The sequence below is a fragment of the Streptomyces sp. NPDC015220 genome, from assembly GCF_043079345.1.
GTDB lineage: Bacteria > Actinomycetota > Actinomycetes > Streptomycetales > Streptomycetaceae > Streptomyces.
Window position 1 is genome coordinate 1 of sequence record NZ_JBIBUK010000040.1, and the last position, 41,379, is coordinate 41,379.

Annotated in this window: 37 protein-coding genes; 30 read left to right on the top strand and 7 right to left on the bottom strand. The window is 71.5% G+C overall.

Annotation, left to right across the window (positions count from 1 at the left end; translation table 11 throughout):
• The 3 genes from ACF061_RS37995 to ACF061_RS38005 all read left to right on the top strand — a co-directional run.
• Positions 1-696 (top strand): vitamin B12 dependent-methionine synthase activation domain-containing protein (locus ACF061_RS37995; protein WP_392271588.1); only part of this gene is annotated, 696 nt, incomplete at its 5' end.
• Positions 697-968: 272 nt separating this feature from the next.
• Positions 969-1,670 carry an HAD family hydrolase gene (locus ACF061_RS38000; RefSeq protein ID WP_392271589.1) on the top strand — a complete coding sequence of 234 codons (702 nt, stop codon included), beginning with the start codon at positions 969-971 and terminating at the stop codon, positions 1,668-1,670.
• Positions 1,671-2,328: 658 nt separating this feature from the next.
• Positions 2,329-3,933 carry an ABC transporter substrate-binding protein gene (locus ACF061_RS38005; RefSeq protein ID WP_392271590.1) on the top strand — a complete coding sequence of 535 codons (1,605 nt, stop codon included), beginning with the start codon at positions 2,329-2,331 and terminating at the stop codon, positions 3,931-3,933.
• Between the two features lie 77 nt (positions 3,934-4,010).
• Here ACF061_RS38005 and ACF061_RS38010 read toward each other — a convergent pair whose 3' ends face one another.
• Positions 4,011-4,682 (bottom strand): response regulator, encoded by a 672-nt coding sequence (locus ACF061_RS38010; protein ID WP_392271591.1) that lies wholly within the window; start codon positions 4,680-4,682, stop codon positions 4,011-4,013.
• A 22-nt stretch (positions 4,683-4,704) separates the two neighbouring features.
• Positions 4,705-5,877, bottom strand: coding sequence for a RecB family exonuclease (locus tag ACF061_RS38015; RefSeq protein WP_392271592.1), 1,173 nt, complete (start codon positions 5,875-5,877; stop codon positions 4,705-4,707).
• A 172-nt stretch (positions 5,878-6,049) separates the two neighbouring features.
• On the opposite strand from ACF061_RS38015, the gene ACF061_RS38020 reads away from it, so the two are divergent.
• The 3 genes from ACF061_RS38020 (at position 6,050) to ACF061_RS38030 (ending at position 9,546) form a co-directional block, all read left to right on the top strand.
• Positions 6,050-7,738, top strand: coding sequence for a site-2 protease family protein (locus ACF061_RS38020; protein WP_392271593.1), 1,689 nt, complete (start codon positions 6,050-6,052; stop codon positions 7,736-7,738).
• A gap of 60 nt (positions 7,739-7,798) precedes the next feature.
• Entirely contained in the window at positions 7,799-8,701 is a 903-nt protein-coding gene (locus ACF061_RS38025; RefSeq protein WP_276109401.1) for a tRNA (adenine-N1)-methyltransferase, read from the top strand.
• Positions 8,702-8,964: 263 nt separating this feature from the next.
• On the top strand, positions 8,965-9,546 hold the full coding sequence (locus ACF061_RS38030; protein ID WP_392271594.1) for a hypothetical protein: 582 nt from the start codon (positions 8,965-8,967) through the stop codon (positions 9,544-9,546).
• Between the two features lie 57 nt (positions 9,547-9,603).
• Here ACF061_RS38030 and ACF061_RS38035 read toward each other — a convergent pair whose 3' ends face one another.
• On the bottom strand, positions 9,604-9,909 hold the full coding sequence (locus ACF061_RS38035; RefSeq protein ID WP_392271595.1) for a ferredoxin: 306 nt from the start codon (positions 9,907-9,909) through the stop codon (positions 9,604-9,606).
• A 243-nt stretch (positions 9,910-10,152) separates the two neighbouring features.
• Between ACF061_RS38035 and arc the strand changes: the two genes are divergently transcribed.
• From arc to prcA, 6 genes are all read left to right on the top strand, one after another.
• Entirely contained in the window at positions 10,153-11,919 is a 1,767-nt protein-coding gene (gene arc, locus ACF061_RS38040) for a proteasome ATPase (protein WP_392271596.1), read from the top strand.
• Between the two features lie 234 nt (positions 11,920-12,153).
• Positions 12,154-13,665, top strand: coding sequence for a depupylase/deamidase Dop (gene dop, locus ACF061_RS38045; protein WP_392271597.1), 1,512 nt, complete (start codon positions 12,154-12,156; stop codon positions 13,663-13,665).
• Positions 13,666-13,852: 187 nt separating this feature from the next.
• Positions 13,853-14,071, top strand: a complete 219-nt coding sequence (locus ACF061_RS38050) for a ubiquitin-like protein Pup (RefSeq protein WP_392271620.1) — start codon at positions 13,853-13,855, stop codon at positions 14,069-14,071.
• A gap of 50 nt (positions 14,072-14,121) precedes the next feature.
• Positions 14,122-14,697, top strand: coding sequence for an endonuclease domain-containing protein (locus tag ACF061_RS38055; protein WP_392271621.1), 576 nt, complete (start codon positions 14,122-14,124; stop codon positions 14,695-14,697).
• Positions 14,649-15,494, top strand: coding sequence for a proteasome subunit beta (gene prcB, locus ACF061_RS38060; RefSeq protein WP_392271598.1), 846 nt, complete (start codon positions 14,649-14,651; stop codon positions 15,492-15,494). Before ACF061_RS38055 ends, prcB begins: the two co-directional genes overlap by 49 nt.
• A gap of 58 nt (positions 15,495-15,552) precedes the next feature.
• Positions 15,553-16,305, top strand: coding sequence for a proteasome subunit alpha (gene prcA, locus ACF061_RS38065; RefSeq protein WP_392271599.1), 753 nt, complete (start codon positions 15,553-15,555; stop codon positions 16,303-16,305).
• A gap of 63 nt (positions 16,306-16,368) precedes the next feature.
• Here prcA and ACF061_RS38070 read toward each other — a convergent pair whose 3' ends face one another.
• Positions 16,369-17,385 (bottom strand): LacI family DNA-binding transcriptional regulator, encoded by a 1,017-nt coding sequence (locus ACF061_RS38070; protein ID WP_392271600.1) that lies wholly within the window; start codon positions 17,383-17,385, stop codon positions 16,369-16,371.
• A gap of 212 nt (positions 17,386-17,597) precedes the next feature.
• Here ACF061_RS38070 and ACF061_RS38075 point away from each other — a divergent pair, with 212 nt between their 5' ends.
• The 16 genes from ACF061_RS38075 to ACF061_RS38150 all read left to right on the top strand — a co-directional run bounded on the left by ACF061_RS38075 (position 17,598) and on the right by ACF061_RS38150 (position 34,243).
• Positions 17,598-18,866 (top strand): MFS transporter, encoded by a 1,269-nt coding sequence (locus ACF061_RS38075; RefSeq protein WP_392271601.1) that lies wholly within the window; start codon positions 17,598-17,600, stop codon positions 18,864-18,866.
• Positions 18,867-18,875: 9 nt separating this feature from the next.
• Positions 18,876-20,237 (top strand): Pup--protein ligase, encoded by a 1,362-nt coding sequence (gene pafA, locus ACF061_RS38080; protein WP_392271602.1) that lies wholly within the window; start codon positions 18,876-18,878, stop codon positions 20,235-20,237.
• A gap of 233 nt (positions 20,238-20,470) precedes the next feature.
• Positions 20,471-21,493 carry an FKBP-type peptidyl-prolyl cis-trans isomerase gene (locus ACF061_RS38085; RefSeq protein ID WP_392271603.1) on the top strand — a complete coding sequence of 341 codons (1,023 nt, stop codon included), beginning with the start codon at positions 20,471-20,473 and terminating at the stop codon, positions 21,491-21,493.
• Positions 21,494-21,586: 93 nt separating this feature from the next.
• The gene (locus tag ACF061_RS38090) at positions 21,587-21,958 is read left to right on the top strand and encodes an FKBP-type peptidyl-prolyl cis-trans isomerase (RefSeq protein WP_392271604.1); all 372 of its coding nucleotides are present in this window, start codon (positions 21,587-21,589) and stop codon (positions 21,956-21,958) included.
• Positions 21,959-22,094: 136 nt separating this feature from the next.
• Positions 22,095-23,048 carry a helix-turn-helix transcriptional regulator gene (locus ACF061_RS38095; RefSeq protein ID WP_392271605.1) on the top strand — a complete coding sequence of 318 codons (954 nt, stop codon included), beginning with the start codon at positions 22,095-22,097 and terminating at the stop codon, positions 23,046-23,048.
• Positions 23,049-23,065: 17 nt separating this feature from the next.
• Positions 23,066-24,154, top strand: a complete 1,089-nt coding sequence (locus ACF061_RS38100) for a helix-turn-helix transcriptional regulator (protein WP_392271606.1) — start codon at positions 23,066-23,068, stop codon at positions 24,152-24,154.
• Positions 24,151-24,444 (top strand): hypothetical protein, encoded by a 294-nt coding sequence (locus ACF061_RS38105; RefSeq protein ID WP_392271607.1) that lies wholly within the window; start codon positions 24,151-24,153, stop codon positions 24,442-24,444. Before ACF061_RS38100 ends, ACF061_RS38105 begins: the two co-directional genes overlap by 4 nt.
• A 10-nt stretch (positions 24,445-24,454) precedes the next feature.
• Positions 24,455-24,649 carry a hypothetical protein gene (locus ACF061_RS38110; RefSeq protein WP_392271608.1) on the top strand — a complete coding sequence of 65 codons (195 nt, stop codon included), beginning with the start codon at positions 24,455-24,457 and terminating at the stop codon, positions 24,647-24,649.
• A 242-nt stretch (positions 24,650-24,891) separates the two neighbouring features.
• Positions 24,892-25,176: a Sec-independent protein translocase subunit TatA gene (gene tatA / locus ACF061_RS38115; protein WP_392271609.1), complete on the top strand. Its 285-nt coding sequence runs from the start codon at positions 24,892-24,894 to the stop codon at positions 25,174-25,176.
• Positions 25,177-25,223: 47 nt separating this feature from the next.
• A complete protein-coding gene (gene tatC, locus ACF061_RS38120; protein ID WP_392271610.1) occupies positions 25,224-26,189 on the top strand; it encodes a twin-arginine translocase subunit TatC in 966 nt (321 codons plus the stop codon).
• A 178-nt stretch (positions 26,190-26,367) separates the two neighbouring features.
• On the top strand, positions 26,368-29,220 hold the full coding sequence (locus ACF061_RS38125; protein ID WP_392271611.1) for a DEAD/DEAH box helicase: 2,853 nt from the start codon (positions 26,368-26,370) through the stop codon (positions 29,218-29,220).
• Positions 29,221-29,646: 426 nt separating this feature from the next.
• A complete protein-coding gene (locus ACF061_RS38130) occupies positions 29,647-31,221 on the top strand; it encodes an ATP-binding protein (protein WP_392271622.1) in 1,575 nt (524 codons plus the stop codon).
• Positions 31,218-31,625, top strand: a complete 408-nt coding sequence (locus tag ACF061_RS38135) for a roadblock/LC7 domain-containing protein (RefSeq protein WP_392271612.1) — start codon at positions 31,218-31,220, stop codon at positions 31,623-31,625. Before ACF061_RS38130 ends, ACF061_RS38135 begins: the two co-directional genes overlap by 4 nt.
• Positions 31,622-32,026: a DUF742 domain-containing protein gene (locus tag ACF061_RS38140; protein ID WP_392271613.1), complete on the top strand. Its 405-nt coding sequence runs from the start codon at positions 31,622-31,624 to the stop codon at positions 32,024-32,026. Before ACF061_RS38135 ends, ACF061_RS38140 begins: the two co-directional genes overlap by 4 nt.
• Entirely contained in the window at positions 32,007-32,627 is a 621-nt protein-coding gene (locus tag ACF061_RS38145; RefSeq protein WP_392271614.1) for an ATP/GTP-binding protein, read from the top strand. The genes ACF061_RS38140 and ACF061_RS38145 overlap by 20 nt, the downstream gene beginning before the upstream one ends.
• A 38-nt stretch (positions 32,628-32,665) precedes the next feature.
• A complete protein-coding gene (locus tag ACF061_RS38150; RefSeq protein ID WP_392271615.1) occupies positions 32,666-34,243 on the top strand; it encodes a cytochrome P450 in 1,578 nt (525 codons plus the stop codon).
• A 42-nt stretch (positions 34,244-34,285) separates the two neighbouring features.
• On the opposite strand, the gene ACF061_RS38155 is transcribed toward ACF061_RS38150, so the two are convergent.
• The 3 genes from ACF061_RS38155 to ACF061_RS38165 form a co-directional block, all read right to left on the bottom strand.
• Positions 34,286-35,239, bottom strand: coding sequence for an RluA family pseudouridine synthase (locus tag ACF061_RS38155; RefSeq protein WP_392271616.1), 954 nt, complete (start codon positions 35,237-35,239; stop codon positions 34,286-34,288).
• A 177-nt stretch (positions 35,240-35,416) separates the two neighbouring features.
• The gene (locus ACF061_RS38160; RefSeq protein ID WP_392271617.1) at positions 35,417-36,262 is read right to left on the bottom strand and encodes a siderophore-interacting protein; all 846 of its coding nucleotides are present in this window, start codon (positions 36,260-36,262) and stop codon (positions 35,417-35,419) included.
• Positions 36,263-36,366: 104 nt separating this feature from the next.
• Positions 36,367-37,272 carry a 5'-3' exonuclease H3TH domain-containing protein gene (locus ACF061_RS38165; protein WP_392271623.1) on the bottom strand — a complete coding sequence of 302 codons (906 nt, stop codon included), beginning with the start codon at positions 37,270-37,272 and terminating at the stop codon, positions 36,367-36,369.
• A 190-nt stretch (positions 37,273-37,462) separates the two neighbouring features.
• On the opposite strand from ACF061_RS38165, the gene ACF061_RS38170 reads away from it, so the two are divergent.
• Positions 37,463-38,578, top strand: coding sequence for a glycine betaine/L-proline ABC transporter ATP-binding protein (locus ACF061_RS38170; protein WP_392271618.1), 1,116 nt, complete (start codon positions 37,463-37,465; stop codon positions 38,576-38,578).
• A complete protein-coding gene (locus ACF061_RS38175; RefSeq protein WP_392271619.1) occupies positions 38,571-41,186 on the top strand; it encodes an ABC transporter permease/substrate binding protein in 2,616 nt (871 codons plus the stop codon). Before ACF061_RS38170 ends, ACF061_RS38175 begins: the two co-directional genes overlap by 8 nt.
• The last annotated feature ends 193 nt before the right edge of the window (positions 41,187-41,379 follow it).

The window sequence follows — 41,379 nt, forward strand, 5'->3', positions numbered from 1 at the left end:
TGGGGTCTGAAGCAGGCCCGTACCGGTGAGGGGCCGACGTACGAGGAGCTGGTGGAGACCGAGGGCCGGCCGCGGCTGCGTGGTCTGCTCGACCGTCTGCAGACGGAGAACCTCCTCGAAGCGGCCGTCGTCCACGGTTACTTCCCGTGCGTGTCCAAGGACGACGACCTGATCGTCCTGGACGAGCAGGGCAACGAGCGCACCCGGTTCACCTTCCCGCGTCAGCGGCGTGGCCGGCACCTGTGCCTGGCGGACTTCTTCCGTCCGGAGGAGTCCGGCGAGACGGACGTGGTCGGCTTCCAGGTCGTCACCGTCGGCTCCCGGATCGGGGAGGAGACCGCCCGGCTGTTCGCCGCCGACTCCTACCGCGACTACCTGGAACTGCACGGCCTGTCCGTCCAGCTCGCCGAAGCCCTCGCCGAGTACTGGCACGCACGCGTCCGCTCGGAACTGGGCTTCGCCGGTGAGGACCCGCAGGCCATGGAGGACATGTTCGCCCTGAAGTACCGGGGCGCCCGGTTCTCCCTGGGCTACGGCGCCTGCCCCGACCTGGAGGACCGTGCGAAGATCGCCGAGCTCCTGCGGCCCGAGCGGATCGGTGTGCACCTCTCCGAGGAGTTCCAGCTCCACCCCGAGCAGTCCACCGACGCCATCGTGATCCACCACCCGGAGGCGAAGTACTTCAACGCCCGCTGAGGTCTCACCCGGGCCTGCGGGGACGCGCCCGGGGCCCGCGGAGACGTTCCGGAGGCGCCCGAGACGCACCCGGCGTGCCCCCGGAGGAGGTCCCCGAGGCGTGTCCGCCCTCGCCCGAACGGGCGAGGGCGGAGTGGCGAACGGGGGAAGCCTCGGCCGGATGCCCGCCCGGCAAGCCGTTCGGCCGTCCACGTCGTACACTAGTCGGTCCACTGCAGGCCGGTTCCCCGCTCGGGAACCGGCCTGATCGTCCCTCAAGGAGGTGCGCACGGATGACCAGTACGGTCCCCGCGCTCGGAACCCGGCCGGCGGAAGGCTCAGCCCTGCAAGCCGTGTTCCTCGACATGGACGGCACCCTGGTGGACACGGAGGGCTTCTGGTGGGACGTGGAGGTGGCGGTCTTCGCCGCGCTCGGGCACACGCTTGACGAGGCGTGGAGACACGTCGTCGTCGGTGGCCCCATGACACGCAGCGCCGGTTTCCTCATCGAGGCCACCGGCGCCGCCATCACCCTCGCCGAGCTCACCGTGCTGCTCAACCAGGGTTTCGAGGACCGCATCGACCGCACCGTGCCGCTGATGCCGGGCGCCGCCCGGCTGCTGGCCGAGTTGTCCGCGCACGAGATCCCCACCGCCCTGGTCTCCGCCTCCCACCGGCGCATCATCGACCGGATACTGGCCTCGCTCGGCCCCCAGTACTTCGCCCTCTCGGTCGCCGGTGACGAGGTGGCGCGCACCAAGCCGCACCCCGACCCCTATCTGCTGGCCGCCTCCCGGCTGGGCGTGGACCCGGGCCGGTGCGCGGTCGTCGAGGACACCGCGACCGGCGTCGCCGCCGCCGAGGCCGCCGGCTGCCGCGTGGTCGCCGTCCCCTCGGTCGCCCCCATCGCGCCGGCCCCCCGGCGCACCGTCGTCACCACGCTCGAAGAGGTGGACCTGCCCTTCCTGCACGGTCTGATGGCGGACCCGAACTAGTGCCGCGACACGCGGGGTCGGCTCCGTCGCGACGCCCGGCACGCCTTCCCCGCACCCTTCCGGCAGGGGCCTGACCCGCCGCACCGGACGAAGGCCCGAGTACGACCCGAACGAGGACTCCCGCCCGGCACTCCACCGAACTCTCCGAGCAGGGGAACCCCCGGAGCACGCACCGGACGCCGCTGCCTGACGGGCCGACAGCCGCCCGCCGCGGCACCGGTCCCGGTGGCCCTGCCCGCCCCGTCCGGTGCGCCGAACCGGCTCGGGGACCGCCCCGTCGGCGTGTGCGCGAAACGCGGCGAAACGCGCCGGAGGGCTGAATTCCACTTCGCGTCCGCCGAGTTGATGGGGTGACGTTCATCACCTCATACGGGGTCGACAGGGGGGCCGTCATGTGCTTCCCACCCCCTTTCGGGCAGGGTGGGTGCGCCTTTGTGTCCCGTTTGGCGGCACGCTGCACGAATCCTTCCAGTGGCGCGTTTTCGGTGAGTCCACACCCGGTTCCACTGTGTGATGGCGGCTCGGCGGCGGTGGCCGCGAGAGGTTCCGCGGGCGCGGACTAATCTCGTCGCGAGTACACAGCCCCGACCCCGTGATCGGCAGCAACACCCTCTGCATGCCGGGTACACGGACCTGACAGCCCTGGAGAAACTCGAGCATGAACCGCAAGACTTTGGTGCTGCCGGCCGTGGTCGGTCTGCTCGCGCCGGTACTCGCCGCGTGCGGCGGGTCCGACAGCGGAAGCAAGAGCGGCGGCGCCATCGTCGTCGGCACCACGGACCGGTTCACCGCCTCCAAGGAAGAACCCGCGCCCTTCGACCCGGCGTACGCCTACGACGTCGGCACCTGGAACGTCCTGCGTCAGACGGTGCAGACGCTGATGACCACGCCCAAGGGCGACGGCGACCCCGTCCCCGAGGCCGCCGAGAAGTGCGGTTTCACCGACAGCGGCAACGAACGCTACGCCTGCACCCTGCGTGAGGGCCTTCAGTTCGCCAACGGCGACAAGATCACCGCGGCCGACGTGAAGTACTCCATCGACCGCGCCCGCGCCATCAAGACCGACACCAACGTGGGAGCCCTGCTCTCCACCGTCGACACCGTCGAGACCCAGGGCGACCGCGAGGTCATCTTCCACCTCAACACCGCCGACGCGACCTTCCCGTACAAGCTGTCGACGCCCGTCGCGGGCATCGTCAACCCCAAGAACTACGAGAAGAACAAGCTGCGCGACGGCTTCGCGGTGGACGGCTCCGGTCCGTACACCATGAAGGCCGACGTCAAGAACGACGAACTGGTCGACGCCGTCTTCACCAAGAACCCCAAGTACAAGGGGACGCTGACGCTCAACAACGACAAGGTGGAGATACGTTCGTTCGCGGACGCCGACGCGATGGGAGCCGCCCTGAACAAGGGTGACATCGACGTCATGACCCGCACCATGTCGCCGGAGCAGATCCAGAAGCTCTCCAACGCCTCCGGCGGCAAGGTCGACCTCGTCGAGATGCCCGGTCTGGAAATCCGCTACCTGGGCTTCAACACCGACGCCCCGAGCGTCAAGGACAAGGCCGTGCGCCAGGCCATGGCACGGGTCGTCAACCGCAGCGAGCTCGTCGCCAAGGTCTACGGCAGCCAGGCCGAGCCGCTGTACTCGCTGGTCCCGGCGACCGTCACCGGCCACTCCAACTCCTTCTTCAACATGTACGGCGACCCCAGCGTCAGCAAGGCCAAGTCGCTGCTGGAGAAGGCCGGCATCACCACCCCGGTCAAGCTCACGCTGAACTACACGAACGACCACTACGGCTCGGCCACCAAGAAGGAGTTCGAGGTCCTGCAGCAGCAGCTCAACTCCAGCGGCCTGTTCGACGTCAGCATCAAGGGCATCGACTGGAAGATCTTCCGCCCGGCCGAGCAGAAGGGCACCTACGACGTCTACGGGATGGGCTGGTTCCCCGACTTCCCGGACGCCGACAACTTCATCGCGCCGTTCCTCGACAAGGACAACATGCTCGGCTCGCCGTACGCCAACGGCAGGATCCGCAACGAGCTGATCCCGCAGTCCCGCCGCCAGGCCGACCGGCTCTCCGCCTCCGCCAGCCTGACGGAGATCCAGGACCGCGTCGCCGACGACGTCCCGGTGCTGCCGCTGTGGCAGGGCAAGCAGTACATCGCCGCCCGCGACGACATCACGGGCGCCGCGTACGCCATCAACTCCTCCGCCACCCTGCAGCTCTGGCAGCTCGGCCGCGGCGTGAGCGGCTGACCCGGCACCAGCGGTACGACGAGGGCGCCCCTCCCGGACTTCCGGGAGGGGCGCCCTCGTCGACGGACCGTCCGGCGCTACTGCGCGCCGGGCCGCACCAGACCGCTCTCGTACGCGTACACCGCCGCCTGCACGCGGTCCCGCAGCCCCAGCTTGGTCAGCACGTGCCCGACATGGGTCTTGACCGTCGTCTCGCTGACGAAGAGGTCCGCGGCGATCTCCGCGTTCGACAGCCCGCGCGCCACCAGCTTCAGCACCTCCACCTCACGCTCGGTCAGCGTGTGCAGCGTGTCCGGCACCGGCTCGTCCCCGGAGGGCAGGTGGGTGGCGTACTTGTCCAGCAGCCGGCGCGTGATGCTCGGCGCCAGCATCGCCTCGCCGGCCGCCACCACGCGGATGGCCTGCACCAGCTCGTGGGCGGGCGCGTCCTTCAGCAGGAACCCGCTCGCCCCCGCCCGCAGCGCCTCCACCACGTACTCGTCGAGGTCGAAGGTGGTCAGCACCAGCACCTTCGCCGGGCCGTCGCGCTCCGGTCCGGTGATCTGCCGGGTCGCCTCCACGCCGTCCATCCGCGGCATGCGGATGTCCATCAGCACCACGTCGGGCTGCAGCGCCCGCACCTGGTCCAGGGCCTGCAGACCGTCTCCGGCCTCGCCCACGACCGCGATGTCCTGCTCCGCCTCCAGGATCATCCGGAACCCGGTGCGCAGCAGCGGCTGGTCGTCGACGAGTAGGACGCGGATGGCCACGTAAGTCTCCTTCGCTGGGACCCTAGTCCGGCCCCATTCTGCCCTGGGCCGGTGGCGCGACCGGTGCCAGGGGCAGCGGGTAGGGCGGGGGAGTGCCGCCGAACTCCGGACAGTGCGCCCGGTGGTCGCACCAGCCGCACAGCTTCGTGGGACGCGGCCGCCAGTCGCCGGTCTCGGTGGCCAGCCGGATCGCCTCCCACAGCGCCAGCAGCTTGCGCTCGGTCCGCTCCAGATCGGCCGGGACCGGGTCGTACGTCAGCACGTCGCCGCTGCCCAGGTACACCAGTTGCAGCCGCCGCGGGACGACCCGCTTCAGCCGCCACACCACCAGGGCGTAGAACTTCATCTGGAACAGCGCGCCCTCGGCGTACTCGGGCCGGGGCGCCTTGCCCGTCTTGTAGTCGACGATCCGGACCTCGCCGGTCGGCGCCACGTCCACCCGGTCGATGATCCCGCGCAGCCTGAGCCCCGAGTCCAGTTCCGCCTCGACGAACAGCTCCCGCTCGGCCGGTTCCAGCCGGGTCGGATCCTCCAGCGTGAACCAGCGCTCCACCAGCCGCTCCGCCTCCGCCAGCCAGCGGGCCAGCCGCTCGCCGTCCGCGTCGCCGTCGAACAGCTCCACCAGCTCCGGCCTGGACTCGCGCAGCCGGTCCCACTGGCCCGGGACCAGCGCCTTGGCCCGGGGCGCGGTCCGCTCGGCGGCCGGCGCGTCGAAGAGCCGCTCGAGCACCGCGTGCACCAGCGTGCCCCGCGTCGCCGCCTCGCTCGGCTTCTCCGGCAGCCGGTCGATCACCCGGAACCGGTAGAGCAACGGGCACTGCATGAAGTCCCCGGCCCGCGAGGGCGACAACGAGGAGGGCGGCGCCGCCGCACGGACCTCACCGCCCGCCCCCGGGACGTCCGCCCGCGCCGTCGGGCCGGCTTCCCCGGAGGGCGTCCGTACCGTCGCGCCGGGCCCGGCCGCCGGCGGTGCCACGGGTGCTTCCGGCTCCGGCGCCCGTGTAGTCGCGTCCCCGGCCGCCGCCCGCCCGGCGTCCGCCGGGGCGGACATCGCGTCCGCCGGCCCGGCCGCCGCCGCGTCCGCCGACCCGGCGGGCGCCGGCTCCACGACCGGCGCGGGCCGCGGGGCCGGCGCCCGGGCGGGTACGGCCTCGCCGGCGTGGTCCTCCGCCGGGCCCTCCGTGCTCGTTTCCATGCCACAGACCCTACGGCCGGCCACCGACAGCGACCCAGCCGCGGTGACGACGCGGACGACAGCGGGGGGACTCGGGGGGGTGCCGGGCTGAACCGTGCGCCACGGCCGCATACCATCGACCCGAGACCTCCGGCCGGCAGGCACGGGGACGCGCTTCGAACGAGGGGACACCGTGGACGTGAGCGGCGGAAGCGGGCAGCCGCGGTCCGGCAACGACGAGCCGGCGGAGTCCCGCACGGACCCCGCGGCACCGGCCGCCGACTCCGCGCGCCGCGATGCCGAACCGGCCGCACGGCCCCCCGAGCCCGCACACGGCGCCGCGCCGGACGCGTCCCGGGCGGCCCCGGAACAGGACGGCGGCGCGCCCGGGGCGGGCCCCGCGCGACCCTCGCCCGACAGCCGCAGGGCGCCGGACACCGCGCCGCCCGAGACGCCGGCCCCCGACCCGACGTCCCCGGAGGCCCGGCCCCCGGGCGCGGGCCGCCGAGTGCCGGACGAGGCGCCTGGCGCGGCCGCGACCACCCGCGAGGACGGTTCCGGCGACACCCCCGCGCCCGACGGCGCGCCCACGGGCGGCGGCGACGCCCCCCTGCCGCCGCGCCCGCACGCGCCACCGCGCACCTCGGCGGCGGCCGGTCCCGACACCCATCCCGACCGCGCCCACGCGCACACCGGTCCGGGCCGCACCCGTCCGCCCCGGCGCCCCCGCGAGCCCGGCGGCGGCCTCCTCATGGGGCGGCCCTTCGGCGTGCCCGTCTACGTGGCGCCCAGCTGGTTCCTCGTCGCCGCGTTGATCACCTGGGTGTTCGGCGGACAGCTCGACCGTGTGCTGCCCGGGCTCGGCGCCGCCCGCTACCTGGTGTCCCTCTTCTTCGCGGTCGCCTTCTACGGCTCCGTCCTCGTCCACGAACTCGCCCACACCGTCGCCGCGCTCCGCTTCAAGCTCCCGGTCCGCCGCATCCAGCTCCAGTTCTTCGGCGGTGTCTCGGAGATCGAGAAGGAGGCCGAGACCCCCGGCCGCGAGTTCGTCCTCGCCTTCGTCGGCCCCTTGCTCTCCCTCGTGCTGGCCGGCGTCTTCTACCTCGCCCTGAAGCCCGTCGAGCGCGGCACGGTCCTCGGTGTCCTGCTGGCCGCGCTGATGATCTCCAACCTCATCGTCGCCGTCTTCAACCTGCTGCCCGGCCTGCCCCTGGACGGCGGCCGGATGCTCCGCGCCGTCGTCTGGAAGATCACCGGCCGGGCCATGAGCGGCACCGTCGCCGCCGCCTGGGTCGGCCGTGCCCTCGCCGTCTCCGTCCTCATCGGCCTGCCCCTGCTCAGCCAGTCCGGCGCCCTCGGCGCCACCGCCGAGGACAGCGTCGGCATGGACACGGTCACCGACGCCCTGCTCGCCGCTATCATCGCCGCGATCATCTGGACCGGCGCCGGCAACAGCCTGCGCATGGCCCGCCTGCGCGAACACCTCCCCGAACTGCGCGCCCGTGCCCTCACCCGCCGCGCGATCCCCGTCGAGACCGGCACCTCGCTCGCCGAGGCCCTGCGCCGCGCCAACACCGCCGGCGCCCGCGCCCTGGTCGTCGTCGACGGCCACGGCGAGCCCCTGTCCCTGGTCCGCGAGTCCGCCATCGTCGGCGTGCCCCAGCACCGCCGCCCCTGGGTCTCGGCCGGCGAACTCGCCCAGGACATCACCGAGGGCATGCGGGTCTCCGCCGAGCTGGCCGGCGAGGAACTCCTGGACGTGCTGCGTGCCACCCCGGCGACCGAGTACCTCGTCGTGGAGGAGACCGGCGAGATCTACGGAGTGCTGTCCGCCGCCGACGTCGAGCGCGCCTTCGTCAAGGCCATGGCCCGCCCTTCCTAGCGCGTGTCGAGGCGCCCGGCCGTGGTCGGCGGCCCCCGTGAAGCCCGGTAGGCTGGTCACATGTCCGAACCGACCGGTGCCGCCCGCCGCCGCGGGCCCTTCAAGGTCGGGGACCAGGTACAGCTGACCGACCCCAAGGGCCGCCACTACACGTTCACGCTCGAGGCCGGGAAGAACTTCCACACCCACAAGGGTTCCTTCCCGCACGACGAACTGATCGGCGCACCCGAGGGCAGCGTTGTCCGCACCACCGGCAACGTCGCCTACCTCGCGCTGCGTCCCCTGCTCCCCGACTACGTCCTGTCCATGCCCCGCGGGGCGGCCGTCGTCTACCCCAAGGACGCGGGGCAGATCCTCGCCTTCGCCGACATCTTCCCCGGCGCCCGCGTCGTGGAGGCCGGCGTCGGCTCCGGCTCGCTCAGCAGCTTCCTGCTGCGCGCCATCGGCGACCAGGGCATGCTGCACAGCTACGAGCGCCGCGCCGACTTCGCCGAGATCGCCCAGGCGAACGTCGAGCGCTACTTCGGCGGCCCGCACCCCGCCTGGCAGCTCACCGTCGGAGACCTCCAGGACAACCTGTCCGACACCGACGTCGACCGTGTCATCCTCGACATGCTCGCCCCCTGGGAGTGCCTGGAGGCCGTCTCCAAGGCGCTCGTCCCCGGCGGCATCCTGTGCTGCTACGTCGCCACCACCACCCAGCTCGCCCGGACCGTGGAGTCCATCCGTGAGATCGGCTGCTTCAACGAGCCGACCGCCTGGGAGACGATGATCCGCAACTGGCACATCGAGGGCCTGGCCGTCCGCCCCGACCACCGCATGATCGGGCACACCGGCTTCCTGCTCACCGCCCGGCGCCTCGCCGACGGCGTCGAGCCGCCCATGCGCCGCCGCCGCCCCGCCAAGGGCGCCTACGGCGAGGACTACGAGGGCCCCAACGCCGACGGCGGCGCGGGCCGCTGAGGCGACGCCCTGCCGCGACCAACGAAACGGCGCCGTGGCGCAGTTCCCGATTCCGGTCGGCAACTGCGCCACGGCGCCCTCGCGTTGGCCCCGGGGCGCACATGGCGGTCCCGAACACCCCGACCGGCTCCACCACGCTCCGGGACCCGCCCCACCGCAGCCCGGAACGGCGGCGGGTACCCACCCCACCGTTCCCCCGCACTGTGACGTGTGGCACGATGCTGGCCACCCCACCGGCACAGCCCTCACGGGAGACACTCCTAGTGCAGCACTCCGCCGTTCCGGAACTGGCACACACGCACACCCGCCCCGTCCACTGGGTCGCCACCGCCGCGGCCGTGGCCGGTGTGGTCGCCCTCTCCGCGGCCGTCCGGCCCGGCTCCGCCACCGCCGCCCAGCCCGCCGGCACCCCCCAGGTCAGGAGCGCCCCCGCGGCCGTCGCGCCGCCCACCACCGAGGACGTGGCCTTCCCCATCCAGTGCGGCCCCGTCCGGGCCGTGGTGGCGAAGAAGGCCTCCGGGGACCTCGACGGCGACGGCCGGCCCGAGACCGTTGCCGTCGTGCACTGCGACGCCTCCATGGGCACCCCGCCCGACGCCGTCTACGTGCTCACCCAGGCCCGGGGCGCGAAGACCCCACGCGTGGTGGCCACCCTCGTCGACCCCAAGGACCGGTACACGGTCACCGACTTCGCGGTGCGCGCCGGCGAGGTCACCGCCACCCTGCTCGGCTACTCCTCGCCCGACGTGCCCAATTGCTGCCCCGATCTGAAGGACGGCGCGAAGTGGCAGTGGAAGAACGGCGCGTTCGTCCGTTCCGCTCCCGCCGAGGCACGCAGTATCTGACCCGCGCCGCGCGGCGTGTGAGAAACCGGACAGCAGTGACGACAGGCACTCGTGCGGTCACTCCGCGTCAGGCCCGTACACCTCGACCCTGTCCGAAACCCGCCGCACGTGGATGCACTCGCCGGGGCACTCCCTCGCCGAGTCCACCACGTCCGTGAGAAGGGGCAGCGGCACGGGCGTTGCCGCGCCCTTCGCCTGCAGCAGCTCGTCCTGCGGGCTCTTCACGTACGCCAGACCGTCGATGTCCAGCTCGAACACCTCGGGCGCGTACTGCGCGCAGATGCCGTCACCGGTGCACAGATCCTGGTCGATCCAGACCTCCAGTGCCTCGCCGCTGTCCGAGGTCTGCTGCTGCACGCTCATATCTCCTGCCCTGTCACGTCGAACCGCGCGGGAATCCGGCCAGCTCTGACGGGTGTTGAACGACTTGACCCTACCTCTGACGGCTTTCCAATCATGTTCGGTGGGTATTCCCCTGGCGTGAGGGAGAGCGCAAGGGTGAAGATCGGACACACCCCGACAGTCTTTGTGATCTAGGGGTTTCAATCGACACCCACCCAGGTAGGGTCTGGAAGCGTCCAGCTCCCCTTGGAGGAGGTGAGGACCGTGGCAGCCCACGACGACGACATGAACCGCGGCATCCGCCCGGGACGAGGGTCCGACGACCCGGCCGGGCAGATCGCCTACCTTGAGCAGGAGATCGCCGTCCTGCGACGCAAGCTCGCCGACTCTCCGCGACACACGAGGATTCTCGAAGAGCGGATCGTCGAGCTGCAGACCAATCTGGCCGGCGTGTCCGCGCAGAACGAGCGACTGGCGAACACGCTCCGCGAGGCCCGCGACCAGATCGTGGCCCTCAAGGAAGAGGTCGACCGGCTCGCCCAGCCGCCCGCCGGCTTCGGCGTCTTCCTGCAGGCCAACGAGGACGGCACCGCCGACATCTTCACCGGCGGCCGCAAGCTCCGGGTGAACGTCAGCCCCAGCGTCGAGCTCGAGGAGCTCAGGCGCGGCCAGGAAGTCATGCTCAACGAGGCGCTCAACGTGGTCGAGGCCATGGAGTTCGAGCGCGTCGGCGACATCGTCACCCTCAAGGAGATCCTCGAGGACGGCGAGCGCGCCCTGGTGCTCGGGCACACCGACGAGGAACGGGTGGTACGGCTCGCCGAGCCGCTGCTGGACGTCACCATCCGCCCCGGCGACGCCCTGCTGCTCGAACCCAGGTCGGGCTACGTCTACGAGGTCGTGCCCAAGAGCGAGGTCGAGGAACTCGTCCTCGAAGAGGTGCCCGACATCGGGTACGAGCAGATCGGTGGCCTCGGCAACCAGATCGAGATGATCCGGGACGCGGTCGAGCTGCCGTACCTCTACCCGGACCTGTTCAAGGAGCACGAACTGCGTCCGCCCAAGGGTGTCCTGCTCTACGGGCCCCCCGGGTGCGGCAAGACGCTCATCGCCAAGGCCGTCGCTAACTCGCTGGCCAAGAAGGTCGCCGAGGTGACCGGCCAGGCCGCGGGCAAGAGCTTCTTCCTCAACATCAAGGGCCCCGAGCTCCTGAACAAGTACGTCGGCGAGACCGAGCGGCAGATCCGCCTGGTCTTCCAGCGCGCCCGGGAGAAGGCCAGCGAGGGCACCCCCGTCATCGTCTTCTTCGACGAGATGGAGTCCCTCTTCCGCACCCGCGGCTCCGGCGTCAGCTCGGACGTGGAGAACACCATCGTCCCGCAGCTCCTCGCCGAGATCGACGGCGTGGAGGGCCTGCAGAACGTGGTCGTGATCGGCGCCTCCAACCGCGAGGACATGATCGACCCCGCCATTCTGCGACCCGGCCGGCTCGACGTGAAGATCAAGATCGAGCGTCCGGACGCCGAAGCGGCCAAGGACATCTTCGCGAAGTACCTCACCGAGCGGCTTCCGCTGCACACGGACGACCTCTCGGAACACGGCGGCGAGAAGGACGCCACGGTCCAGGCCATGATCCAGACCGCGGTCGAGCAGATGTACGCCGAAACCGAGGAGAACCGCTTCCTGGAGGTCACCTACGCCAATGGCGACAAGGAAGTCCTCTACTTCAAGGACTTCAACTCCGGCGCCATGATCGAGAACATCGTGGGCCGCGCCAAGAAAATGGCGATCAAGGACTTCCTGGAGAAGAACCAGAAGGGCCTGCGCGTCTCCCACCTCCTCCAGGCATGCGTGGACGAGTTCAAGGAGAACGAGGACCTGCCCAACACCACCAACCCGGACGACTGGGCCCGGATCTCCGGGAAGAAGGGCGAGCGGATCGTCTACATCCGCACCCTGATCACCGGAAAGCAGGGCGCGGACACCGGACGCTCCATCGACACGGTGGCGAACACCGGTCAGTACCTGTAAAAGCGGGGCGGCTGCGGGTGCCCTCGGCGGGTACCCGCAGCCGACCTGTTTTTCGGGGCCACGCATGGAGCAGGCAATGACGCAAATGATCTCCCCACCAGCGCAAAGGCGTTCTAGGCTCTTTCCTACCGCCGGGTCGCGCAGTGCGGGGACGGGCACCGCACAGGCACCCGGGCACCAGCGGTACTTGAGCGCCGCCCACGACCGAGGGCGCCGCCGGGCAAGGAGGGCCGCATGACCGTACGGCGAGTAATGGGCATCGAGACGGAGTACGGGATCTCCGTCCCCGGTCACCCCAACGCCAATGCCATGCTCACCTCGTCCCAGATCGTCAACGCCTACGCCGCGGCGATGCACCGGGCCCGCAGGGCCCGCTGGGACTTCGAGGAGGAGAACCCGCTGCGGGACGCCCGCGGCTTCGACCTCGCCCGCGAGGCCGCCGACTCCAGCCAGCTCACCGACGAGGACATCGGCCTGGCCAACGTCATCCTCACCAATGGCGCGCGGCTCTACGTCGACCACGCCCACCCGGAATACAGCGCCCCGGAGGTCACCAACCCGCGCGACGCCGTCCTGTGGGACAAGGCCGGCGAGCGGATCATGGCCGAGGCCGCCGAACGGGCCGCCCAGCTGCCCGGCGCCCAGCCGATCCACCTCTACAAGAACAACACCGACAACAAGGGCGCCTCTTACGGCACGCACGAGAACTACCTGATGAAGCGGGAGACCGCCTTCTCGGACATCGTGCGCCACCTCACGCCCTTCTTCGTCTCCCGCCAGGTGGTGACGGGCGCCGGCCGCGTCGGCATCGGCCAGGACGGTCATGAGCACGGCTTCCAGCTCAGCCAGCGCGCGGACTACTTCGAGGTCGAGGTGGGCCTGGAGACCACCCTCAAGCGCCCGATCATCAACACGCGCGACGAGCCGCACGCCGACGCCGAGAAGTACCGCCGCCTGCATGTGATCATCGGCGACGCGAACCTGTCGGAGATCTCCACCTACCTCAAGCTGGGCACGACCGCCCTGGTCCTTTCCATGATCGAGGACGGTTTCATCGCGGTCGACCTGGCCGTCGACCAGCCGGTCCGCACCTTGCACCAGGTCTCGCACGACCCCGGCCTGAAGCGGCTGATCACGCTGCGCAGCGGCCGGACACTCACCGCGGTACAGCTCCAGATGGAGTATTACGAGCTGTCGCGCAAGTACGTCGAGGAGCGCTTCGGAGCCGACGCCGACGACCAGACCAAGGACGTCCTGACCCGCTGGGAGGACACCCTCAACCGCCTGGAGCACGACCCCATGAGCCTGGCCGGCGAGCTGGACTGGGTCGCCAAGCGCGAGCTCATGGAGGGCTACCGGCGCCGTGACGGCCTCGACTGGGACGCGGCGAAGCTCCACCTGCTCGACCTCCAGTACGCCGACGTGCGCGCCGAGAAGGGCCTCTACAACCGCCTGGCGGCCCGTGGCCGCATGAAGCGGATCCTGGACGAGAGCGAGGTCGACCGGGCCCGCAGGAAGCCCCCCGAGGACACCCGCGCGTACTTCCGCGGCCGCTGCCTGGAGCAGTACGCCGACGACGTCGCCGCGGCCTCCTGGGACTCGGTCATCTTCGACCTGCCGGGGCGGGACTCCCTCCAGCGCGTCCCAACCCTGGAACCGCTTCGCGGAACGCGTAATCACGTCAAGGAGCTCCTGGACCGCTGCCGCACCGCGGAGGACCTGGTCAGGGTCCTGTCCGGCGGCTGAGTGGGTACCCGGACCGGGCACGGCCGGCCGGGGTGGAAACCCCGGCGCCCGGGAATCATCGGGATGGCACCCGTATGTTGCGGAAACTGCGGGGCCGATGTCGGACCCGGCTTGTAGGGTCTGATCATCACCGATCGGCCGTAATGCCGACCATGTCGGGCGAACCGAACTGAGCGGGGTGAGGGTTATGGCGACCAAGGACACCGGCGGCGGGCAGCAGAAGGCCACGCGCTCTACCGAGGAGGTCGAGGAGCAGGCGCAGGACGCGCAGGCGAGCGAGGACTTCAAGGAACGCCACGAGAAGCTGAGCGACGATGTGGACGACGTCCTGGACGAGATCGACGACGTGCTCGAGTCCAACGCCGAGGACTTCGTTCGCTCATTTGTTCAAAAGGGCGGCGAGTAGCCTTCGGATCGAAGGCTCGGGGGGCTTCGGAGTTGACACCGGAAGAGGATGTGAAGCGCTGCGCGCGGTGTGGCAAGGACAGGCCGCGCGCAGCCTTCGCTCGCGACCGGACCGATCCGGACGGCCTGCGACAACGCTGCCGAGATCGCGCGTCGGACCGTCACCGGACGCGTCGGCAGGCCCTGGGACGCAGGGTCCGCCCCAGGGGGGAGCCGCCCGAGGGACACCGGCTCTGCCTCAAGTGCGGTGAGGTCGAGCCGTGGAGCGCACGGCACCGGGATGCGACCGCATCGGACGGGTCGTCGAGGCACCGCGAGGCCTGCCGGGCCGTCAAGGGACGCGCAGGTCGTCCGAAGCCTCGGTACGGCGTCACCGAAGCAGAACGTGACGAGTTGATCGCCTCCCGGGGAGGCGTCTGCTGCATATCTCCGGCGGCGCCCGCCGCACATGTGGATCACTGCCATGAGACGGGTAGGGTCCGTGGCGTACTGTGCTTCAGCCGCGACGCAGCGCTGGGGCAGTTCAAGGATCGGCCCGATGCCATAAGGCGGGCTGCCGCATACGTGGAAGGAATCGCGTGGAAGCCAACACTCGTAGCACCGGGCGTCTACCAGCTGCCTTCCTGACGCCTGGGTCCGCGTCCTTCATGGACTTCCTCGCCGAGCACCAGCCGGAGCTGCTGCCCGGCAGGCGGCAGCTGCCGCCCACCCAGGGTGTGATCGAGGCCCCGCACGGCACGACCATCGTGGCCGTGACCTTCCCGGGGGGCGTCGTGCTGGCCGGCGACCGGCGGGCGACCATGGGGAACGTCATCGCGCAGCGGGACATCGAGAAGGTCTTCCCGGCCGACGAGTACTCGGCCGTCGGCATCGCCGGCACGGCGGGTCTGGCCGTGGAGATGGTGAAGCTGTTCCAGCTGGAGCTGGAGCACTTCGAGAAGGTCGAGGGGACGCAGCTTTCGCTGGAGGGCAAGGCGAACCGGCTGTCGACCATGATCCGCTCCAACCTCGGCATGGCCATGCAGGGCCTGGCCGTGGTCCCGCTGTTCGCCGGGTACGACGTCGACCGGGACAAGGGGCGCATCTTCTCCTACGACGTCACGGGCGGCCGCAGCGAGGAGCACGGCTACGCCGCGACCGGTTCCGGTTCGATCTTCGCCCGCGGCGCCATGAAGAAGCTCTACCGCGAGGACCTGTCCGAGGCCGAGGCGACCACACTGGTGGTGCAGGCCCTGTACGACGCGGCAGACGACGACTCGGCGACCGGTGGTCCCGATGTCGCCCGCCGGATCTATCCGATCGTCACCGTGATCACCGATGACGGCTTCCGCCGGCTGACCGAGGACGAGTCCTCCGAGATCGCCCGTTCGGTGCTGCAGCGGCGCCTGGAGCAGCCCGACGGCCCGCGGGCCGCGCTGCTGTAGGCGGCGGGTTCTTGTCCAGGGTGGTCCAGTGACTTCGACAGAAAGGGACGGATAACCGGTGTCGACGCCGTTCTATGTCTCACCTCAGCAGGCCATGGCCGACCGGGCGGAGTACGCCCGCAAGGGCATCGCCCGCGGCCGCAGCCTGGTCGTGCTGCAGTACGCCGACGGCATCGTGTTCGTCGGTGAGAATCCGTCCCGCGCGCTGCACAAGTTCAGCGAGATCTACGACCGGATCGGCTTCGCCGCGGCCGGCAAGTACAACGAGTACGAGAACCTGCGCATCGGCGGTGTCCGCTACGCCGACCTGCGCGGCTACACCTACGACCGGGACGACGTCACCGCCCGTGGGCTGGCCAACGTCTACGCCCAGACGCTGGGCACGATCTTCTCCAGCGCGGCCGAGAAGCCGTACGAGGTGGAGCTGGTGGTCGCAGAGGTGGGGGAGACCCCGGAGGGCGACCAGATCTACCGGCTGCCGCACGACGGCTCGATCGTGGACGAGCACGGCTCGGTCGCGGTCGGCGGGAACGCCGAGCAGATCAGCGGCTACCTCGACCAGCGGCACCGGGACGGGATGACGCTGGCCGAGGCGCTGAAGCTGGCGGTGCAGGCCCTGTCCCGCGACACCAACGGCAGCGAGCGGGAGATCCCCGCCGAGCGCCTGGAGGTCGCGGTGCTGGACCGCACGCGTCCGCAGCAGCGAAAGTTCAAGCGCATCGTCGGGCGTCAGCTCTCCCGGCTGCTGGAGGGCGGGAGCGCGGACACCTCCGGCGACTCGGACGACGGCGCGGACACCGAGGAGGAGTGACCCCGGCCTCGTTCCGCGTCCCGGGTGCCCCGGCCGACCACACGGCCGGGGCACCCGTGCGTTTCAGGCGGCCCCCGGCGGCGCCGTGGAGCCCCGCACCACCAGCCGGACCGGGATGTCGCCGCCGCCGGGCGCGCGGCCGTCCAGGACCGCCAGCAGGGCGTGCATGCCGCGCTCGCCGAACAGCTCGGCGTCCAGTCGTACGGTGGTCAGCTCGGGATCGATGGCGGTGGCGAGGGCGAGGTCGTCCACGCCGGTGACGGAGATGTCGTCGGGCACCCGCAGGCCGAGTCGGCGCAGCGCCTTGTAGGCGCCCGCGGCCAGTTTGTCGTCGTCGCAGACCACGGCGGTGGGGCGGGGCCCCGGGGCGCCCAGGGCGGCCTCGGTGGCGGCCCGGGCGTCCTCGATGTCGATGGGGGCACGGGCGGTGCGCACGGAGCCCCCGGTTACGGCGCCCACCCGCGCCGCGAGCTCCCGAGCCCGCACCTCGAACGTCCAGGACGCCACGTCCGCGGCCAGGTGCAGGAAGCGGCGGTGGCCGAGCCCGAGCAGGTGGTCGGCGACCTGCCGTATGCCGTCGGCGATGTCCAGGTTCACCGTCGCGGCGCCGAGGCTGCCGTCGGGGTCGCTGTCCAGCATGACCAGGGGGAGCCGGTCGCCGCGGATCGCGGTCAGGGCGTCCGCCGCCATCGAGGAGGCGATCACGCCGTCCAGGGCGGCCTGGGCGGAGGCGAAGGGGTTGCGCGCCGGGCCGATGCCCTCGGGGGAGGGGTAGAGGACGACGCCGAAGCCGTGCTCGGCGGCGACCCGGGCGGCGCCGGTGTAGACGCCGGCGAAGAACTCGGTGGTCAGGGCCGGGACGACGAGCAGCACGGTGCGGGTGTGGCCCAGGCGGAGATTGCGGGCGGCGAGATTGGGCCGGTAGCCGAGGTCGTCGGCGGCGCGGCGCACCCGTTCGGCGGTCGTCTCCGACACCCGGCCGCGCCACTTGTCGCCGAGCACGAGCGAGACGGCGGCCTGGGAGACCCCGGCGGCCTGGGCGACGTCACGGCTGGTGGGGCGCGTGCTTCCTGGTGCCACCGCGGGGCTGCTCCTGTTCGTCAGGTGGTTCGCCGCGGGGCGCTCGGCAGCCGGCCGAGCCGCGAGCGCGCCCGGCTCCCGGAGCCTTCGCGCACTCGCGCCCCCGTCGCCGGGGCGCCCTTCGGGCTCACCGTCGTCTGGACGGTGAACAGCGCACATGGTACGTATTGCGAGGACCGTTATACGTAACACTTGAGCTTGGGAGGCGGGCGATGGCCGCGGGATTCGCGGGGTACCTGGAGATCCTCAGGGCGCGGCACGCCGCCCGGCTGCTGGTGGGCACGCTCGTGGGGCGGCTGCCGAACGCGACCGCGGCCATCGCGATCGTGCTGTTCGTCCGTGCGCAGGGCGGCACGTACAGCCTCGCCGGGGCGCTGGCGGCGGTGTACGGCGTGGCGAACGCGGTCGGTCAGCCCGTGCTCGGCCGTCTGGTGGACGTCCACGGGCAGCCCCGGGTGCAACTGCCGGCCGCGATGGCGGCGGCGCTGGCGGCGACCGCCTTCGCCCTGACCGGCACCGAGCCGCGCGCCCTCGCCTACACGGCGGTCGCGGCGGCCGGGCTGTTCACGCCGCCCCTGGAGGGCGGTCTGCGCGCCCTGTGGCCCGCCGTCCTGCGCAAGGAGGCCCAGGTGCACATGGCGTACGCCATGGACGCCGTGGCCCAGGAGGTCATGTTCACCGCGGGACCGCTGCTGGTGACCCTGTGCGTGTCGCTGTGGTCGGCGCGGGCGGCGCTGGTGGTGCTGAACGTGGTCGGGGTGCTGGGCGCGCTGTCCGTGGTGCTCTCGCCGCCCTCGCGGGCGTGGCGTTCGGCGCCGCGGGAGGCGCACTGGCTCGGGGCGCTGCGCTCGCCCGGCCTGCTGTCCCTGCTCGCCGCGTTCCTCTTCGTCGGCATCGCGCTGGGTTCCATCACGGTGGCCGCGGTCTCCTACGCGGACGACCACGGCGGCGACGCGGTGTACGGCTGGCTGATGGCGGCGCTGGGGCTGGGCGCGCTGGCCGGCGGCGCCGTCTACGGGGCCCGGCAGTGGGCGGGGGAACCCGAGCGGCGACTGCGCGTGCTGGTGGCCCTTCTGGCGGTGTGTTACCTGCCGCTGACGCTGATGCCGGGCCCGGTGGCGATGGTGGGGCTGACGGTGCTCTCCGGGGTGTTCCTGGCGCCGTGCATCGCCTGCGCGTTCGTCATCGTGGACCGGCACGCGCCGAGCGGGACGGTGACGGAGGCGTTCTCCTGGCTGGTGACGACGTTCACCGTGGGCGCGTCGGTGGGAACGGGGGCGGCGGGGCCGGTCGTCCAGGCGGGCGGCGCGCTGTGGGGGTTCGCGGTGCCGGGCGCCGCCGGAGCCCTGTCGTTGCTGGTGCTGCTGGCGACGGGGCGGGTCCTCGCAGCTCCCGTGGGACGGGCGGTCGTTGCGGCTTCATCGGAAAATGATCCAAATCGTGCTGCCGAACCCCGTTTCAGCTCGGGGGATCGGGCGTAATGTTCACTCATGGACCGCCGCATTTTCGGGCTGGAGAACGAGTACGGCGTCACGTGCACGTTCAGGGGACAGCGCCGCCTGTCGCCTGACGAGGTGGCGCGGTACCTCTTCCGCCGTGTCGTGTCATGGGGCCGCAGCAGCAATGTCTTTCTGCGAAACGGCGCCCGGCTCTACCTCGACGTGGGCTCACATCCGGAATACGCGACACCCGAATGTGACAACGTGATCGAATTGGTCACCCACGACAAGGCCGGCGAGCGCATTCTCGAGGGACTCCTGGTAGACGCGGAACGACGCCTGCACGAGGAGGGAATCGCGGGCGACGTCTACCTCTTCAAGAACAACACCGACTCGGCGGGCAACTCCTACGGGTGCCACGAGAACTATCTGGTGGCACGGCACGGGGAGTTCTCCCGGCTCGCGGACATCCTCATCCCGTTCCTGGTCACCAGGCAGCTGTTGTGCGGCGCGGGCAAGGTCCTGCAGACGCCGCGCGGGGCCGTGTACTGCGTGAGCCAGCGGGCGGAGCACATCTGGGAGGGGGTCTCCTCGGCGACGACCCGGTCCCGTCCGATCATCAACACCCGCGACGAGCCGCACGCGGACGCCGAGCGCTACCGCCGGCTGCACGTGATCGTGGGCGACTCGAACATGTCCGAGACGACGATGCTGCTGAAGGTCGGCGCCACCGACCTGGTGCTGCGCATGATCGAGGCGGGCACGGTGATGCGCGACCTGACCCTGGAGAACCCGATTCGGGCGATCCGCGAGGTCAGCCACGACATCACGGGCCGCCGCAAGGTGCGCCTGGCCAGCGGCCGGGAGGCCTCCGCCCTGGAGGTGCAGCGGGAGTACTACGAGAAGGCCGTCGACTTCTGCGAGCGCCGCGGCATCCGCACCGGCACGGTGGAGCGGGTTCTGGAGCTGTGGGGCCGGACGCTGGACGCGATCGAGAGCGAGGACCTCGACCGGATCGGCACCGAGATCGACTGGGTGATGAAGTACAAGCTCATCGAGCGGTACCGGGCCAAGCACAACATGACCATGTCGCATCCGCGGGTCGCCCAGATAGACCTCGCGTACCACGACATCCACCGTCGCCGGGGCCTGTACTACCTGCTGGAGAAGAAGGGCCAAGCCACCCGGATCTGCAACGACTTGAAGATCTTCGAGGGCAAGTCGGTCCCGCCGCAGACCACTCGGGCGCGCCTGCGCGGCGACTTCATCCGGCGGGCGCAGGAGCAGCGGCGCGACTTCACCGTGGACTGGGTGCACCTGAAGCTCAACGACCAGGCACAGCGGACCGTGTTGTGCAAGGACCCGTTCCGGTCGGTGGACGACCGGGTGGAGAAGCTCATCGCCGGAATGTGACCGGAAAGTGAGCGGGATGTCGTGGGAGAGGCGCTCCGTGCGAATTGCCGGAACGCCGTCCGGGCGCCGTGCGTTTCGCGTACGGCGCCCTTCTCGCGCGGGCGGCGCCCCGGGGGCGTTCCGCGGGCACCGGGCCGAATCCCGATGCGGGCCGGAACCGTTGCCGGCGCCGAATCGTCAGTAAGGTAGCGCGCACGCCATCAACAAGATCGACCGATTACGAGGCCCCCACCGTGCGCCGACGCTCTCTTCTCCTCACCGTCCCCGCGGGTCTGGTCACGCTGGCCGCCTGCGGAAACGACAAGTCCGCCTCGGGCGGGGAGAGCGGCAGCGCCTCCCCGACGCAGTCGCCGTCGCCGTCGGCCCCGGCCACGTCCGCCGCGCCGCCGCCGAAGATCGTCTCCGGGCCGCTGCCGGCGATCACCGCGGGCACGAAGTTCGGTGAGAAGCCGACCGTGGCCAAGGGAGGCGGCCAGCCGTCGAAGGACCTCGCCGTCAAGACGGTGATCGCGGGCGGCGGCCGCACGCTGGCGGAGAACGACTACGTCCAGGCGCACTACCTGGGCCAGGTCTGGGACACGGCGAAGGTCTTCGACAACTCCTACGACCGGGGTACACCGCTGATCATCCAGCTCGCCCAGGGCACGATCATCGACGGCTGGCGCTATGCGCTGGCGGGACGGAAGGTCGGCAGCCGGGTCGAGTTCTCGGTGCCCCCGACCTGGGGCTACGGCTCCCAGGGCAACGCCCAGGCGGGCATCAAGGGCACCGACACGCTGGTGTTCGTCGTCGATGTGCAGGACGCCTTCAACGCCAAGAGCTCCGCCCGGGGCAAGGTGGTGCAGAAGAAGACCCCGGACCTGCCGACGGTGGGCACCGAGACCAAGGGGGACGCCCCCGGGATCACCGTCCCGCCGCACACCGCCGCGCCGAAGAAGCTGGTGGCGGAGTACGTCATCGAGGGCGACGGCCCGGCGGTCAAGGCGGACAACACCGTGCTCGTCCAGTACCAGGGCGTGCTGTGGGACACCGGCAAGGAGTTCGACTCGACGTACAAGAGGAAGGCGCTGACCTCCTTCTCGCTCCAGCAGGTCGTCAAGGGGTGGGCGCAGGGCCTGACCGGCAAGAAGGTCGGCAGCCGGGTGCTGATCGTCGTTCCGCCGTCCGAGGGGTACGGCGACAACCCGCCTCCGAACAGCGGAATCAAGAAGGACTCCACGCTGGTGTTCTCCGTGGACATCCTGGCCGCGATGTAGCGCCACGCGGCGGCCCTACCGTCGCGGGCGCGACGCGGGCGGGGATGAAAGACTGTCCGCGTCACGTGTCGTACACGAGCAGGAGCAGAAGACGTGAACATCGACAAGCCCGAGATCGACTTCCCGGGCGGCGAGCCCCCGGCGGACCTCGAGATCAAGGACATCTGGGAGGGCGACGGGCCCGAGGCGCAGGCGGGGCAGAACGTCACCGTCCACTACGTGGGCGTCGCCTTCAGCACCGGCGAGGAGTTCGACGCGAGCTGGAACCGGGGCACCCCCTTCCGCTTCCCGCTGGGCGGCGGACGGGTCATCGCGGGCTGGGACCAGGGCGTGCAGGGCATGAAGGTCGGCGGCCGCCGCCAGCTGACCATCCCGGCGCACCTCGCCTACGGCGACCAAAGCCCGACCCCGGCGATCAAGCCCGGTGAGACCCTGATCTTCGTGGTCGACCTGCTCGGCGTCTGATCGGCGTCCGCGGTCGGACCGGATCCGATCACCTGGGGCCCACGCCTGTCCGGCGTGGGCCCTCGGCTTTCGCCACCGTGCCGCGGGGCGGTACGGTCATCGGTCGTAAGGACCATGAGGAAGGCGAAGGGCATCGATGGCCATTGCCAAGGCCGAGCGGCTGATGAACCTGGCGCTGTGCCTGCTCGGGACGCGCCGGCCGCTCAGCAAGCGCGAGCTGCGTGAGTCCATCGAGGCCTACCTCGAGGCGGGGTCCGACGACTCCTTCAACCGCATGTTCGAGCGGGACAAGGACGACCTGCGTGAGCTGGGGCTGGTCATCGAGACCGTCGAGAACCTGGACGGCGAGATCGGCTACCTCGCCCGCCGCGACAGCAACCGGCTGCCGCCCATCACCCTGGACGCCGAGGAGGCCGCCGCCCTCGGCCTGGCCGCCAAGGTCTGGCAGCAGGCGCGCCTGGCCGGCGCGGCCAGCGGCGCCCTGCAGAAGCTGCGCGCCGCCGGGCTGCCCGAGGACGTCGACCCGTACGAGGCGCACGGCGCGCTGGAGCCGCGCATCCCGGTGCACGAGGCCGCCTTCGAGCCGCTGATGCTGGCCTGCCGGGACCGCCGTCCGGTCGCCTTCGACTACCGCAAGGCCAACGCCGCCCGCCCCGAGACCCGCAACGTCGAGCCGTGGGCGCTGGAGTGCTGGCGCGGCCACTGGTACCTGGCCGGCTTCGACCGCGACCGCGGCGCCGAGCGGGTGTTCCGGCTGTCGCGGATCACCGGCAGGGTCCGCTCGCGCGGGGCCTCCTTCACCGTCCCGGTGCCCGACGTCGTCACCGTCCGGGAGACCGTGGCGGGCTGGGCCGGCGAGATCGCCGACCGCACCGCGCGGATCCGGCTGCGCTCCGGCGCCGGCTACCCGCTGCGGGCGAAGGCCACGGCCGTGCGGGAACTCGGCGACGGCTGGGACGAGTTGACCATCCCGTACGGACACGGACTGGATGCCTGGCTGGTGGAGTTCGGCCCCGACGTGGTGGTCCTGGAACCCGCCGAGCTGCGGGCCGACGTGGTGGACCGGCTGCGTGCCGTGGCCAAGGGCTGAGGGGAGCGAGCGAGACAGTGGCAGGCAAACCGGTCAGGCCCGCGAACGCCATCGACCAGACCCGGCGGATGCTCTCCCTGGTGACCTACCTCAGGGAGCGCCCCGGCGCCCGGATCGAGGACGTGGCGCGCGCCTTCGGCATCACCGAGGACGAGCTGGTCTCGGACCTCGACGTGCTGCCCATGTGCGGCACCAGCTTCCGCGGCGGCGACCTGCTGGACATCGACACCGACGGCGAGCGCATCTGGTGGCACAACCCGGCCGCGCTCGGGGCGGAGGCCGCCGAACCGCTGCGGCTGGCCGCCGACGAGGCGACCGCCCTGCTGGTCGCCGCCCGCGCGGTGGCCACCCTGCCGGGCCTGCGCGAGAGCGACCGGCAGGCCCTGCTGCGGGCGACGGCCAAGGTGGAGACCGCGGCCGGCGAGGCGGCCGGCGCCAGCTCCCGCCTGTCGGTGACCTTCGAGTCCGAGGGTGGCGTCTTCGCCGACGTCGACCGGGCCATCTCCGAGCGCCGCCGGCTGTGGATCCGCTACTACTCGCCGGCCCGCGACGAGGTCACCGAGCGCGAGATCGACCCCATCCGCCTGGTCAGCGTCGGGCACACCTACGTGGAGGCCTGGTGCCGCCGCTCCGAGGCGCGCCGCACCTTCCGGCTCGACCGGGTCGCCGAGATCAGGATCCTCGACGAGCCGTCCGCGCCGCCGGAGGTGGAGCTGCGCGACCTGTCCGAGGCGCTGGTGCAGCCGGCCGCGGAGGACCCGGAGGTCGTCGTCGAGGTCGGCCCGGGAGGCCGCTGGGTCGCCGAGTACTACCCGCACGACAGCGCCGAGGAACTGCCCGAGGGCGGGCTGCGCATCACGTTGCGCACCCCCGACCCGGCGTCGCTGCGGCGCCTGGCACTGCGCCTGGGCCGGGACGGCCGGATCGTCGCGCCGCGCGAGCTGGCCGACAGCGCCCGGCAGGCGGCCCACGAGGCCCTGGCGGCGTACGACGGCGTCGACGCCACCGTGGAGGGTGGGGACCGCCCGGGGCCGGGCGCCCACGGCGGGCGGACGGCGCACGGCGGGCCGGAGGGCCGGGACGACAGGCAGGAGCAGCGGCTGTGAGCGAGTCGGCGACGACGGGGGCGCGGGGGATGTCGGTGGCGGCCGCGTTCGCCGGGATGCGCAGCGCGGCCCCGGTGGTGTTCCGCGCGGGCTGCCCCGACTGCCGGGGCCGCTTCGAGCTGGGCGCGAACGCGCTGCGCCTGGCCATCGGCGCCAGCAGCCGCACCACCTTCTACTCCTTCACCTGCCCCGACTGCGGCGCCGCCGTGCGCAAGCCGGCCGGTGAACGCATCGTGGAGCTGCTCACCGGCGGTGGGGTCAGCACCCTGCGCCTGCAACCGAAGGTCTAGGCTCGCAACCATGTTCTGGCCGATGTTCGCGGTGGCCGCGGGGTTCCTGGGTCTCGCCGTTCTGGGTGTGCTCGCCGTCCGGGTCTTCGTGGAGGCGCGGCGGCTCGGCAGGCAGGTCTCGCAGTCCGCGAGCCGGATCAGCCGGGCCGCGGAGGAGCTGGAGCGGGCGTCCCTGAGCGCCGCCCGGGCCGCGGACTCGCTGTGAGGGCGGCTCCGGCACCCGGTGCGCCATGGCCGGCTGCGCCCCTGTCACGCTGTAGTCCGGGCCAGGTACGCTGCTCGAGCGGACCGGAGAACGAGGCCCGGGCCGCGGACGGGAGTACGCTCAGGGATTGCCTCGTGTTCACCCCTGAGCGTTACGATCGCTGCCAGAACGACCGCTCGGACGGCTGTCCAACCGGTCCGACAGCATCCCACCCAGCCGCCTCGGTGAGAAGGTAAAGACTTATGTTCGGAAGGCTCGGAGCCCCCGAGATCATTCTCATCCTCGTCGTCATCATCCTGCTGTTCGGCGCGAAGAAGCTTCCGGACATGGCGCGCTCGCTCGGCAAGTCCGCCCGTATCCTCAAGAGCGAGGCCAAGGCGATGAAGGATGAGGGTCACACCACCACCTCCGCCCAGGCGCCCGCCGACAACGAGCAGCCTCCCGCGCAGCGCACCATCAAGGCCGCCCCCGGCGACGTGACGAGCTCGCGTCCGGTCGGCGAGCCGTCGGACACCACCCAGCGCTGACGCACGGCCGGACAGCACCGGCCTGCCGCACGAGATGAGGAAGTGGGTTGCTCAAGCCTGCCCGAAAGAAGGAGAAGGATCCCGAGGGGCGGATGCCTCTCGCGGATCACCTTCGTGAGCTCCGCAACCGGCTCGCGAAGGCGTTGCTGGCCGTCGTCCTGGTCACGGTCGTCGCCGCCTTCTTCTACTACGACATCATCAACTTCCTGACCAAGCCGATCCTCCACTCGGTCGGCTGCGGCAAGACCTTCCAGGAACTGGCGAACTCGCCGGCTCCGGCCGACGCCGGCAACTCGGGCAAGTGCGCGCAGATCACGATCAACGGTCTGCTGGCGCCCTTCACCATGGCTCTCCAGGTCTCCCTGATGGCCGGCGTCGTCTTCGCCTCGCCGGTCTGGCTGTACCAGCTGTGGGCCTTCATCGCCCCCGGCCTGCACAAGCACGAGAAGAAGTACGCCTACGCGTTCGTCGGCACCGGCGTCCCCCTCTTCCTGGCCGGCGCGTTCTTCGCCTACAAGGTGCTGCCCACCACGGCGAAGGTGCTTCTCGACTTCACGCCCGCCAACGTCAACAACCTGCTGCCGCTGGACGACCTGCTGCAGCTCGTGACGCGGATGGTGGTCGTCTTCGGCCTCTCCTTCGAGCTGCCGCTGCTGCTGATCATGCTGAACCTCACCGGCATCCTCACCGGCCGGCGCATGCTCGGCTGGTGGCGCGCCATGATCCTCGGCATCACCGTCTTCGCGGCCGTGGCCACGCCCAGCACCGACCCGGTGTCGATGCTGATGCTCGCCGGACCGATCTGGGTGCTGTACTTCGGCGCCGTCGTCTTCTCGCTGCTCAACGACCGCCGCAAGCGCCGCCGGGACGCGGCGGGCCCCGCCGACGACGAGGCCTCCGACCTCGACCTCACCCCCGAGGACATCGGCGAGGTCGAACCCGTCACCGCCAGCCGCGCCCTGCCCGAACAGGCCGGCACGGACCGGGTCAACGGGTACGACGACGTGACCTGAGCCCCGCTCCGGGCAGCGCAGGCGTTCTTCGGCCGCCCGTAGCGGGCGCCGAGCGTCGCCGGGCCGCCACGAGGCGGACGTGGGGCCGGCCGCTCGCCACCGCGAGCGGCCGGCCCCACGCGTGACAGGGGCGTTCCACGGCGGTGGCCCGGGCGGGTCCCGCGCCTGATCGGGATAATTGATCGTCCTGTTGTCAGTGCGGCCCGGTACGCTCGAAAGCACGATGACAGAGGACCTCTCACCGGCCGAGCGGTACGCGGCAGCGCGCAGGCGAGCTGCCGAGCAGGCCACCGCGCTCGCGGGCTTCCGCGAGATGTACGACTTCGGCCTCGACCCCTTCCAGATCGAGGCCTGCCAGGCCCTCGAGGAGGGCAAGGGCGTGCTGGTCGCCGCACCCACCGGATCCGGCAAGACGATCGTGGGCGAGTTCGCCGTCCACCTCGCCCTCCAGCAGGGCCGCAAGTGCTTCTACACGACACCCATCAAGGCGCTGTCGAACCAGAAGTACTCCGACCTGTGCCGACGCTACGGCAGCGGCAAGGTCGGCCTGCTCACCGGCGACAACAGCCTCAACTCCGACGCCCCGGTGGTCGTGATGACCACCGAGGTGCTGCGGAACATGCTGTACGCCGGCTCCCAGACCCTGCGCGGCCTCGGCTACGTGGTGATGGACGAGGTGCACTACCTCTCCGACCGCTTCCGCGGCGCCGTGTGGGAGGAAGTGATCATCCACCTGCCCGAGTCGGTGACCCTGGTGTCGCTGTCGGCGACCGTGTCCAACGCCGAGGAGTTCGGCGACTGGCTGGACACCGTCCGCGGGGACACCCAGGTGATCGTCTCCGAGCACCGTCCCGTGCCGCTGTTCCAGCACGTACTGGCCGGGCGCCGGATGTACGACCTGTTCGAGGAGGGCGAGGGCCACCGCAAGGCCGTCAACCCCGACCTCACGCGCATGGCCCGCATGGAGGCCAGCCGCCCGTCCTACCAGGACCGCAGGCGGGGCCGCGCCATGCGCGAGGCGGACCGCGAGCGCGAGCGCAGACAGCGCTCCCGGATCTGGACGCCCAGCCGCCCGGAGGTCATCGAACGGCTCGACGCCGAGGGCCTGCTGCCCGCGATCACCTTCATCTTCAGCCGTGCCGCCTGCGAGGCCGCCGTCCAGCAGTGCCTGTACGCGGGCCTCAGGCTGAACGACGAGGAGGCGCGCGACCAGGTGCGCGCCCTGGTCGAGGAGCGCACCGCCGCCATCCCGCCCGAGGACCTGCACGTCCTCGGCTACTACGAGTGGCTGGAGGGCCTGGAGCGGGGCATCGCCGCCCACCACGCCGGCATGCTGCCGACCTTCAAGGAGGTCGTCGAGGAACTGTTCGTGCGCGGTCTGGTCAAGGCGGTCTTCGCCACCGAGACCCTGGCCCTGGGCATCAACATGCCGGCCCGCTCGGTGGTGCTGGAAAAGCTCGTGAAGTGGAACGGCGAGCAGCACGCCGACATCACCCCCGGCGAGTACACGCAGCTGACCGGCCGGGCCGGACGCCGCGGCATCGACGTCGAGGGCCACGCGGTGGTGCTGTGGCAGCGCGGGATGAACCCCGACCAGGTGGCGGGACTGGCGGGCACGCGCACGTACCCGCTGCGCTCCAGCTTCAAGCCGTCGTACAACATGGCGGTCAACCTGGTCGAGCAGTTCGGCCGGCACCGCTCCCGCGAGCTGCTGGAGACCTCCTTCGCGCAGTTCCAGGCCGACAAGTCCGTGGTCGGGATCTCCCGGCAGGTGCAGCGCAACGAGGAGGGGCTGGCCGGCTACAAGGAGTCGATGACCTGCCACCTCGGTGACTTCGACGAGTACATGCGACTGCGCCGGGAGCTGAAGGACCGCGAGACCGAGCTGGCGCGGCAGGGCGCCGGCCAGCGGCGCGCCGAGGCGGCCGTCGCCCTGGAGAGGCTCAGGCCCGGTGACGTCATCCACGTCCCCACCGGCAAGTACGCGGGCCTGGCGCTGGTCCTGGACCCGGGCCTGCCGGCCGGGCGGTCCAACGGCCACCGCGGCTTCGATCAGCACGACGGCCCGCGTCCGCTCGTGCTGACCGCCGAGCGGCAGGTCAAGCGGCTGGCGGCGATCGACTTCCCGGTGCCCGTGGAGGCGCTGGAGCGGATGCGGATCCCCAAGTCCTTCAACCCGCGCTCCCCGCAGTCCCGCCGTGACCTGGCCTCCGCACTGCGTACCAAGGCCGGGCACATCGTGCCGGACCGGCACCGCAAGCGCCGCTCCCAGGCGGCCGACGACCGGGAGATCGTGCGGCTGCGCGCCGCCCTGCGCGCCCACCCGTGCCACGGGTGCAACGACCGTGAGGATCACGCCCGCTGGGCCGAGCGCCACCACCGGCTGCTGCGCGACACCAAGCAGTTGGAGCACCGCATCGAGGGCCGTACGAACACCATCGCGCGCACCTTCGACCGCATCGTGGCGCTGCTCACCGAGCTCGACTACCTGCGGGGCAACGAGGTGACCGAGCACGGCAAGCGGCTCGCCAGGCTCTACGGCGAGCTCGACCTGCTCGCCAGCGAGTGCCTGCGCGAGGGCGTCTGGGAGGGCCTGGGCCCGGCCGAACTCGCGGCGTGCGTCTCGGCGTTGGTCTACGAGGCCCGGGTCTCCGACGATGCCATGGCGCCCAAGCTGCCCTCGGGCAAGGTGAAGGCGGCGCTCGGTGAGATGGTGCGCATCTGGGGCCGGCTGGACGCGGTGGAGGAGGAGTTCCGCATCCGGCAGACCGAGGGCGTCGGCCAGCGCGAACCCGACCTCGGCTTCGCCTGGGCCGCGTACATGTGGGCCTCGGGCAAGGGCCTCGACGAGGTGCTGCGCGAGGCGGAGATGCCGGCCGGTGACTTCGTGCGCTGGTGCAAGCAGGTCATCGACGTTCTCGGACAGATCTCGGCGGCCGCTCCGACGGAGGGCTCGACGGTGGCCAGGAACGCGCGCAAGGCGGTCGAGGGACTGCTGCGGGGAGTGGTCGCCTACTCGTCGGTCGGGTGACGCCCGCCGGCCCGGGGCCCGGGGCGTGACGGTGTACGGCTGAGCCGGACACGGTCACGCCCCACCGTGCTTTTTCCACCCTTCACGGTGAGTGGATCCCGCACGCCTGCACGACATCACGCTTCGCGTTCGAATGCTGTCGCAGAGTGTAAATAACCAGAGCATACTCCTGCCCCGTGCCCCGGTTCAGGTGCTTGCCCAAGGTGACACGGCGATGATCCGGTCGGACTAGGCTCGCCCGCAGCGCACCGAGTTGAGATGCGTTCGTGCGCTTGTTCCCGAATGCCCCAGGCATTCCGTAGATCCCGACCGTCCCATGACACGCCCCACTGGAAGCTGCCCCGAACCCCAGCCGACCCGTCTCAGAGGGCTTACATCGTGAGTGTTCAATCGCCCCCCGGCGGCCGCGAACTCCCCTACGCACGCGTGCTGTTGCTGCCTGCCGTACTGATGGTGGCGGCCTCCGCGGCCGCCGTCGCCCTGGTGACGGACCCGGCCCGCCCGGCCGTCGGCTGGTGCGGCGCCGTCGCCACCCTGCTGGTGCTCGTCACCGCCGCCGAAGCGGTGCGCCGCGGCCGCGTCATCCGGGAGCAGCGGGCCGAGCACGCCCGGCACACCGACTTCCTGGAGCGGCGCATCGCCGCCCACGACGAGGAGGTCTCCTACCTCGGCACGGAGATCCTGCCCGCCTCGGTCGCCCATCTGCGCGCCGGTCACACCCCGCGCGAGGTCATGCGGGACATCATCGACGGCGACCCCGAGTGGTGCCGGATCCCCGAGTCGCAGCGTGAGGTGGTGCGCATGATCCTGCGGATCGTGGACCACGAGGAGAACATGCGCGACTCCACGCAGCGTTCCTTCGTCAGCATCGCCCGGCGCGTCCAGGCGATCGTGCACCAGCAGGCCAGGGAACTGCGGGAGATGGAGGAGGACCACGGCCGCAGCCCCGAGGTCTTCGACGACCTGCTGCGCATCGACCACGGCACCGCGCTGATCGGCCGCCTCGCCGACTCCGTCTCCGTCCTCGGCGGCGGCCGGCCCGGCCGCCAGTGGCCCAACCCGGTCACGCTCTACAGCGTGCTGCGCGGCGCCATGTCCCGGATCCTGGAGTACCGCCGCATCGAGCTGCACTCCATCGCCAAGGTCAACATCAAGGGCACCGACGTCGAGCCGGTCATCCACGCCGCCGCCGAACTCCTCGACAACGCCACCCGCTACTCCCCGCCGCACACCAAGGTGCACGTCACCGCGGTCGAGGTGCAGACCGGCGTCGCCATCGAGATCGAGGACGGCGGCGTCAGCCTCAACGAGGAGTCCCGCGGCCGGATCGAGCGGATGCTCGAGGCCGCCAAGGCCGGGAAGGACCTGCAGCAGCTGGGGGAGAGCCCCCGGCTGGGCCTCGCGGTCGTGGGCCGGCTGTGCACGGCCTACAAGATGCAGATCTCCCTGCGGTCCTCCGCCTACGGCGGGGTCCGTGCCGTCCTGGTCGTGCCCGGCGACATGATGACCACCGATCCGGCGCCCGGACTCGCCCACGGCATCGGCGCCACCTCCATCCCGCTGCCCGGCGCCGACGCCGTCGAGGGGCCCAAGCGCGCCCCCAAGAAGCGCCGCCCCACCAGCCCGCGCGTTCCCGTCCCGGTGCCGTCCGAGGACGAGATCCCCGTGGTCACCGAATGGACCGCGGGCGGCCTGCCGCAGCGCCGCAGCAAGGTCACCGTCCCGCTCAGCCGGCGCATCACCGAACAGGCCGCCGCCGAGCGCGCCGAGCGGGAGGGCCGGCCCCAGCCCTCGTCCGGGTGGGCCGCGCCGCGACCCGAGCCCTCGCCCGCCGGGGACGAACCCGAACCCGGCCTGTGGGTCGAGGCCTTCTGGGACGGCCTCAGGAAGGACAACCCGGGCCCCGACCCGACCGCGTTCACGCAGGACCCGACCGCTTTCACGCACCTGATCGAGAAGCCGGCCCGCGCCGAGGCCGACGACGAGGGGGACCTCAAGTGATCCAGCAGCGAGCCAACTTCGACTGGATGCTCAAGGAGCTCAACGACGGTGTGCCGGGCATCGAGATGATCGTGGTGCTCTCGGCCGACGGCCTGCGCATCGCCCGTTACGGCGGCGACCCCGACGCCGCGGACCGGGTCGCCGCGGCCTGCGCCGGACTGCAGAGCCTGGCGACCGCCGTCGCCGTCGAGATCCCGAACAGCGACGGCAGGATGAAGCTGGTCGTCATCGAGATCAACGGCGGCTACTTCTACCTGATGTCCGCCGGCGCCAACGCCTACCTCGCGGTGCTCGCCGACGTCCGGACCGAACCCGGGCTGATGAGCGCCCGCATGCGCGACCTCGTGGTCCGCATCGGCGCCCACCTGACCAGTCCGCCCCGCCGCAACGGGCAGACCGTATGACGCCTCCGCGACGCCTGAGGCGCCACCCCGCACCCGGCCCGCAGCCCGCCGAACCCGCCGCGGGAGGCGAGGAGAAGAACCCCGAGCGGCTGTACGTGGTCGCCGGTCCGGGGGAGGACGGCGCCCGCGCCGCCCTCGACCTGGTGACACTGATCGTGGCACGCGCCGATCCTCCCCCTGCCGCGACCCCGGAGCAGGCGGCACTGCTGCGGCTGTGCGCCGCCCCGCTGTCCGTGGCCGAACTCTCGGCCTACCTCAACCTGCCGTTCAGCGCGATGACGGTCCTGATCACCGAGCTGCTGACGGCCGAACTGGTGCAGGCGCGCGCCCCCGTCGTCCGCCGGGCGGTGCCCGACCGTTCCCTCCTCGAAGCGGTGATGCATGGACTTCAACGGCTCTGACACCCTGCCCGGTCCCCGGACCGAGGACCATCTGCCGCACACGGCCGAGGCCGCGGCCAAGATCGTCATCGTCGGGGGCTTCGGGGTGGGCAAGACCACCATGGTCGGCTCGGTCAGTGAGATCAGGCCGCTGACCACCGAGGAGACCATGACCCAGGCCGGCGTCGGCGTCGACGACGACTACGGCTCCGACTCCAAGACGGCCACCACCGTGGCGATGGACTTCGGCCGCATCAGCATCACCGACCAACTGGTGCTCTACCTCTTCGGCACCCCCGGCCAGCAGCGCTTCTGGTTCCTGTGGAACGGCCTGTTCGAGGGGACGCTCGGCGCGGTCGTCCTGGTCGACACCCGGCGCCTGGAGGTCAGCTTCGACGTCATGGGGCGGCTGGAGGAGCGCGGCGTGCCCTTCGTCGTGGCCATCAACTCCTTCCCGGACGCGCCCCGTTACCCGATCGCCGAACTGCGTGCGGCGCTCGACCTGGCCGAGGAGGTCCCGATGGTCGAGTGCGACGTGCGCCGCCGGGCCTCCAGCCGGGACGTGCTGCTGACCCTGATGCGCTTCCTGCACTCCCTCGCCATCACCCGCTCGCCCGGCTGAACCGACCCCCGCTCCCTTCCGTCCCGAAAGCGACCGCTGTGACGCCTGAACCCCATTACCCGGCCGGTCCGGACGACCGCGCCTTCGCGCCCCCGCCCGGCTGCCCCGCGCACGGCACCGGACCCGGCGGGCTGCACCGGCTCCACGAGGTGCGGGACCTCCGCGCGCTGTACCGGCGACTGCGGGACGAGTACGGCCCGGTGGCGCCCGTGCTGCTCCACGACGACGTACCGATCTGGGTGGTCCTCGGCCACGCCGAGAACCTGCACATGGTGCGCACGCCCTCGCAGTTCACCCGGGACAGCCGCGTCTGGACCCCGCTCGACGACGGCCGGATCAAGCCCGACCACCCGCTCATGCCGCACTTCGCCTGGCAGCCGGTCTGCTCCTACGCCGAGGGCGACGAGCACAAACGCCTGCGCGGCGCGGTCACCGGCGCCGTGGAGACCATCGACCACCGCGGGCTGCGCCGTCACATCGGCCGCGCGACACAGCGCCTGGTCAACCGGTTCTGCGAGGTGGGCCGCGCCGATCTCGTCGACCAGTTCGCCGAACACCTGCCGATGGCGGTCATGTGCGAGGTCCTCGGCATGCCCGAGGAGTACAACGACCGGATCGTGCAGGCCGCCCGCGACATGCTCAAGGGCACCGAGACCGCGATCGCCAGCAACGAGTACATCATGGACTGCCTGCGGCGGCTCACCGCCCGCCGCCGGGCCCGGCCCGAGGACGACTTCACCAGTCGTCTCATCAGCCATCCGGCGGACCTGAGCGACGACGAGGTCGGCCAGCACCTGAGGGTCGTGCTCATCGCCTCCTACGAGGCCACCGCCAACCTGCTGGCCAACACCCTCCGCCGGGTGCTGACCGATCCAGGCTTCCGCGCCCAGCTCAACGGCGGGCAGATGACGGTGGAGCAGGCGGTCGAGCAGTCCCTGTGGGACGAGCCGCCGTTCAGCACCATCCTCGGTTACTTCGCCAAGCAGGACACGGAGCTCGGCGGCCGGCGCATCCGCCGGGGCGACGGGCTGCTGCTCGGCATCGCGCCGGCCAACGTCGACCCGCGGGTGCGCCCCGATCTGTCGGCGGACATGCAGGGCAACCGCTCCCACCTCGCCTTCAGCGGCGGCCCGCACGAGTGTCCCGGGCAGGACATCGGCCGCGCCATCGCCGACGTGGGCGTCGACAAACTGCTGATGCGGCTGCCGGACATCCGGCTCGACTGCCCCGAGGAGGAACTGCGCTGGACGGAGTCGATCGCCTCGCAGCACCTGGTGGAACTGCCGGTGCGGTTCTCCCCGCGGCCGCAGCAGGACGTGAGGTCGCAGCCGAGCCACACCCCGATGCCGGTCCCGCAGCAGCGCGCCGCCTGGGAGATCGGCACCGTGCGCGGGCCCGCGCCGGCCGCCGGGTCCCCGGACGGGCGGGAGGCCGGCACCGGCGCGCCGGGACCGGCGCGGCCCCGGCGGCCCGCGCCCGCACGAGCCCCGCTCACCGGGCAGGGCTCCGCGCCGCTCACCGGGCAGGACGCCGCACGGCCCGGCACGGCGGCCACCGACCGGACCCGTCCGGCCGGTCACTGGCAGCGCTTCCTGCGCTGGTGGCGCGGCGAGTGACCGGTGTGCGCCGGGCGGGACCCGTACCGCACCGGCCGGCGCTCACCGGCCGGCGGCCCACTCCCGGTGGTCGGACCACGCCCTAAGGACCCGTGTGCTGCGGAAGCTGTGCTCCACCCCGGTGACCGGGTCGGTGAACTCCAGCTCCCGCGCCAGCAGTTGCAGTGGGCGCCGGAAGTCGCCGGCCGGTGTGGGGGCGGTCACCACCGGGTAGAGCGGGTCACCGAGGATCGGCACGCCGAGCGCGGTCATGTGCACCCGCAGCTGGTGCGTCTGCCCGGTGTGGGGAACCAGCCGGTACCGGGCCGGCCCGTCCACCCGGTGCTCGACGAGTTCCACGTCCGTGACCGCGTTCGGCTCGCCCGCCACCTCCCGGGCGGTCAGCACCCCGCGTTCCTTCACGATCCGGCTGCGCACCGTACGGGGCAGGACGAGCCCGGGGGCGTACGGCGCGACGGCCTCGTACTCCTTGCGCACCCGGCGGTCCCGGAACAGCGTCTGGTAGGCGCCTCGCTCCTCGGGCCGCACCGTGAAGAGCACCAGTCCGGCGGTGAGCCGGTCCAGCCGGTGCGCCGCGCCGAGCGCGGGGATCCCCAGCTCGCGGCGGAGCCGGGCCAGCGCGGTCTCGGCGACGTGCGAGCCGCGCGGGGTGGTGGCGAGGAAGTGCGGCTTGTCCACGACGACGATGTGCTCGTCACGGTGGACCACCTCCAGCGGGAAGGGCACCGGCACCTCGTCGGGCAGTTCCCGGTGGAACCAGACGAACATCCCCGGCTGGTACGGCGCGTCGGGCGCCACCGCCCGCCCGTCGGCCGCGACGACCCGCCCGGCGTCGAACATCGCCTCGACCGCTCCGGGGGCCGCCCCCGACAGCCGCTCCACCAGATGTTCCCGCACGGTCGCCCACGCCCCCTCGGCGGGCAGCCGGACCCGCACCGGGTCCACCCCGTGGCGCTGGGGCAGGGGAGCGGGCGGAATGCGGGTCCTGCGTCTCATCAGCCGAAGCCTACGAGGCGGCGCGCCGCCGGGGGAAACGCCTGGTCCCGTCGCCCGTCGCCCGTCGCAGGGTGCGGAGCGCGTCGGCTCCCGCCGGCCAGCGGGCTTTCTTCTCGCACACGCGGAACGTCGGACAGGGGCGGCGCCCGTCGCGGCGCCGCCCCTGTCCGGCAGGTCTCACGCGGCCGGCGCCGCGCCCTCCTGCTCGGCCTCGATCCGGGCGTTCCAGTCCCGCTTGGCGGCCTGCCAGCCGTCCTCGTTGTGGCCCAGGCGCCAGTACCCGGAGATCGACAGGTCCTCGCGCGGGACCTCACGCTCCACTCGCAGCAGCCGGCGCAGCTCCTTCACGAAGCCGGCCTCGCCGTGCACGAACGCGTGCACCCGTCCCTCGGGGAACTCCATGGCCCGTACGGCCTCGACCAGGGCCTCGCCGACCGGACGGTCCCCGCGGTGCAGCCAGACCACCTCCACGTCGGAGTCGATCTTCTGCTCCTCCTCGGGGCCGGAGACCTCGACGAAGGCGCGGGCCGTGGCGCCCTCGGGCAACGCCTCCAGCGAGCGGGCGATCGCCGGCAGGGCGCTCTCGTCACCGGCGAGCAGGTGCCAGTCGGCGCTCGCGTCGGGCGCGTAGGCTCCGCCGGGCCCCAGGAAGCGCACCGTCTCGCCCGGCCTGGCCAGCAGCGACCACGGTCCGGCCAGGCCCTCGTCGCCGTGCACCACGAAGTCCAGGGTCAGCTCCCGGTGCTCGGGGTCCCAGGCGCGCACGGTGTAGGTCCGGGTGACCGGCCACTGCTCGCGCGGGAACTCCTCGCGGATCCGCTGCATGTCGAACGGCTCGGGGTAGACGACGCCCTCGGCCGGGAACAGCAGCTTCACGTAATGGTCCGTGCAGGTCGCGGCCGAGAAGTCGGCCAGGCCCTCGCCGCCGAGTACCACGCGCTGCATGTGCGGGGTCAGCCGTTCGGTGCGGACGACCTGCGCGGTGTGGGCCCTTCGCGGCTTGCGCGCCGGACGTTCTGCCATGACGGCCTCCCAGTTCCCCATGCTTAGGCTTACCTAAGTTAGCATCTCCGTCCGGTGGGCACCTCGTCCATGGGATTTTTCCGAACGCGCGTCGTCGGCGGCCGTCACGCCCCCAGCGTGGCGAGCAGCCGCCGCAGGGAGCCGCCCAGCCCCCAGCGGCCGGCCAGCTCCTCCAGCGCGGCCGGGTCGCGCGGGCCCCGCGGCAGCGCCGTACCGACAACCGGCAACGGGACGTCGGCCGCGACGCGCACCACCTTCGGCGCCACCGCCAGGTACGGCCCGGCCTCGGTGAGCCGCTTGCGCTGCGACGGGGTGAGCTTCGCCTTCGGATCGTCGACGGCCGCCAGGATCCCGGCCAGGTCGCCGAAGTCGGCGAGCAGTCTGGCGGCGGTCTTCTCCCCGATGCCGGGCACGCCCGGCAGTCCGTCGCTCGGGTCGCCGCGCAGCAGCGCCAGATCCGCGTACCCGCTGCCGCCGACCCCATACTTCTCCCGCAGCACCGCCTCGTCGGTGCTCTGGAGGGTGCCCACCCCCTTGACCGGGTACAGCACGCGCACCCCGCGCGCGTCGTCCACCAGCTGGTACAGGTCGCGGTCGCCGGTGACGATGTCCACCGGGCCCGTCGCCCGCGCGGTGAACGTGCCGATCACGTCGTCCGCCTCGTACCCGGGGACGCCCACGCGTGCGATGCCGACGGCGTCCAGGACCGCCTCGATCACCGGGACCTGCGGGGAGAGCGTGTCCGGCACCTCCTCCGCGTCCGGGCCGCTCGCGTGCTCCTCGGCGACCCGGTGCGCCTTGTAGGAGGGGATCAGCTCCACCCGCCACTTCGGCCGCCAGTCCGCGTCCATGCAGGCCACCAGGTGGTCGGGGCGGTGGTCCTTGACCAGGCGGTCGATGAAGTCGAGCAGTCCGCGCACGGCGTTCACCGGCGTGCCGTCCGGGGCCCTGACCGACTCCGGGACGCCGAAGTAGGCGCGGAAGTACAGGGAGGCGGTGTCGAGGAGCATCAGTCGTCCGGTCACGCCCCGCATCATGCCGTACGCCACCGACAACGGACCGGTGCGATGTGATGCGGACCACTTTTGTGTTTGCCCCAGGGGGCCCTGGGCAGGCGCGCGGCCGAGTGAAGGTAGTTGCGTTATTCAACTGTTACTGATCCTTCGCACCGGTCCCTGTCCCCGACGAGAGAGAGTGCGCGTGGCATCCAGGCTTGAGGCCGAACACCTGTACAAAGTGTTCGGCAGACGACCGGACGACGGAGTGGAGAGGCTCCGGCGGGGCGCCGACCGGGAGGAGCTGCGCGCCGACGGCACCACCGCCGCCGTGATCGACGCCTCCTTCACGGTGGACCCCGGCCAGATCTTCGTGGTGATGGGACTGTCCGGCTCGGGCAAGTCCACCCTGCTGCGCATGCTGAACGGGCTGCTGGAGCCCACCGCCGGCCAGGTCCGCTTCGACGGTCAGGACCTGACCGCGCTGAGCGACCGCGAGCTGCGCGAGGTCCGCTCCAGGAAGATCAGCATGGTCTTCCAGCACTTCGCGCTCTTCCCGCACCGCAGCGTCCGCGAGAACGCCGCCTACGGACTGGAAGTGCAGGGCGTGCCCCGCGCCGAGCGCGGGCACCGCGCCGACGAGGCGCTCGCCCTGTGCGGCCTGGCCGGCTGGGAGGACTCCTGGCCCGACGAGCTCTCCGGCGGCATGCAGCAGCGCGTCGGCCTCGCCCGCGCGCTCGCCACCGACGCCGACCTGCTGCTGATGGACGAGTCCTTCAGCGCACTGGACCCGCTGATCCGCCGCGACATGCAGGACCAGCTCCTCCAACTCCAGCGGACCCTGAAGAAGACCATCGTCTTCATCACCCACGACCTCAACGAGGCCATGCGCCTGGGCGACCGCATCGCCGTCATGCGGGACGGCCGGATCGTGCAGACCGGCACCGCCGAGGACATCCTGCTGCGCCCCGCCGACGACTACGTCGCCTCCTTCACCCGGGACGTCGACCGCTCGCGCGTGCTGACCGCCGAGGCGGTCATGGACCGGGACGTGCGCGGCGACGAGGCCGACTGCGGCTGCGAGACCGCGACGCCGGACACCCCGTTCACCGAGCTGTGCGCGATCAGCGCCCGCCTGTCCCACCCCGTCGCCGTGCTGGACGCGCACCGCGCCCTGGTCGGAGTGGTGCCGCGGCAGCGCCTCGTCTCCTTCCTCGGCGACGAGACGGCAGAGGAGAGCGGACCGGCCGAGCCGGCCGCCCCCGTGACCTGCGACGGGCCCCGGCGCAAGGACGGCGGGAAGGTGGTGGCCCGTGCCTAGGATTCCGCTCGGCGACTGGGTCAACTCCGCGGTCGACTGGCTGCTCGCCCACATGGCCTGGCTCTTCGACTTCTTCAAGACCGTGTTCACCGGCGCCTACGACGGCATCGACGCCGTCCTCCAGGCGCCCGAGCCGCTGCTGCTCGCGGGCATCCTCGCGGTGCTCGCCTGGTGGCTGCGCGGAGCCTTCGCCGGTGTCCTCACCTTCGTGGGCTTCGCCTTCATCGACTCCATGGAGCTGTGGTCGGACGCGATGACGACCCTGTCGCTCGTCCTGGTCGCCACCCTCATCGCCCTGGTCGTCTCGGTGCCGGTCGGCATCTGGGCGGCCCGCTCCGACCGGGTCAGCGCCGTCGTCCGCCCGGTGCTGGACTTCATGCAGACGCTGCCCGCGATGATCTACCTCATCCCGGCCATCCTGTTCTTCGGCACGGGCGCCTCCGCGGGCATCGTCGCCACCCTGATCTTCGCCCTCGCACCCGGTGTGCGCATGACGGAGCTGGGCATCCGGCAGGTCGACAAGGAACTCGTCGAGGCGGCCGAGGCGTTCGGCACCACGCCCCGGGACACGCTGCTGCGCGTCCAGCTGCCGCTGGCGCTGCCCACCGTGATGGCCGGCGTCAACCAGGTGATCATGCTCGGCCTCTCCATGGCCGCCATCGCCGGCATGGTCGGCACCGGCGGCCTCGGCGGCGACGTCAACGAGGCCATCGGCCAGCTCAACGTCGGCCTCGGCTCCGAGGCGGGCGTCGCCATCGTGATCCTCGCGATCTACCTCGACCGGATGACCGGCGCGCTGGGCACCCAGGTCTCGCCGCTCGGCCGGCGCGCCGCCGCCAGGGCGCGGGCCGCCAAGGGCCTGAAGATCTGGTCCTACCGGCCGCAGCCCCAGATCGCGGTGATCGGCGTGGTGGTCCTCGCCCTGGTCGCGGGCGGCATGGGCGTCTTCGGCGGCGGCGGCACCTCCGCGGCCAGCGCGGACGGGCAGGACGTCGGCAAGGGCAAGAAACTCACCATCGGCTACATCCCCTGGGACGAGGGCGTCGCCTCCACCTACCTGTGGAAGGAGATCCTCGAACAGCGCGGCTACCGGGTGGAGGCACGGCAGTTCGACGCCGGACCGCTCTACACCTCCCTCGCGCAGGGCAGCGTCGACTTCGAGACCGACTCCTGGCTGCCGATCACCCACGCCCAGTACTGGAAGAAGTACGGCAAGCAGCTCGACGACCTGGGTTCCTGGTACGGCCCCACGTCGCTGGAGCTGGCCGTGCCGTCGTACATGAAGGACGTCGACTCGCTCGGCGACCTCAAGGGCAAGGCGTCCCGCTTCGGCGGGAAGATCACCGGTATCGAGTCCAGCGCCGGCGAGATGGCCCTGCTCAAGAGCAAGGTCCTCAAGGAGTACGGCCTCGACAAGGAGTACAAGGTCGTCGACAGCTCCACGCCCGCGATGCTGGCCGAGCTGAAGCGCGCCTACGGCAAGAAGGAACCGATCGTCGTCCCGCTCTGGTCGCCGCACTGGGCGTACAACGACTACGACCTGAAGAAGCTGAAGGACCCCAAGGGCGCCTGGGGCAAGGGCGACGGCGTGCACACCCTGTCCCGCAAGGGCTTCACGGCCGACAACCCGGTCGTCGGCACCTGGCTGAAGAACTTCGAGCTGGACGAGAAGCAGCTCACCAGCCTGGAGGCGGAGATCAACAAGGCGGGCAAGGGCCGGCAGCAGGACGCCGTGCGCACCTGGCTGAAGTCCCACCCCGGCCTCGTCGACAAGCTGGCCCCGCTGCCCGGCGGAACGGGCGCCAAGCCGGCCGAGGCCTCCCGCACCCTGAACGTCGCCTGGTTCCCGTGGGACGAGGACATCGCCGTCACCCGTCTGTGGAAGCACGTCCTGGAGCGCCGCGGATACCGGCTGAACCTGAAGCAGATGGACGTCGGTCCGGTCTACACCGGCCTGGCCGGCGGTGACATCGACCTCAACTTCGACGCCTGGCTGCCGTACGCCCAGAAGAACTACTGGGACAAGAGCAAGGACAGGCTCAAGGACCTCGGCACCTGGTACCGGCCGACCTCCCTGGAGATCGCCGTGCCCTCCTACGTCAAGGACGTGAAGTCCCTCGAGGACCTCAAGGGCAAGTCCTCCCTCTTCGACGGGAAGATCATCGGCATCGAGCCGGGCACCGGCGAGATGGACCTGCTCAAGACCAAGGTCCTGCCCGGCTACGGCCTGGACAAGGAGTACAAGGTCGTCGACGGCTCCACGCCGGCCATGCTCGCCGAGCTCAAGCGCGCGTACGCCGCGAAGAAGCCGGTCGCCGTCGTGCTGTGGTCACCGCACTGGGCGTACAGCCGCTACGAGCTGACCAAGCTGAAGGACGACCGGAAGCTCTTCGGCGTGGGCAACACCATCCGCACCATCTCCAGTGAGCGGTTCCCCGGGCAGTACCCGCAGCTCACCAAGTGGATCAAGAACTTCAGGATGAGCGAGGACGAGCTCGGCAGCCTGGAGAGCGAGATCAACAAGCGCGGTCAGGGACACGAGGACGAGGCGGTCGACGCCTGGCTCGTGCAGCACCCGGACGTCGAGCGGCGGATGACCTCGGCATGACCTCCCGGTGACCGCCGTGCCGTACGGAGCGCCCGTACGGCACGGCGCCCCCGGCCGTACGAGGGCGGGGCGGGGGGCCCCCCGGGGCCCCCCCCCCCGCCCCCGCCCCCCCGCCGCGGGGGCCGCCCCCCCCCCCGCGGCCCCCCCCCCCCCCCAAGCCCCCCACCCCCCCCGCGCCAGCCCCCCCCCCCCC

Bases quoted from the DNA above. Each gene is read 5' to 3' on its own strand.
- ACF061_RS38000 (WP_392271589.1), top strand. From the start codon at position 969: ATGACCAGTACGGTCCCCGCGCTCGGAACCCGGCCGGCGGAAGGCTCA.
- ACF061_RS38035 (WP_392271595.1), bottom strand. From the start codon at position 9,909: ATGAGCGTGCAGCAGCAGACCTCGGACAGCGGCGAGGCACTGGAGGTC.
- ACF061_RS38005 (WP_392271590.1), top strand. From the start codon at position 2,329: ATGAACCGCAAGACTTTGGTGCTGCCGGCCGTGGTCGGTCTGCTCGCG.
- ACF061_RS38145 (WP_392271614.1), top strand. From the start codon at position 32,007: ATGGACTTCAACGGCTCTGACACCCTGCCCGGTCCCCGGACCGAGGAC.
- ACF061_RS38095 (WP_392271605.1), top strand. From the start codon at position 22,095: ATGGCCATTGCCAAGGCCGAGCGGCTGATGAACCTGGCGCTGTGCCTG.
- ACF061_RS38050 (WP_392271620.1), top strand. From the start codon at position 13,853: ATGGCGACCAAGGACACCGGCGGCGGGCAGCAGAAGGCCACGCGCTCT.
- ACF061_RS38025 (WP_276109401.1), top strand. From the start codon at position 7,799: ATGTCCGAACCGACCGGTGCCGCCCGCCGCCGCGGGCCCTTCAAGGTC.
- tatA (WP_392271609.1), top strand. From the start codon at position 24,892: ATGTTCGGAAGGCTCGGAGCCCCCGAGATCATTCTCATCCTCGTCGTC.
- ACF061_RS38110 (WP_392271608.1), top strand. From the start codon at position 24,455: ATGTTCTGGCCGATGTTCGCGGTGGCCGCGGGGTTCCTGGGTCTCGCC.
- ACF061_RS38015 (WP_392271592.1), bottom strand. From the start codon at position 5,877: ATGGAAACGAGCACGGAGGGCCCGGCGGAGGACCACGCCGGCGAGGCC.
- dop (WP_392271597.1), top strand. From the start codon at position 12,154: ATGACCGTACGGCGAGTAATGGGCATCGAGACGGAGTACGGGATCTCC.
- ACF061_RS38160 (WP_392271617.1), bottom strand. From the start codon at position 36,262: ATGGCAGAACGTCCGGCGCGCAAGCCGCGAAGGGCCCACACCGCGCAG.
- ACF061_RS38155 (WP_392271616.1), bottom strand. From the start codon at position 35,239: ATGAGACGCAGGACCCGCATTCCGCCCGCTCCCCTGCCCCAGCGCCAC.
- ACF061_RS38075 (WP_392271601.1), top strand. From the start codon at position 17,598: ATGGCCGCGGGATTCGCGGGGTACCTGGAGATCCTCAGGGCGCGGCAC.
- pafA (WP_392271602.1), top strand. From the start codon at position 18,876: ATGGACCGCCGCATTTTCGGGCTGGAGAACGAGTACGGCGTCACGTGC.
- ACF061_RS38165 (WP_392271623.1), bottom strand. From the start codon at position 37,272: ATGCTCCTCGACACCGCCTCCCTGTACTTCCGCGCCTACTTCGGCGTC.
- ACF061_RS38140 (WP_392271613.1), top strand. From the start codon at position 31,622: ATGACGCCTCCGCGACGCCTGAGGCGCCACCCCGCACCCGGCCCGCAG.